The following is a 57,671-nucleotide window of genomic DNA, read 5'->3' on the forward strand; positions in this document are numbered from 1 at the left end:
CTCGTCCTTGGGCACCGGGTCGAGCCGGCCGTTGCAGCGCAGGCACCGGGTGAGCGGGGCGAACCGCGCCGCGAGATCGAGCCGGCGGACGACCTCGACGATCTGCTCGAGCGGGCGGTCGGCGTGCACGAACAGCCCGTGGGTGATCTCCCGACGCTCGAGCAGTCCCCGGTCGCGGGTCAGCAGGATCCGCTGATCCGCACGCCCGATCCTCGCCAGCTCCGCGTCGTCCATGTCGGACGTCCAGATCACGTCGAACCCCAGCAACCGGAGCAGGCGCGCCAGCCGGCCCAGGTTGACGTCGACCACGAACCGGGGGTCACGCAGGGGAACCGGGCGCAGCCGGGTGATCGGCTCGATGTCGAGCGCCTCGAACAAGGGATAGACCGCTATGCGGGCGCCCGAGTGCGGCCGGTACGCGAAATCCACCGGCTCGCCGTCGACCACGATCAGATCGACCTCGGTGTGCGGTATGCCCATCGCCTCGACGACGTCCTTGACCGTCTGATGGGCACGGAACGGCCGCCGCACCGCGATGCCCCGCGACTCGGGCGCCACGAAGTCGTTCAGCTCGGCGTACGCCCGGACCTCGACGTGGCCGGTCATCGGACCATCTTCGCGCGCAGCATGACCCGGCACAACCGCCGCGGCGGGCGTGACGCCGGTCGCAGTCGGTCACGTTCGGGAATCGCGGGTACGCCAGCCCGGTTGCGCCCGACATGGATTTGTTTACACCTGTCACCCTCGGAGACCTCGAACTCGCCAATCGCGTTGTCATGGCCCCACTGACCCGGCTGCGGTCCGGCGCCTCCGGCGTCCCCGGAGACCTGGTGGTCGAGCACTACCGGCAGCGGGCGAGTGCCGGGCTGATCATCGCCGAGGGCACCTATGTGAACCACGAATCGCAGGCCTTCGTCGGCCAGCCGGGGATCGTCACCGGCGAGCAGGTGGCCGGCTGGCGGCGGGTGGCCGAGGCGGTGCACGACCGCGGCGGCCGCATCGTGCTGCAGGTGATGCACGGCGGCCGGGTCACGCACCCCGACGTGAACGGCGGCCGGCGGGTCGTCGCCCCGAGCGCGATCGCGATCGACGGTGTGGGGCACACGGAGAAGGGCAAGCAGCCGTACCCGGTGCCGCACGCGCTGACCACGGAGGAGGCGCGGGCGATCATCGGGGACTTCGTCGCCGCGGCCCGCCGGGCGATCGAGGCCGGGCTGGACGGCGTGGAGATCCACAGCGCCAACGGCTACCTGCTGCACGAATTCCTCTCCCCGGCCGCCAATCAGCGCGCCGACGAGTACGGCGGTTCGCCGCAGAACCGGGCCCGTTTCGTCGTGGAGGTGGTCACGGCGGTGGCATCGGCCATCGGCGCCGGCCGGGTCGGGCTGCGGATCTCGCCGGAGCACAACATCCAGGACGCCTACGAAACCGACCGGGACGACGTCCTGGCCACCTACGGCACCCTGCTCGAGCAGGTGCGCCCGCTGAATCTGGCCTACCTGTCCGTGCTGCACGCGGACCCGGCCGGTGAGCTGGTGCAGGAGCTGCGCCGGCGTTTCGGCGGCAGGCTGATCGCCAACAGCGGCTTCGCGTCGCCGACCACCCGTGCGGAGGCGGTGCAGCTGATCGAGGCCGCCCATGCCGACGCCGTGGCGGTGGGCCGGGCGCTCATCGCCAATCCCGATCTGGTCGAGCGCTGGCACGGCGAGCACCCGGAGAACGAGCTGCGGCCGGCGTTGTTCTACTCGCCGGGCGCCGAGGGCTACACCGACTACCCGTTCCTGCCGTTCCTGCAGGCGGGCTGAGCCTCAGGGCTGCGCCGGCCCCGCTCGGCAGCGGAGAGAACAACTCTCGCCGTCTTCATGGTGCGGTGACGGGCGCGACCAATCATACCGATAGATGCAGACTATCAATCGAATCAGACCGGTCGATTGGCATTATCTATCGAAAGTCGTTAGTGTTCACAACGTCAGAAACCCATATCGACCGAACAGAGGTTCAACGTGGCCCTGATCAACAAGCAGATCAAGCCCTTCTCCGCGACCGCCTACCAGGAGGGCGGCTTCGTCTCCGTGTCCGACGAGGACATCAAGGGCAAGTGGGCGATCTTCTTCTTCTACCCGGCCGACTTCACCTTCGTCTGCCCGACGGAGCTCGGCGACCTGGCCGACCACTACGAGGAGCTGCAGAAGCTCGGCGTCGAGGTCTTCTCGGTCTCCACCGACACCCACTTCACGCACAAGGCGTGGCACGACTCGTCCGAGACCATCGGCAAGATCAAGTACGCCATGATCGGCGACCCGACCCTGCAGATCAGCACCAACTTCGAGGTGCTGCGTGAGAACGAGGGCCTGGCCGACCGCGGCACCTTCCTCGTCGACCCGGACGGCATCATCCAGTTCACCGAGGTCACCGCGGAGGGCATCGGCCGCAACGCCGCCGAACTCGTCCGCAAGGTCAAGGCCGCCCAGTACGTCCGGTCGCACCCGGGCGAGGTCTGCCCGGCCAAGTGGGAAGAGGGCGACGACACCCTCGCCCCGTCGCTGGACCTCGTGGGCAAGATCTGACGCACCCGGATTCGACACCCCGGTAGTGCGGCGCGGGGTCCGGTCCGCCGGACCCCGCGCCACCCCCGGAGCGCCGAACCACCCGGCGCAGTTCCCTTCGCCCCGATCACCGTTCCGCCCCGTCGATGGAGTAGATCCCTATGCTCGAAGCCTCGCTTGCCGGCCAACTGAAGTCCCTCCTCGAGCGGCTGACCCTGCCGATCGAGCTCGTGTCCTCCCTCGACGACGGACCCAAGTCCGCCGAACTCGCCGAACTGCTCACCGAGATCGCGGCGATGTCGGACAAGGTCACCTACGAGCGTCGCGACGACGACGCGCGTCGCCCGTCCTTCGCGGTGCGCCGCGTCGGCACCGACATCGAGGTCCGCTTCGCCGGCATCCCGCTGGGCCACGAGTTCACCTCGCTCGCGCTTGCACTGCTCCAGGTCGGCGGTTACCCGTCGAAGGAGCCCGAGGAGCTGCAGCAGCAGGTGCGAGACCTGGACGGCGAGCTGCATTTCGAGACCTACTTCTCGTTGTCCTGCCAGAACTGTCCCGACGTCGTGCAGGCCCTGAACCTGATGTGCGTGCTCAACCCGCGCATCAAGCACGTCGCGATCGACGGCGCCCTGTTCCAGGACGAGGTCGACGGACGTCAGGTGATGGCCGTGCCGACGGTGTACCTCAACGGCGAGCTGTTCGACTCGGGCCGCATGAGCCTCGAGCAGATCATCGGCAAGCTCGACACCGGCGCCGCGGACCGGGCGGCGGCCGCGATCGACGAGAAGGACCCGTTCGACGTGCTCGTCGTCGGCGGCGGCCCGGCCGGTGCCGCGGCCGCGATCTACGCCGCCCGCAAGGGTATTCGCACCGGTGTCGTCGCCGAGCGCTTCGGCGGCCAGGTGCTCGACACGATGGCGATCGAGAATTTCGTCTCCGTGCCCTACACCGAAGGCCCCAAGCTCGGCGCCGCACTCGACAACCACGTCCGCCAGTACGACGTCGACATCATGAACGTGCAGCGCGCGGCGAAGCTCGTGCCTGCGACCGAGGGCGGCCTCGTCGAGGTCGAGCTCGAGAGCGGCGCCTCCCTGCTCGCCCGCAGCGTGATCCTGTCCACGGGTGCACGGTGGCGTTCGATGAACGTGCCCGGCGAGACCGAGTACCGGAACAAGGGCGTGACCTACTGCCCGCACTGCGACGGACCGCTGTTCAAGGGCAAGCGCGTCGCCGTGATCGGCGGCGGCAACTCCGGCGTCGAGGCCGCGATCGATCTCGCCGGCGTCGTCGCGCACGTCACGCTCCTCGAGTTCGACTCGGCGCTGCGCGCCGACGAGGTGCTGCAGCGCAAGCTGCGCAGCCTGCCGAACGTCGACATCGTCGTCAGCGCGCTGACCACCGAGGTCCTCGGCGACGGCCACAAGGTCACCGGCCTGACCTATCAGGACCGCACCACCGAGACCGCGCACACGCTCGAACTGGAGGGCATCTTCGTCCAGATCGGCCTGCTGCCCAACACCGAGTGGCTCACCGGGACGATCGAGCTGTCGCCGCGCGGCGAGATCGTCGTCGACGACCGCGGCCAGACCTCGGTGCCCGGCGTGTTCGCCGCCGGCGACTGCACCACGGTGCCGTACAAGCAGATCATCATCGCCGCCGGCGCCGGAGCGACGGCAGCGCTCGGCGCGTTCGACCATCTCATCCGCACCAGCGCCCCGGCCGAGGACTCGGTCGCCGCGGTCGTCCGATAGTTCGTCCCTCGTGAACCTGCGTGATCTCGAGTACCTGGCCGCGGTGGCGCATCACCGCCACTTCGGCCGGGCGGCGGAGGCCTGTTACGTCAGTCAGCCGACGCTGTCGACCCAGATCCGCAAGCTCGAACAGGAACTCGGCGTCGAACTCGTCGAGCGGAGCCCGCGTCAGATCACCCTGACCGACGCGGGCCGGCAGATCGTGGAGCGGGCCCGGATCATTCTGAGCGAGACGGCGAACATTCGCGAGATCGCCCGGCAGTCCTCCGACCCGGAGTCGGGCACGCTCCGCATCGGCCTGTTCCCGACCCTCGCGCCGTACCTGCTCCCCCATGTCGTGCCGAAGGTGCGGGCGAGGTTCCCCGACCTCGAACTGCTGTTGATCGAGGAGAAGACCGAGGACCTCCTCGAGCGGCTCCGCGGCGGCGACCTCGACGTCGCCGTGCTGGCGCTCCCGGTCAACGACGAACACCTGCACCAGGAGTACCTGTTCTCCGAGGACTTCGTGCTCGCCGTCCCGGCCACGCATCCGCTGGCCGCCACGGCCGAACCTGCCCCTATGTCGGTGATCGCGGACGAGAGCCTTCTGTTGCTCGAGGACGGTCACTGCCTGCGGGACCAAGCCCTCGAGGTGTGCCGGTTGACCGGAGCCGCCGAACGCAACGGCTTCCGGGCGACGAGCCTGGAGACCCTGCGTCAGATGGTGATCGCCGGGGTCGGGGTGACACTGTTGCCCCGCCTGGCCGTCACCACCCCGGTCACCCAGCCGCCGGACATCCGGCTGCTGCGCTTCGAAGATCCCGTCCCGCATCGCCGCATCGGCATGTTCTGGCGCAAGAGCAGCGGCTTCCGCGACTTCCTGCCTCAGCTCGCCGAGATGTTCCGCCAGCTCCCCGCCGGCCTGGTCGACACGACACCGCCCTCCTGAGCCGGCAACCCGAGGCGACGGCCGGGTCGCCGCCCGCACGCCGGCATCGACGGAGGTGGTCATAATCGCAGGACACCGGCTGAGGAAGGACCGCATGAACGTCGACATCCCCCGCGATCTGCGGACCCGGCGCCGCCTGGACACCCACCAGGAGATCCACCGGGCTGCCCTCGAGTTGTTCGAGGAACAGGGCGTCCGCGAGACCACCGTCCAGCAGATCTCCGACCGGGTCGGCATCTCGGCCCGCACCTTCTTCCGGTACTTCACCTCCAAGGAGCAGGCCGCCCTGCCCGGACAGCGCCGCCTGCTCCTGGTGATCGACGCCCTGGAGGTCTCCGGCCCGGATCCCGCCGCCGTCCTGAGAAGCGTCGAGGCCGCCGCGGAGGCGGTGATGAGCCGGGAGACCGACCCCGACCTGGAGGAACACCGGCGCGTCGCGCGCCTGCTGGCGAAAGAGCCCGACCTGCAGGCGCTCGCCGCATCGCAGGAGCAGGTCCTCACGTCCCGCCTCCGGGCCCGCCTGACCGAACAGCTCCCGCACTACGACCCGGCGACGATCCTGCTGGTCGCCGAGACGGCCGTGGCCGTGTGGCGCACGAGCTGGGAGCGTTGGGGCGAACTCGCCCTCGCGGGCGAGGCCGCGGAACCGGTGGAGGTCTACCGCCGCTGCCGCGAGGAGTTGCGGCGCATCGTCGGCTGAGACCGCAATCGCACTGCCCGAGCCGCGATCGGCCGTCCGTCCGCGGTGTGGTCGGCATCCACACCCATCCGGCCCGCCCCGACCGTTCCGGGCCGCGGCCGCGTACTGCAGGATGGGCGGGTGCCCGAACCCACCCGCCTCGTCGCCGACGTCGACACCGGCATCGACGATGCACTCGCCCTGCTCTACCTGCTGGCGAGTCCGGACGCGGAGCTCGTCGCGGTGCTCTCCACCGCGGGGAACGTGCCCGTGCAGCAGGTCACCACGAACAACCTGGCGTGGCTGCAGGTGTGCGGCCGGCCGGACATCGAGGTCGCCGTCGGCTCCGAGGCCCCGCTCGTCGCGCCGCTGATGACCACCGAGGACACGCACGGCCCGCGCGGCGTCGGTTACGCCGACCTGCCCGCCCCCGGACGCGGCCCGTCGGGCCGCAGCGCCGCCGAGGCATGGGTGGAGCTGACCCGCGCCCACCCCGGCGAACTCGTCGGGCTCGTCACCGGTCCGCTCACCAATCTCGCACTGGCGGTCCGGCTCGACCCGGAACTCCCCCACCGGTTGCGTCGTCTGGTCGTGATGGGCGGGGCGTTCAACTACCCGGGCAACACCACACCCACCTCCGAGTGGAACGTCGCGGTGGACCCCGAGGCCGCGAAGGCGGTGTTCGACGCGTTCTCCGCGGTCGAGCCCGGCCGTCGGCCGATCGTGTGCTCGCTCGACACCACCGAGTCCATCGCGATGCGACCCGAACACCTGCGACGGCTCGCCGAGACCGCGGGGAGCGTGCCGGCCGAAATCCTCTCGCCGGACGATCCGCGCGGACTGCGCTCGGAGGCGTCCCACCCGGTCGTGCGGTACCTGTCCGACGCCCTGCGCTTCTACATGGAATTCCACCGCGATCAGGATCAGGGTTTCCTGGCACACGTTCACGATCCGTTCGCGGCGGCGGTCGCCCTGGGAGCGGTGCCCGTCACCACCCGTCCGGCGACGGTCGACGTCGAACTCGACGGCCGGCTCACCCGCGGCACCACCGTCGCCGACTGGTCCGGCATGTGGGGCCGGCAACCGAACGCCGAGATCGTCGTCGCCACCGACCCGCCGCTGTTCTTCGACCACCTCGTCGAGCGGGTCGGGGCGCACCTCGCCGCGCTGTCCCGGACGCACGTCTGACCGAACGCCTGTGGCCGAATGTCACACCGGCTCGATCTGATCGAACCGGTGTGACATTCGGCCACAAGGGGTTTCGCGGAGGCGGGTCAGGCGCGTGCCAGCACCTTCTCTTCCGGCTCGGCGGCGACGGCCGGCTTCGGCTCGGCGACCGGACCGTGGCCGTCGTCGACCATGGTCTCCTCGTCGAACGGGATGCGGCCGGCGAGGACGTCGCGGACGCGGCCGCGGTCGACGGTGCCGGTCCACGTTCCCACCAGCAGGGTGGCGACGGCGTTGCCGGAGAAGTTGGTGACCGCGCGCGCCTCGGACATGAACCGGTCGATGCCGACGATGAGGCCGACGCCGTCGAGCAGCTCCGGACGGTGGCTCTGCAGGCCGCCGGCGAGCGTGGCCAGGCCCGCGCCGCTCACTCCGGCCGCGCCCTTCGACGCGACGATCATGAACACCAGCAGGGAGAGCTGCTCGGCCAGGGACAGCGGCGAACCGAGCGCATCGGCGATGAAGAGCGAGGCCATCGTCAGGTAGATGGCGGTGCCGTCCAGGTTGAACGAGTAGCCGGTGGGGACCACGACGCCGACGGTGGTGCGCTCGACACCGACGTGCTCCATCTTCGCGATGAGCCGGGGCAGCGCGGACTCGGACGAGGACGTCGCGAAGATCAGCAGGTATTCGCGGGCCAGGTACTTGACCAGCTTGAAGATCGACACCCCGGACACCATGCGCAGCAGGGAGCCCAGCACACCGAACACGAACAGCACGCAGGTGAGGTAGAACCCGATCATGAGGGTGCCGAGCTGGACGACCGCGCCGAGACCGGTCTGCCCGACCACGTTGGCGATGGCGCCGAAGGCACCGATCGGAGCGAGCCACAGGATCATCGACAGGATCTTGAACACGAGCTTCTGCACGTAGCCGATGCCTCGCAGGACCGGCTCGCCGGTCTTCCCGAGGGCCTGCAGCGCGAAGCCGACCAGCAGTGCGACGAACAGGGTCTGCAGCACGCTGCCCTCGGTCAGCGCCGACAGCAGCGACGTGGGGATGATCGACGCGATGAAGTCCATGGTCCCGCCCGCGGCGTGGGCCTTGTCGGCCAGCGCGGCACCGGTGCCGGCGGTCTCCGGAGAGAGGTTCAGGCCGCTGCCCGGATCGAGCAGGTTACCCACCCCCAGGCCGATAGCGAGCGCGACGGTGGACATGCCGAGGAAGTACACCATCGCCAGGCCGCCGACCTTGCCGACGCTGGCGGCGGCCCGCACCGAGCCGATGCCGAGGACGATCGTGCAGAAGATGACCGGGCTGATCATCATCTTGATGAGATCGACGAACATCGTACCGAGGACGCCGAACGACTTGGCGACGTCCGGGGCGAGCCAGCCGACGAGGACGCCGGCCACCACCGCCACGATGACACCGACGTAGAGCCAGTGCGTCCGGTCTTTGCGCTTGGCCGGCGACTTGGCACCGGGTGGCCGGGAGTCTGTGGACGTGCTCATGGCGGATCCTCTCGGATGGGACGTTTCGGGGGACTTCGTGATCGCGGTCACGTTCCTGATAGAAATGGTGGTAGCGCAGCCTCACCCGGTGAAGATTGCGTTCATTTCGTTCAGGTGATGTCGCGCTCACGAGGCGGACCCACCGGCATCCGGAAGGAGTACGTCCGTGCCGCCGACCGCGCACCGGCCGTCGATGAGCGTGGCACGTCAGCTGCTGGTGCTGCAGCTGGCTGTGCTCGCCCTGGTCATCGCCGCAGGTACCGTCCTCGTCGGGATCGACGAGCGCCGCGACAGCGACGACGCCACCCGCCGCACCGTCCTCGCCATCGCCGAATCCCTGGCCGGGTCCGACTCGACGGCCGCGGCGCTGCGCACGCCGGACCCGACCGCGGTGCTGCAACCGCGCACCGAACGGATCCGGGAGGCGACGGGCACCGACTTCATCGTGGTGATGGCGCCGGACCGGACCCGGTACACCCACACCGACCCCGCGATGATCGGTCTGCCGTTCAGCGGCAACATCGAACCGGCCCTCGCCGGCACCGCGTTCACCGAGACCTACGCCGGCTCGCTCGGCCCGTCCATCCGGGCGGTGGCGCCGATCCTCGACGACGAACGCGTCGTCGGCCTGGTCGCCGTCGGCGTCACCCGCGCGAAGGTCGCCGACCAGTTCGCCCGTGGGCTGCCCGCCCTCCTGGGCCTGTCGGCCGCGGCCCTGGCCGTCGCGGCCGCCGGCGCCGTGCTCGTCAGCCGGCGCCTGCGCCGCCAGACCCTCGGACTCGCACCGGACGAGCTGCGCCGGCTCTACGAGCACCACGACGCGGTCCTCCACGCGATCGGCGAGGGCCTGATCGTGCTCGGCACCGACGAGCCCGCACGTGTGGAGGTCGTCAACGACGAGGCGCGGCGCCTGCTCGGCCTCGGCGACGGCCCGGTCACGACGAAGGACCTGCCCGAGGCGCTGCGGGTGGCCGGCTCGGACCTGGACGCCCGCGGCGACGTACTTCTCACCGAGGACCGCGTCCTGGTCGTCGACCGCAGCCCGGTGCAGTGGGAGGGCCGACGGATCGCCACGGTGATGACGTTGCGGGATCGCACCGAATTGCGGAGGGTGCTGGGCGAACTGGACTCGGTGCGCGGATTCGCCGACGCGCTGCGCGCGCAGGCGCACGAGTCGGCGAACCGGCTGCACACCATCGTCACGATGGTCGAACTGGGACGCCCCGAGGAGGCGGTCGCGTTTGCGACGGAGGAGCTGCGCCTGTCGCAGCAGCTCATCGACCGGCTCACCGCGTCGGTGCAGGAACCCGCGCTGGTCGCCCTGCTGCTGGGGAAGATCAACGACGCCGCCGAGCGCGGCGTGGAGCTGACCGTCACCGACGACACCGCGCTGGGCGCGACGCCGCTCGGCACCCGGGACCTGGTGACGCTCGTCGGCAACCTGGTGGACAACGCCATCGACGCCGCGCGGGCCGTCGACGAGCCCTGGGTGGAAGTGACGATACGGCAGGATGATTCGAACATGATCGTCGAGGTGGCGGACAGCGGGCCGGGGATGTCGCCGGAAACCCTCGCCCGTGCCATGGCGCGGGGCTACTCCACGAAGGCGGACCACCACGGCCTGGGCCTGGCCCTCGTCGCGCAGGTGGTGGCGCGGCACCGCGGCACTCTGCGGACCGAACCGTCGCTGGGTTCGATGGTCGTCGCGGAGATCCCCCTGCAGGCCGAGCACGGAGGCGGCGCACGATGATTCGCGTCCTCGTCGTGGAGGACGAGCCACGCATCGCCGACGCCCACCGCGCCTACGTCGATCGGCTGCCGCAGTTCAGGGTCGTCGCCGTCGCCAACACCGGGCAGGCCGCGCTGCGCGCCGTCGCCGACGCCGCGCGGACCGCCGAGCCGGTGGATCTGGTGTTGCTGGACATCGGCCTGCCCGACATGAGCGGCCTCGACGTGGCTGCAGCGATGAGCGGGATCCGCCCGAGCCCGGACATCATCGCCGTCACCTCCGCCCGCGACCTCGAGGTCGTCCGCACCGCCGTCGCCCGGGGCATCGTGCTGTATCTGCTCAAGCCGTTCACTTTCGCGGCCCTGAGCGACAAGCTCGACCACTACCTGGCCTACCGCGACGCGCTCGGCGCGTCGGGCACGGCCACCGGCCAGCACGACATCGACCGGGCGATGGCTGCGCTGCGGACCTCCGATCCGCGCGCCTCGTCCCCGAAAGGCGTTGCGCCGCAAACCCTCGATGCGGTGGCCCGGTGCCTGCGGGACGCGTCGCGCCCGCTGACGGCCGCCGAGGTGGGCAGCGCGGTGGGCGTGTCGCGGGTGACGGCGTGGCGGTACCTGGAGCGCCTGGCCGACGACGGCGTCGCCTCCCGGCACACCGAGTACGGCCGTGCCGGCCGGCCGCAGATCCGCTACGCCCCGCGCTGAGCGGTGGCCGTTGTGGCCGAATGTCACACCGTGTCGTTTACGGCTGACTCAGGTGGTCCATGCGACACGCTCCCTGACCAGGGGAGATGTCAGTGGGTCGAGCAGCACGAGAGGCGAAGAAGGCTAGGTTCTTCGCCATGCGCATGACGAAGGTGTCGATCGCCAAGGCCGCAGCCGCGGTCGGTGTCAGCCGACAAACCGGCTACCGGTGGGAGGACGAGGCCAACGGCACCGTCCGCCGTGCCCCGCACTGGGAGCACGGCGGACGGTCGTTGTCCCTGGGCGAGCGGGAGCTTGTCGCCCTCGGACTCGCCCGCAACGAGTCGGTCCAGACGATCGCCGCGCACCTGGGCCGGCACCGGTCGGTGATCTACCGGGAGATCGAACGCAACAGCAACCGCGACGGTAGCTACCGCGCCGTGTCGGCCCACGCGCGGGCCTGGACCCGAGCACTGCGACCGAAAGTCGCCAAGCTGATGGCCGCACCCGAGTTGCGCGCGTATGTCGTCGCCAAGCTGAAGCTGCGCTGGTCCCCGCAGCAGATCTCGGCCAGGCTGGTGGTCGACTTCCCCGACCGAGCGGAGATGCGGGTGTCCCACGAAACCATCTACCAGGCCGTGTATGTGCAACTGAAAGGCGAACTGCGAAAAGAGCTTTCGGAGTATCTGCGGCGCCGGCACACCCGTCGGGTGCCGCAGGGGCGAGTGCCGAGCAGTGCCCGCCATATTCCCGACAAGATCCTCATCTCCCAGCGGCCCGCCGAGGTCGAGGACCGGGCGGTGCCCGGGCACTGGGAGGGAGATCTGATCATGGGGGCGCGCAACCGCTCGGCGATCGGCACCCTGGTCGAGCGCACCACCCGGTACGTGGTGTTGCTGCACCTGCCGAAGGTCCGCGACGTGTCCGGCGTCCGCGATGCGATGATCGCCGCGATGCGGTCGTTGCCGGAGGTGATGCAGCGGTCGGTGACCTGGGATCAGGGCCACGAGATGCGTGCTCATGCCCAGATCACCATGGCCACCGACGTCGCTGTCTACTTCTGCGATCCGCACTCGCCGTGGCAGCGCGGCACCAACGAGAACACCAACGGTCTGCTCCGGCAGTACTTCCCCAAGGGCACCGACCTGTCGGTGTACACGCCCGAGGACCTGCAGCAGGTCCAGGACGAGTTCAACGGCCGCCCCCGGCAGACGCTACGCTGGCGCACGCCAACCGAAGCGTTCACCGAGCTTGTCGCATCGGCCGCCTGAAACCGCCTACATCGAACGCATGTGACATTCGGCCCCGGCGGTTCTCAGCCGCGGTATGCCCCGGAGGTCTCGAGCACCCACGCGAACTCGAAGGCCACCTCGCGCCACTTCTCGTACCGGCCGGACACGCCGCCGTGGCCGGCGCTCATCTCCGTCTTGAGCAGCAACGGGGCGTCCCCGGTCTTGGTGGCGCGCAGCTTGGCCACCCACTTGGCCGGCTCGACGTAGAGCACCCGGGTGTCGTTGAGGCTGGTGATCGCGAGGATCGCCGGGTAGTCCTTCGCCTCGACGTTCTCGTACGGGCTGTACGAGCGCATGTACTCGTACACCTCGGGGTTGTCGAGGGGGTTTCCCCACTCGTCCCATTCGATCACCGTCAGCGGCAGCGACGGATCGAGGATCGACGTGAGCGGGTCGACGAACGGCACGTTCGCAAGGATCCCGGCGAACAGCTCCGGCGCCAGGTTCGCCACCGCGCCCATCAACAGGCCACCCGCGCTGCCGCCGTCGGCGACGAGCCGGTCCGGGCCGGTGACACCGGCGTCGATCAGGTGCCGTGCGCAGGCGACGAAGTCGGTGAAGGTGTTCTTCTTCGCCAGCGTCTTGCCGTTCTCGTACCAGTGCCGGCCCATCTCGCCGCCGCCCCGCACGTGCGCCACCGCGAAGACCATGCCCCGGTCGAGGAGCGACAGCCGCGCCACCGAGAAACCGGGGTCGATGCTGGCCTCGTACGACCCGTAACCGTAGAGCAGCGCCGGCGAGTTCTCGGGCGTGCCCTTGCGGGTCACGATCGACAGCGGGATACGGGTGCCGTCCTCGGCCACCGCCCAGTCCCGGCGCTGTTCGTAGTTCGACGGGTCGAAGTCACCGAGCACCGGCTGGGCCTTGCGCAGCAACAGCTCTCCCGAATCCACGACGTAGTCGTAGACCCGGCTGGGGGTGATGAACGACGTGAAGCCGAGCCGCAGCATCGGCTGGTGCCATTCCGGATTCGCACCCGGGCCGACGGCGAAGAGTTCCTCGTCGAACTCGAGTTCGGTCAGCTCGCCGTAGCCGTCGGCGGTCAGCGGCCACACCGCGAGCCGGGTCAGCGCCTCCCGCCGGTACCCGAGAACGAGGTGCCCGGCGAACGCGTCGACGTCCTCGAGACGCACGTCGTGCCGGTGCCCGATGAGAGTGCGCAGCGCCGACGGATCGTCCACGGGCGCCTCGGCGAGGACGAAGTTCTCCGCCTTCTCGCGAGTGATCTCCCCCGTCGCGTCGTTCACCACCTCGACGACGTCGTTGTGCATGACCAGGAACCGGTCCTCGCCGCCGATGACGGCATGCTCGGCGCCGTACTCGACGCCCTCGCGGCGCGGCAGCAACACCCGGAATTCGCCGGTGGGATCCGCGGATTCGAGCACCCAGCCCTCGGTGGTGATCTTGGATCCCACCCAGATCATCAGATACTTCTCGCTGCGGGTGGTACCCACCGACACCCAGTACCGCTCGTCGGGCTCGTGGAAGACCTTGACGTCCTCGGTGTGGGACGTGCCGAGACGGTGCCGCCATACTGTGTCCGGCCGCCACGACTCGTCCACGGTGAGGTAGAAGATGTGGCTGTGGTCGATCGCCCACGTCGCGCCGGGTGCGGTCCCGGGGATCTCGTCGGCGAGCAGCTCGCCGGTGCCGAGATTCTTGAACCGCAGCGTGTAGCGCTCGTCGCCGACGACGTCGACCGAGTACGCGAGCAGCGTCCCGTCGTGGCTGATCGAGAACGCGCCGAGGGAGAAGAACTCGTGCCCGGCCGCCTCGACATTGCCGTCGAGCAGCACCTGCTCGCCCGGCAGTTCCACACCCGGCGCCAGCTCCGGCGGATTCCAGTCGTCGGGGTCGGCGATCGGACAGCGGCACTGGATGCTGTACTGCTTGCCCTCGACGGTACGGGCGTAGTACCACCAGTCCCCCATGCGGGTGGGCACCGACATGTCGGTTTCCTGCGTGCGGGACTTGATCTCCTCGAAGATCCGCTCCCGCAGCGGCGCCAGATGCGCGGTCTGCTTCTCGGTCCACGCGTTCTCGGCCTCGAGATGGGCGATGACCTCGGGATTCTCCTTGTCGCGGAGCCACTCGTACTCGTCGACGAAGGTGTGTCCGTGATGGACCCGCTCGGACGGGACCCGCTTGGCGATCGGCGGGGTCATGCGCTCGGCCCCCACCAGTCGGCGAACGACAGGCCCGAGATCCGTTCGTAGGCTTCGATGTAGCGCTCCCGGGTGGCGTCGACGATGTGCTGCGGCAGGGGCGGCGGCGGGGTGTCGGACGCACGGTCCCAGCCGGACTCGGGGCCCGTCAGCCAGTTGCGCACGAACTGCTTGTCGAAGCTGGGCTGCACCTTGCCGGGCTCGTAGCCCTCGGCGGGCCAGTAGCGTGACGAATCCGGGGTGAGCACTTCGTCGGCGAGGATGAGGTTGCCGTCGTCGTCGAGGCCGAACTCGAACTTCGTGTCGGCGAGCAGGATGCCCTTGTCCGCCGCGTACATCGCGGCACGGCCGTAGATGTCGAGGGTGTCCTCGCGCAGCTTCACGGCGAGATCCACGCCGACCTTGTCGGCGACCTCCTCGAAGGTGATGTTCTCGTCGTGGTCGCCGAGTTCGGCCTTGCTCGCCGGGGTGAAGATCGGATCCGGCAGCTGACTGGCCTCCACGAGGCCCTCGGGCAGCGGGACGCCGCACACCGCGCCGGTCTTCCGGTAGTCGAGCAGGCCCGACCCGGTGAGGAAGCCGCGGGCCACGCACTCGATCGGCACCATCTTCAGCCGTTTGACGACGAGGGCGCGGCCGAGGACCTCGGCGGGGATGCGTTCGTCGTCGGGCTCCCCGGCGAGGTGGTGGTTCACCTCGAGCAGGTTGAAGAAGAACACGCTCATCGCGGTGAGCACCCGGCCCTTGTCGGGGATCGGGGTGTCGAGCACGTGGTCGTATGCCGAGATCCGGTCGCTGGCCACGAGGAGCAGGTGCTCGTCGTCTATGACATACAGGTCCCGGACCTTGCCGCCGGCGAGGTGGGGGTAGGACTGGAGTGATGGACGCACGCTGCCACCCTAGTGCGCCGCGCCGACCTGCACCGCACCCCCGTCCGATCGCCGGATCGTTCACTATGACAATGATCGTGACCGGAACCCCACCCCGAACAGGAGCGTGATGTCGGCCGCACCCCGGATCGACGTGGGTCTGCGCTCGGAACGCGGACCGATTCTCGCGGCTCTGATGCTCGCCACCGCGCTCGTCGCACTCGAGAGCACCATCCTGGCCACCGCCGTCCCGACCATCGTCGCGGACCTCGGCGGCTTCACGCAGTTCCCGTGGCTGTTCTCGAGCTACCTGCTCACGCAGGCCGTGCTCGTGCCGGTCTACGGCAAGGTGTCGGATGTGTACGGGCGCAAACCCGTGCTGCTGTTCGGCATCGCGCTGTTCGCGCTGGGCTCGGCGCTGTGCGCGCTGGCGTGGAGCATGCCGGCACTGATCGCCTTCCGCGCGGTGCAGGGTCTCGGGGCGGGGGCCGTGCTGCCGATGGCGCAGACCATCGCCGGCGACATCTACACCGTCGCCGAGCGCGCAAAGGCGCAGGGCTACCTCGCGAGCGTGTGGGGCATGTCGGCGATCGTCGGCCCCGCCGTCGGCGGCGTGTTCTCCGACTATGTGTCGTGGCGATGGATCTTCTGGGTCAACCTGCCGCTGTGTGCGCTGGCCGCGGGGGTGCTGCTGCGGGCGTTCGCCGAGCCACGGCCCCCGGCCGCCCGGCGGCGGGTGGATCTGGCCGGCGCCGCGACGCTCGCCACGGGTTCGGGTCTGCTGATCCTGGGTCTGCTCGAGGGCGGGCAGGCGTGGGCGTGGGCATCGGCGCCGAGCGCCGGGGTGTTCGCGGCCGGCACGACGCTGTTGCTGCTGTTCGTGTGGGTCGAGCGGCGGGCGCCGGAGCCGATCCTGCCGCCGTGGGTGTTCGCCCGTCGTGTGGTGCTGACCAGCAGCGCGGTCGCTGCCCTCGTCGGCGCCGTGGTGCTGGGGCTGACCTCTTACGTGCCCGCGTTCGTGCAGGGGTCACTGGGCACCACGGCACTGGTCGCGGGATTCACCCTGTCGACGATGACGATCGGCTGGCCGCTCGCGGCGGCTCGTTCCGGCTGGTTCTACCTGCGGATCGGGTTCCGCAACACCGCGATGATCGGGTCCGTGCCGGTGCTGGCCGGCACGGGTCTGCTGACGCTGCTCGACGAGCAATCGCCGGTGTGGCACGTCGCGGTGTGCTGCGTGCTGGTCGGTCTCGGGATGGGCCTGATCGCGAGCCCGGCGCTGATCTCGGCGCAGTCGAGCGTGACGTGGGCCGAGCGGGGCGTGGTGACGGGGGCGTATTCGTTCGCCCGATCGATCGGCAGCGCCGTCGGGGTCGCGGTGTTCGGCGCGCTGGCGAACTCGGCGCTGGCCGCGGACGGGGTCGCCGGGTCGGGCCCCTTGGAGCCGGAGCGGCTCGCCGACGCGGTGGCTCCGGTGTTCGTCGCCCTTCTCGTGGCCGCGGTGGGCCTGGCGGTGACGGCCGCGACGATGCCGAACCGGCCCGCCGAACCACCCGGCACCCCTTAGGTTGGAAAGGCTCACCTAAGGTGTGGGTCATGTCGAACGAAGACGGGCTGCTGCCCAGCGTCATCGAAGTCGCGAAGGTCGAGGACATCACCCCCCGCATGCGCCGCGTCACGTTCGCCGGCCGCGGGGTCGAGGTCTACGCGAGCGACCCGACCCGCGTGCCCAACATCAAACTGATCTTCCCGCGGGAGAACGGCGACCTCGACCTGCCGGTCAACACCGGCGGCCGTCGCCTCGAGTGGCCCGACCCCACGCTCAAGGCACAGGTCCGCACCTACACCGTGCGGCGGCTCGATCCCGCGGCCTCCGAGATGGACATCGACTTCGTCCGGCACGGCGACGAAGGGCTGGCCAGCGCCTGGGCCGAGCGGGCCCGTCCGGGTGACCGCATCGCGGCGGCCGGCGGCGGCGGGATCGTCGCGCCCCCGGCCGACTGGTATCTGATCGTCGGCGACGAGACGGCGCTGCCGGCGATCGGCCGCATGCTCGAACGCCTACCCGAGGGCGCCCGCGGCACCGCCGTCGTCGAGGTCGCCGACGAGGGTGAACGGCAGGATCTGCGCTCCCCCGCCGACATCGAGATCCGCTGGGTGCACCGCGACGGGGCGCCCGCGGGCACCACCACACACCTGGCCGACGCGGCGACCGCCGTGCCGATCCCCGACGGCGAATTGAAGCGGTTCGCGTGGGTCTCGGCCGAATCCGCGACTGTGCTGCGGATGCGCAGGTATCTGCGGAACGAGGCGGGCTTCGACCGCAGGTCCACCCTCGTCATCGGCTACTGGCGGCACGGCATGACCGAGACCGGGTACGGCCGCACCACGGATCACGACCGGGACTTCACCGAGCACGACGCCTGAGCCGGGCCGAGCGACGCGCGACGCGCCGCCCCGGGCCGCCCCGGGCCGAGCGAATGTATCGTCCATCTCCTCAGCGGTAGCGAGCGATACATTCGCTCGCCCCGCAGGAGGTCAGGGCGACGAGTCGGGCCCGTGCACCTGGTCGTGCAGGGCCTCCATCCGGACGTCGAGATCGCGGGCGGTCGCGGCCGCTGCCCGGAGTTCGTCGAGCAGTCCGACGGGCACCGCCTTGTCGTACTTGTAGAAGATCTTGTGTTCGAGACTGGCCCAGAAGTCCATCGCGACGGTGCGGATCTGCAGTTCGACGAACACCGGCTGCACCCGGTCGGACATGAACACGGGGACCTCGACGATCGCGTGCAGGCTCCGGTACCCGTTGGGCTTCGGATGTGCGATGTAGTCCTTGACCTGGACGACCCGGACGTCGCGCTGCCCGGTGATCAAGTCGAAGATCCGGTAGACGTCGGAGATGAAACTGCAGGTGATGCGGATGCCGGCGATGTCGTAGATGTTCTCGCGGATCGCGTCGAGGGTGAGCGGCAGGTCCTTGCGGACGGCCTTCTCGACGACCGACTCCGGTGTCTTCAGCCGCGACTTGACGTGCTCGATCGGGTTGTGGTCGTGGGCGAAGCCGAACTCCTCCCGGAGGATGTTGATCTTGGTCATCATCTCGTCGATACCGAACTTGTAGACCATCAGGACGCGGCGGAACTCCCGTTGGAGCGCGATCTGCGGCGGGTCCAGGTTGAGCTGCGCCGGCTCGACTCGTGGTTGCCTCAGCTGCACGTCGTCAGCGCCGTCCACCGTTTCCGTCACCGTCTGTCTCCTCATCGCCTTCCCGATCGAGTCTGCCAGGTCGGCCGAGGGTGCGGCCCGGCGCCGACCCGGAGCCGCGGTGACGAGCGTGAGGGCGGCACGCGGCGACCGCGCCGGAGCGGCACGGTCGCCGCGCACCCTCAGCCGGGATGGACGGGCGCAGTCGTCACCACGGCAGCGGCACCCACTGGTCGAACAGCCAGAACCCGTGCCCCTGCGGCCCGGGCTGCTGATGCTGCGGGGCCGGCTGGTGCTGCGGCGCCGGCTGCTGCTGAACCAGGGACGAACCGGGTGCGGCGCTCGCGACGCCGGCGCCGGCGCCCACTGCGGCCAACGCGATCGTCCCCGTCGCCGCGACCTTGCCCAGCTTCGTGTTCAGAACCTTCACGACTTCGCAGTCCTCTCGTCGGGGCGAGGTGGTTCCCCGCCCGTTGGACGACTCCACACTGACCCGCGCAGCTGGCAGCAGCCTTGGGAAACCCTGCCGTTCGGCTCCGAATTCGCGGGGCGCCCGCGGTGACCACCGCGGGCGCCCCGAACGTCTGTCACGACGGATCGGCTCCGGTCCGGCTCAGCATGTCGTATCCCCCTCCGGCACAGCCAGATCGACGAGGTAACGCGCGACGGGCAGGTCGACGCACCACTGGCCGCTCAGCACCACGCCGTGCTGGGTTCCGCGGTACGTGACGAGCACCGCGTCCAGTTGCTTCGCCAGGTCCACACCCGCCTGATACGGCGTCGCCGGATCCTCGGTGGTGGAGACCACGACGATCGGGGGCAGACCGTCGACCTCCACGGCGTGCCGATCTCCCGTCGGCGGCACGGGCCAGAAGGCGCACGCACCGAGCGGCGCGTTGCCGGTGCCGCGGCCGTCGTCGAGGAACGGGGCCGCCTGCCGGGACCGGGTGTCGAGTTCACCGGCCACGGCGGGGTCGGTCACGGCGGCGTCGTCGACGCACCGCACCGCCGCCATCGCCTCGGCAGAGTTCGAGTACGAACCGTCGGCGAACCGGCCCTCGTACATGTCGGACAGCACCAGCAGTGTGTCGCCCCGGCCCTGCACCAGTTCGGCCAGCCCGTCCCGCAGGTATTCCCAGCCCTCCGGCGAGTACAGGGTCGCGATGACGCCGCTGATCGCGTTCGCGTAGCTCAGCCCCCGCGGATCCTCCGTCGCGGCCGGCCGATCGATCAGGGGATCGACCAGCGAGCGGAACCGCTCGACTGCGACCGCGGGATCGGTGCCGAGGGGGCAGTCCTCGCGGGTCGCGCACTCCGTGGCGAATGCGTCGAAGGCCTGCTGGAAACCGGCGGCCTGCCGCACCGCCTCCTCGACCGGGTCCTGCTGAGGATCGAGCGCCCCGTCGAGCACCATCGCCCGCACGTTGCCGGGAAACGCCTCCGCGTAGGCCGAACCGAGCCGGGTTCCGTAGGAGTAGCCGAGGTAGTTCAGCTTCGGGTCGCCGAGAACGGCCCGGATGACGTCCATGTCCCGCACCACGTCGCGGGTGCCCACGTGCGCCAGCACGTCGGTGCCCGTGCGTTCGGCGCAGCGCGCCGCGTACTCCCGGCGGTTCTGCTCCGCCCGGGCGATCCCCTCGGGGGTCATGTCCACCGCGGGGTCCTGCCGCCACGCGTCGGTCTCCTCGGGCGTCAGGCAGTCGATCTGCGGTGTCGACGCACCGATGCCGCGCGGGTCGAATCCGACGACGTCGAACCGCTCGGCGAGCTCGGTGCCGGCGCCGACGACGGCCATCCCGAGGCCGGACGCTCCCGGTCCACCCGGGTTGACGAGCAGCGACCCGACCTTCTCCCCCGTCGCCCGTGATCGGGACAGGGCGATCTGCGCGGTATCGCCCTGGGGGTTCTCGTAATCGATCGGCACGGTCACCCGCGCGCACTCGAGCCCGGCCCCGGCCAGGTCCGATCCGTCGGTGCTGTAGCCGTCGCACGAGCCCCACTGGAGCTGCTGGGTGTAGAAGGGCTCGAGGCCCGGCGGGATCTCCCCCGCCGCCGAGGCGAAGCCGGCCGCGCCGACCGGAGACGTGAACCCGCCCACGATCAGTGCCGTCGCCGCTCCCGTTGCGGTCACGAACCGCAGGACCCGGTCCCGGGTCCTGCGCTCTCCACTCGCCGCCATGAATCGACCTGCCCTCCAGTGGTACTCGATCGGAGAGGCGAATCTCTCCTCGGACCACTACAGGGTCGGTGCCGGCGGCGACCGGCACCACCACCCCGAGGGTGTCGATGGACAACCCCTCGGGACGGCGCTCCACCCTCCTCGCCGAGCGCGTCGCCGCTCGGGCCTCGCCGCGCTCCGGCCGCCCGTGCGGCTAGGGACGTTCGGCGATGCGCTTGATCGCTTCGAGCCGGCGGTCCCACTGCCGTCCGATCGATTCCAGCTCGCCGGCCAGTTCGCCGAGCCGGGCACCGACCGCCCGGTAGCGGATCTCCCGTCCGACCCGAACCGACTCCACGAGCCCGGCGTCGGCCAGCACGGTCAGGTGCTTGGCGATCGCCTGACGACTGACCGGCAGCCGCCCCGCGAGCGCACTGGCGGACAGGTCCTCGGCGCCGATCGCGGTGAGGATGTTCCAGCGGGTCTCGTCGGCCAGTACCGCGAGCACCGCTGGAACGCCCTTCGGCACATCGTTCACCGGGATTCCAGGAACTCCACCAGATCGCCGAGTTCGGCACGCCAGCCGTCGACATTGCCGTCGTGGGCCGACTGCGGGTCGACGAGTTCCTCGAAGCCGGTCTCCACCATCGTCAACCGGGTGCCGCCGTCGATCTCGGCCAGGTCGAACCGCACGACCGTGGAGTTGCCCGGTACCGGGTCCACATTCGCGTCGCGTGCCCAGCGGTAGATCAGTGTCTTCGGCTCGTCCACGTGTTCGACCAGCACCCGGAAGGGTCCGGCGTCGTGGCCCGTCCAGCCGAACGTGCCGGTACCGCCGGGCGATGCGTCGAATTCGATTCTGTCGCCGAACCATTGCGCGATCAGTGCGGGTTCGGTCAGGGCGGACCACACCTTGGTGGCCGGTGCCGCGATGTCGATGGTGCGGGTGATGTCGAGCGGGGCCATGATCGCCTCCAGTTCGGGTAGGGGTTGTGCAACTCCAGGGTTGCACCTTTCTTCCTCGACTGCAACCCCTCAGTTGCAGAAATATGTTCGTCGCGACGGCGACTCACCTCTCATCGCGTCCGGTCGACGACCAGCACCTGGACGGCACCGAACTGCGGGACGATCCGGCCGATCAGGGCCGCCGCCGGCTCGAGCCGGTGCCCGAACCGCGGATGCGCCGCGGTGAACAACCGGCCCTGCACCCGGGCTCGGCCGTGTCGAGCGCCCAGACGGCGCAGCTCTCGCCGCGTGACAAAGCGTCCGTCCGAGTACGGCGCTCGGCGGGTGGGCCGATCGAGCCACCCCCAAGGGCTGGTCGGGTTCAGGGTGAGTGCGACGATGCGCCCGCCCGGACGAGTGATGCGGGCCATCTCGGTGAGCACCGCCGCGGCGTCGGTGAACTCGAGGGTCGCGACGGTGACGGCCGCGTCGGCCGCAGCGTCCGGCACCGGCAGGCGGGCGGCGTCGGCGCGCACGACCCGGCCGGGTGCCCGGGCGGCCGCGACGGCCAGCATGCCCGCCGACAGGTCCACACCGATCACACGGGCACCACGGTGAACAAGATGGCACACGAGCCGGCCGGTCCCGCAGCCGATCTCGACCACGGTGCGGCCTGCCACCTCCGGCAGGGCCACATCGATCGCGCCACGCTCCACGGCCCAGGCGTGGGCGCCCCACGGGGTGGCGAACCAGGTGTCGTAGTCCCGGGCCTGCGCTGCGTCACTCGTCATCCAGCGTGCAGAGGGGTGCGCAGCATCGATCTCTTCTCCGGGCGTGCGCTCGAACGGCACGAACGGTTCGTTGGTGGACATGCCGTCGGGATTCCCCTCGCCGGAGTCCGGAAACAGCGATACGACGAGGCGGGTCTCACGCCGGTGCGAGCCTTCGGACCGCGTAGCTCACGATCTCGGGGGTATGCGCGCTGATCACCACCCGCTACACCCTCGACCAGGTCGCCGAGGCATACGAGGACATGCACGCCGGCAAGAACATCCGCGGCGTGATCGTGTTCGACCGAGCGGAACCGGCCCGCGCCGGCACCCGCACACGGGTGCGGGCGCAGCGACGTTCGGCAGCATGGGCTCAGGCGACGCGCTCGAGCGAGGTCCCCTCGTCGAGCCGGCGCAGCGTGCGCAAGGTGGCCCACAGCAGCGCGGTGATCACCAGCCCGACGGCACCGTACGCGGGCAGCGCCGCCGAGATCGGCACCAGCGCCGCCACTGCGCCCGCGACCACCGCGCCGACGGAGGCACCGGCGGTGACCTGCGCCGCCCACACCGCGGCGATGCGCCCCCGGTACTCGTCGGGGGTGTGTTTCTGGACCGTCGCGTACCGGACGATGTCGGTGAGCGCGTCGCCGAAGCCGTGCGCGGCCAGGCCCAGCAGCGCCACCGCGACGGTCGCGGTGAGGCCCGCCCCGACGAGCCCGGCGGCGGAGACGGCCATGAGCAGGAAGACCACCTGCCCGGATCGGCGGAGGTGGCCGGTCCAGCCGCTGGTGAGCGAGCCGATCACCGCGCCGACGGCCGGGGCGGTGTAGAGCAGCCCCACCACCGACGGTCCCGCGCCGAGCACCTCGGTGGCGTACTCGGGGACGAGCACCGACCAGCCGGCAAGCAGCATCGTCACGAATCCGCAGACGAGCACGCCGCCGATGACACGGTTCCCCGACGCGTAGCGGAAGCCGCTGAGCACCGAGCGCAGCGGCGACTCGTCGGCGACGTGCGTCGGCGGCAGGGACGGCAGCCGGGTGATGCAGAACGTGGTCACGGCGGTGGTGAATGCCGCGAGAGCGTAGGCCACCCCGACTCCGCCGGCGGCGATGACGACCCCGCCGAGTGCGGGTCCGACCATCGCGCCCAGGTCTCCGGTGAGGGCCATGAGCGCACCGGCCGCCGCCATCTTCTCCCGCGGCAGCAGGCTGGGGGTGACGGCCATGAGGGCGGTCGCGGAGATGCCGCCGCACGCGCCGTCGATCACGGCCGCCACATAGACGACCCACATCTTCGGGTCGGGCAGAAACGCGTTGAGTGCGAGCACCGCGAACGCCACGCCCGCGGTGCCCCGGGCGGCGGCGATGACGCGCCGGCGATCGTAGCGGTCGGCGAGCACCCCGCCGACGAACGTGGCGGCGAACGTGGTCACGCCGAGCACCGCCGACACGGCGGCGACCTGCGCGGTGGACCCGGTGAGCCGGTACACCTGCAGCGGCACGGCGACGACGAGGAAGCCGAGGCCGAACAGCGACACGACCCGGGCGGTGAAGATGTAGCGGAATTCGCGGCTGGTGCGCAGGGGGTCGACGTCGAGGACCAGCTTGTCGATCAGGGCCACGGCCGGGTCACCGCGGGGCGAGCAGGTCGTACCACGCCTCGAGCCGCGGTTCGGTGGCCAGCGAGACGAAGTCGACATCCGCGCCGGCGCCGCGCCACTGCTCTACGAGCGCCATCAGACGCACCGAGTCGAGGCCCTGGTCGACGAGGCTGAGCGCGGGGTCGAGTTCGTCGGCCTCGATCTCGAGGAGCCGTGCGATATCGGTGCGGATCGTCTCGCGGTCCAGGATGCCGGACTGTGTTGACATGAGGTCACTCCTTCTCGGTTGCAACGGGTTCGGGGATGCGGGCGGCCGCGGTGAGGGCCTGGACCCAGCGCCGGGCCACGACGGCGACGGTGTGCTCGTCGAGCACCTCGTCGGGCGCGGCGAATTCGCAGTCGAGCACGGGCCCCTCCGGGGTGTCCTCGACGACGGCGTCGACGTGCAGGACGTGGTCGAGCGGCGTGGCCGGGTCGACGGAACCGCCGAGCGCGACGGCCTCGGGTGCGCCCGACCACGGGGCGCCGGTGTCCTCGCCGAGCGTCATCCGGCCGAGGTAGTTGAACACCACCTGGGGCCGCCGATAGCGGTCGAAGACGTGGTCGGGCGCGAGGCGGTGCAGTAGTCCGAAGCCGATGCCGTTGTCGGGCACGGCGTTCAGCGCGTGCGCGACTCGCGCGCGGGCCTCGCGCGCGGCGGCCGCGCCGGTCAGGGCGTCCTCGGGGTCGATACCGGCCAGGTTCAGCGCGACCGGGAACATCGACGTGAACCACCCGACGGTGCGCGCGACGTCGGCTCCGGGCACGACCTGTTCCTCGCGGCCGTGACCCTCGAGTTCGACGCGCACGACGTCGCCGCCGCGGACCGAGGCGACCGCCACGGCGAGTGCCGCGAGCAGCGCGTCGTTCACGGCCCCGGAGGCGAGGACGTCCTCGGTGACCGGCACGGGAACCCGCACGTGCGTCGAGCGCAGCGCCGAGACCGTGTCGCGTGCCGGGTCGAGGGCCCGGACGCCGAGGGGTGGTTCGACCGCGTCGACCGCGAGTTGCCAGGCGGGCAGCGAGGCCCTGATCCGCTCGGAGCGCGCGGCCTCGGCGAGGCCGGTCGCCCACGCCCGGAAGGACGTGCCGGGTGACGTCAGCGCGACGGTCTCGCCGCGTCCGGCCTGTTCGACGGCGTCGGCGAGGTCGGGCACGAGGATGCGCCACGACACACCGTCGATCACCAGGTGGTGCACGGCGACGAACACGCGGCCGGGGCGGTGCGGCCCGAAGTCGAACAAGATCGCCTGCACCATCACTCCGGATTCCGGATCGAGTGCCCTGTAGGCGATTTCGCGTTCGGCAGCGAACCGATCCGCCCACTGCTCGTCGTCGACCTCGCCGACCTCGACGCGGCGCACCAGGGTCTCGATGCCCGGTGCGGTCTCGGGGACGGTCCAGCGGGGTCGGCCCCCGGCGACGGCGAACCGGGACCGCAGCATCGGATGGGTGTCGAGCAGCGCCGCGACGGCCTTCCCGAGCGTGTCCACGGTGAGGCCGACGGGCGCGACGAGCAACCGCGCCTGCGAGAACCGCGCAAGGTCGCCACCCCACGCGAGGGCCTCCCACACGATCGGGGTGATCGGCACGTCGCCCGTCGCGGCGACCGCGGGCACCGCCGCCGGGGCCGTGTCCGTCTCGTCGACCGCGGCCAGGGCCGCGACGGTGCGCAGCTCGAACACCTGCCGGGCCGTGAGCCGGAGCCCGGCGGCCCGGGCGCGGGAGACGAACTGGATCGAGACGATCGAGTCACCGCCGAGCGCGAAGAAGTCGTCGTCGATGCCCACCCGGTCGAGGCCGAGCACCTCGGCGGCCACCTCCGCCAGCACCGCCTCCCGCTCGGTGCGCGGCGCACCCGAGCCGACGAGTGCCCCGAAGTCCGGCTCCGGCAGCGCCTTCCGATCCACCTTGCCGTTGGCGGTGACGGGGAATGCGGCCAGCACGAGCACCGCGGCCGGCACCATGTAGTCCGGGAGCCGCTCGGCGAGCACGGCCCGCACGACGGCCGGGTCCACGTCGCCGTCGGGCACGACGTAGCCGACGAGCCGGCGCACGCCGCGTTCGTCGGTGTGGGCGACGGCGACGGCGTCGCGCACCCCGCGCACCGCGGTCAGGGCCGCCTCGACCTCGCCGAGCTCGACCCGGAAGCCGCGGATCTTGACCTGGTCGTCGCCGCGGCCGAGGAATTCGAGGGTGACACGGCCGTCGCCGGCCGGGGCCCGGCGCACGACATCGCCGGTGCGGTACATGCGGGTTCCTGGCGGACCGAACGGGTCGGGCAGGAAGCGGGTGCCGGTCAGGTCGGGGCGGCCGAGGTAGCCGCGGGCCACGCCGGATCCGGCGACGTACAGCTCACCCGCGACGCCGACCGGCACGGGGCGCAGCATCCGGTCGAGGACGTAGGCGGCGGCGCCGTGCACGGCCCGGCCCAGGCACGGGGTGTCGGCGTCGGTGACCTGTCCGACGAGCGAGTCGACGGTGCACTCGGTGGGCCCGTAGAGATTGAACGCACGTCCGTCGGTCAGCTCCCGCAACCGCCGCCACAGCGCCGGGTTGACGGCCTCGCCCCCGAACCCGACCGTGGCGGGCCGGTGTCCGCCGTCGAACAGCCCGGCGGCGACCATGCGGTCGAGGAACGACGGGGTGACCTCGAGGAAGTCGAGTTCGTGTTCGGCGACGTACGCGACCATCGCCTCGGGATCGCGCAGGGTGTCCTCGTCGAACACGTGCACGGCGTGGCCGTCGAGCAGCCACAGCATCGGCTGCCACGAGGCGTCGAACCCGAACGACCAGGCGTGCCCGACGCCCACGCTCGTCCGGCCCGCCCCCGCCACGGTGGGCACGTACAGGTCGGCGCGGTGGCTGTCGAAGAGGTTGAGCAGGTTCGAGTGGGTGATCGCCACGCCCTTCGGCAACCCGGTGGAGCCGGACGTGTAGATGACGTACACGGGGTGCTCCGGTCGGAGCGGTGCGGTGCGCTCGTGGTCGGCGACGGGTGCGGCCGGGCGGGCCCCGACGTCGGCACGGACCGTCTCGTCGTCGAGGTCGAGCACCGGCACCCCACCGAGCACCGGTCGCAGCGTCTGCGCCACGGCACCGTTCGTGACCACGACCCGCGGCCGCGCGTCGCCGACCATGTGCGCGAGGCGCTCCGCGGGGTACGCCGGGTCCATCGGCACGTAGGCGCCGCCGGCGGCGTGCACGGCGCAGAGCGCGACCATCATGTCCGCCGAGCGCGGCAGGGCCAGGCCCACGAGCGTCTCGGGTCCGACGCCTTCGTCGATCAGCCGTCGTGCCAGACGCGCCGACGCGGCGCCGAGCTGGGCGAAGGTGAGCCGCACGGCGCCGCACACGACGGCCGCCGCGTCCGGGGTGCGGGCGATCTGCGCCGCGAGCAGGTCGGGCACGGTGCGGTGCCCGTTCGACGGTGCCGGGGCGGTCGACGAGAGTTCGGGCAGCCGCCCTCGCTCGGCCGGACCGAGGACGTCGAGCTGGGCGACGCGCAGCGACTGTTCCCCGGCGAGCTGGTCGAGGAGGCGCACGAGCTGCCGGCCGAGTGCGCCAGCGTCGGCGGCGGTGAACAACGCCTGCTGGTACTCGAGGGTGAGGGCGAGCTCGTCGTCGAGTGCGGCGACGAGCACCAGCGGGAAGTTGGTGGCGTCGTGACCGCGGACGTCGGTGACATCGAGACCACCGGAGCGCTGCGCGCGGGCGAGGGCGTCGGTGTCGATCGGGTAGCTCTCGAACACGATGAGGGTGTCGAACAGTTCGCCGAGGCCGACGGCGCGCTGGATGTCGGCGAGGCCGACGTACTGGTGATCCAGGAGCCGGTTCTGCTCGTCCTGGACGCGCCGGAGCAGTTCGGCGGCGGGCTCGCCGGGGCGCAGCGCGACGCGCACGGGCACGGTGTTGATGAACAGGCCGATCATCGTCTCGACGCCGGGAACGTCCGGGACGCGGCCGGACACGACGGCGCCGAAGGTCACGTCGGTGCGGTCGAGCCGGGCGCCGAGGAGAACCGCCCACGCGGTCTGCACCGCGGTGTTCACGGTGACGCCGAGGTCGCGGCAGCGGCGCTGCAGCCGCGCGGCCAGGCCGGCCGGCACCGGCACCGAGAGTTCGGCGGGCAGCGTGGCGTCGAGCGACGAGCCGGCCGGGGCGAGCAGCGTGGGTTCCTCGACGCCGGTGAGCGCCTCGGTCCAGCGGCGCAAGCCCTCGTCGGTGTCGCGGTCGCCCAGCCACGCAAGGTAGTCGGTGAACGGGCGGACCGCGGGCAGCGACGCCGGGTCGGCGCCCGCGCCGTAGAGGGTGAACAGTTCCTGCATCAGCAGCGGCGACGACCAGCCGTCGAGCAGCAGGTGGTGGGCGGCGAAGATCAGCCGGTGCCGGTCCGGTGCGACGCGCACGAGGGTGAACCGCACCAGCGGCGCGGCCGCGACGTCGAACCGGGTGGCGCGGTCGGCGGCGACGAGGTCGTCGCTGCGCTCCTCGAAGGGCCGAATGTCACATCGCGTCGATCTGACCGAAGCGGTGTGACATTCGGTCACGGGGGTGGGGTCGTGTGTGAGGTCGACGTCCGTCCACCGCAGGCCGGGATCCCGGAGAACGACGCCGACGGGGTCACCGGCTGCGGTCGTGCGGAATCCGGTGCGCAGGGTCGCGTGCCGGTCCAGCAGCGCGACGGCGCTGCGCCGCAACGTGTCCCGGTCGAGGTCGCCGCGCAGATCGAGGACGGTCTGCATCGAGTACACGTCGGTGCCGGTGCCGTCGTCGAGACCGGCGAGGAAGAACATGCCGCGCTGCAGCGGCGTGAGCGGCACGACGTCGTCGATCGGGCCGAGTTCGGTGGTGAGCGAGGCGAGTTCGGGCAGCGCCAGCCCCCGGTAGGTCAGGTCCGACGGAGTGGGTCCGCCGGCGCCGGGGGTGCCGGCGTGCCGGGCCAGCGCGGCGAGCGCCTCCACCCACCGGCCGGCGACGAGGGCGACGGTCTCCTCGTCGAGGACGCCCGCCGCCGTGAATTCGCAGACGATCTCGGGGCCGCGGGGGCCGTCCTCGGTGACGGCGTTGACGTCGAGGACGTGGTCGAGGGGTGTGCCGGGATCGACGGCGCCGCCGAGGGCGCCCGCCTCCGGCGCGGCGGTCCACGCCTGACCTGCGTTCTCCCCGAGCGTCATCCGACCGAGGTAGTTGAACATCACGTCGGGGGCCCGGTACCCCGGGAAGTGCCGCGTTCCTTGGGGAGCGAGCCGGCGCAGCAGCCCGAATCCGAGGCCGTCGTCGGGCAGGGCCCGCAGCGACTCCTTGACCTGGGCCAGAGCGGTTCCGGCTGCCGCGGTACCGGCGAGGGCCTCGTGCGGGTCGATGCCGGACACGTCGAGGACGGCGGGGTACAGGGTGGTGAACCAGCCGACGGTGCGGGTGAGGTCGGCGCCGGGCACGGCGTGCTCGGCGCGGCCGTGGCCCTCGAGGTGCACGCGCAGCACGTCGCCGCCGCGCACCGACGTCACGGCCAGCGCGAGGGCGGTGAGCAGCACATCCGCGACGCCCGCCCGGTACGCGGCGGGCACGGTGGTGAGGATCTGCTCGGTGACCGCCACGGGTACCCGCACCTCGCGCGACCGCGCGGTGGCGACGGTGTCGCGCGCCGGATCCAGCGGGCGGGCGCCCAGCGGCGGTTCGGTGGTCTCGGCGATCTCCTGCCAGCGCGGCAGAGACTGCGCAATGCGATCGGACGTGGCGGCTTCGGTGAGCCCGAGCGCCCAGTCCCGGAAGGAGGTGCCGGCCGGCTCGAGGTCCGGCGCGGCGCCGCGGCGCACCCGATCGACGGCGGCCGCGAGGTCGGGCACGAGAATCCGCCACGACACACCGTCGACGACGAGGTGGTGCACGGCGACGAACACGCGGCCCGCCACGTCGGGGCCGGCGTCGAGGAGCACCACGCGGATCATCTGCCCGGCCGCGGGGTCGAGGTCAGCCAGCGCGCGGTCGCGTTCGGCCTCGAACAGGGCGCGCCACCGCGCGTCGTCGAGACCTGCCGCGTAGACCCGGCGCACCGCCGTCGCCGCGTCCGGAATACCCTCGGGCACCACCCAGTCCGCGTCGCCTCCGGCGACGGTCAGGCGCGAGCGGAGCATGGGATGGGTGCGCAGCAGTGCGTCGACGGCCGCGACGAGGTGCGCCTCGGTGAGCCCGGGCGGAGCGATCAGCAGGCGGGCTTGCGCGAAGCGCCGCAGATCCCCTCCGTGGTCGAGGGTTTCGCGCACGATCGGGGTGAGCGGCACCGGGCCGGTGGCCGCGCCGGCGGGCCGCGCCGGCTGCTCGTCACCGGTGTCGGACTCGCAGGCCGCGGCGAGCGCGGCGACGGTGCGCAGTTCGAACACCTGGCGCGCGGTGATCCGGACGTCGGCGGCGCGAGCGCGGGACACCAGTTGAATCGAGACGATGGAATCGCCGCCGAGGGTGAAGAAGTCGTCGTCGACGCCGACGCGGTCGAGGCCGAGGACCTCCGCGAACGCGGAGCACAGCGCCGACTCCGTCGCGGTGCGTGGCGCACCGGATCCGGCGAGCGCCCCGAAGTCCGGCTCCGGCAGGGCCTTCCGGTCCACCTTGCCGTTCGCGGTGGTCGGCAGTTCCGGGACCCGCAGGATCGCGGCGGGCACCAGGTACTCGGGCAGGTGGGCGGCGACGGCGGTGCGGACGGTCACGGGCTCGGCCGTTCCGGTGACGTAGCCGACCAGGCGGCGCACGTCGCGGGCGTCGGTGTGCGCGACGACGACGGCGGCACGCACCCCCGGCACGGCACCCAGCGCGGCCTCGATCTCGCCGAGTTCGACGCGGAACCCGCGGATCTTGACCTGGTCGTCGTCGCGGCCCACGTATTCGAGGGCACCGCGTTCGGTGTCGACCGGGTCCGGCAACCATCGCACGACGTCGCCGGTGCGGTACATCCGCTCGCCCCGGCCGGTGAACGGGTCGGCGACGAACCGCTCCCCCGTCCGGCCGGGTTGTCCCAGGTAACCGCGGGCGACACCCCCGCCGGCGACGTACAGTTCCCCGGCCACGCCGGGCGGTGCCGGTCGCAGCCACCGGTCCAGCACGTACAGCCGGGTGCCGGGGGTCGGTCCGCCGATGGTCACGGTGTCTCCCGCGATACGGGAGCAGGTTGCGTCGACCGTGCATTCGGTGGGGCCGTAGCAGTTGTAGGCCTCGACGCCGTCCGCGGCGCCGAGGCGCCGCCACAGCGCCGATCCGACTGCCTCGCCGCCGACGGTCACCTTGGCGGGCCGGGGGCGGTCACCGTCGAGCAGACCGGCGTCGAGCAGTCCGCTCATCAGCACGGGCACGCAGTCGACATGATCGATGCGGTGGGTCCGCACGTAGTCGACGACGAACGCGGTGTCGGTGCGGTGCTCGTCGGGCAGCACGTGCAGGGTGTGCCCGGACAGCAGCCAGGTCAGGGCGGCGACGGCCGAGTCGAAGGCGAACGGGTAGGTCAGCAGCACCCGCCACGTGCCGGACGCCGACCGCATGATCGTCTCTCGCTGCGCGGCAACGAGATCGGTGAGATTGGCGTGGGTGACGGTGACACCCTTGGGGAGGCCGGTGGAGCCGGAGGTGTAGACGACGTACGCGGCGTGACCGGGGCGGAGCGGGCGGAGACGATCGGCGTCGGCCACCGCGGCGGCGGGCAGCGCGGCGAGCCGGGCGCGCAGGTCCGGGTCGTCGAGCACGACGAGGCGCGCGCCGCTGCCGGTGAGGGTCGCTCCGAGTTCGTCGGCGACGGCACGGGTGGTGAGCACGACACCGGGGCGGGCGTCGGCGACCATGTGCGCCAACCGCTCCGCCGGGTACGACGGATCGAGCGGCAGGTAGGCACCCCCGGCGGCGAGCACCGCGAGGACGGCCTCCACGGTGGCGGCGGAGCGTGGCAGAGCCAGGCCCACGAGCACGTCGGGTCCGACACCGAACCCGATCAGCAGGCGCGCGAGCCGCGCCGAGTTCGCCCCGAGCTCCGCGAAGGTGCGCTCTTCGGCGCCGCACACCACCGCGAGGGTGTCCGGACCCGCCGAGGCGGGCAGCGCCGCGACGGTGCCGTCCGAGGGCGCGGCCGGCGCGACGGACCACGTGCCGAGGACGCGACCGCGTTCGGTGCCGGTGAGCAGGTCCAGCGCGGCGGCCGGGCGGTCCGGCGCGGCGGCGAGGGCACCGAGGATGTGGACGAGGCGGCCGGCGAGGGCGGCGGCGTCGTCCGCGGTGAACAGGCCGGGCCGGTAGTCGAGGGTCATGACGAGGGTGTCGGCGACGCCCGCGGTGAGCACGAGCGGATAGTTGGTGGCGTCGCGGCCCTCGACGGCGGCGATCGTGACCCCGCCGGCGCGCTGGGCACGGTCGAGCGCGTCGCGGTCCACGGGATAGCTCTCGAAGACGGTGAGGGTGTCGAACAGCTCCCCCAGTCCCACGTCGCGCTGTACCTCGGCGAGGCCGAGGTACTGGTGGTCGACGGTGCGGGACTGCGCCAGCTGCACGCGCCGCAGCAGCTCGGTGACGGTGGCGCGGGGATCCAGGCGCACCCGCACGGGCACGGTGTTGATGAACAACCCGACCATGGATTCGACGCCGGCCAGTTCCGGCGGTCGCCCGGAGACGGTGGCGCCGAAGACGACGTCGTCGCGGCCGAGCAGCCCGGACAGCAGCAGCGCCCACCCGGTCTGCAGGACGGTGTTGAGGGTGACGCCGGCGTCGCGGGCCAGGCCGGTGAGCCGGTCGCCGAGTCCGGCCGGCACCTCGACGGCGACGGCGGCGGTCGGCGTCGTGGCCCGGGTGGCGCCGGGCGGGGCGACGAGGCTCGGTTCGGTGAGCCCGTCGAGGGATTCGCGCCACAACGCGCGGGCGGCGTCGTGGTCCTGCCTGCCGAGCCACGCGAGGTAGTCGCGGTAGGGCCGGACCGGAAGCAGGCCGGTGGTGGCACCGCCCGCGGCGTAGATCTCGAGGAGTTCGCGCACCAGGATCGGGGTGGACCAGCCGTCCACGACGATGTGGTGGGCGGTGAGCACGAGCCGCACGTCGTCCGGCCCGAATCGCACGAACAGCCAGCGGATCAGCGGCGGCCGCGTGAGGTCGAACCAGTCGCGTAGATCCTCGGCGAGCAGGTCCGCGAGGTGACGCTCCGCGACGTCCGGCTCGAGACCGGTCAGATCGACGCTGCGCCAGGGGGCTTCGGTGCCGCGCACGACGAGGCCGGCGGTGCGGCCGTCCTTGCGGGGGCGGAAGCACGTGCGCAGGGCGGGGTGCCGGTCCAGCAGCGCCTGCGCGGAGGTCCGCAGGGTGTCCTCGTCCACCCGCCCGGTCAGGCGCAGCACGGACTGCACGGTGTAGGCGTCCGGTTCGACGGCTCCGGCGGCACGGGCGGTGTCGTCGGGCGCGGCGACGGTGCTGAGGTATAGCAGGCCTTGCTGCAGCGGCGAGAGGGGAACGATGTCTTCGAGCGCGGAGGTGCGGGTCATATCTGCCTAACGAACGGGTGCGAGGTGCGACGAACACGGCCCCCGGGTCGCCGGACGCGGGGGCCGTGGGTGCCGGGAGGGCTACTGCTGCCGGTTCGCGGGCAGCGCGGCGAGCGCCTCGTCGATGGAATCGAGTGCGAGCAGCGCGGTCTCGTAGGTCGCGGCGTGGGAATGTTTGACCGGAACCAGATTTCCGGCCTGCACGGCGGGCAGGGACTGCCACAGCGGGGAGGCCATCAGCTCCTGCAGCTCGGGCGAGACCGAGCCGTCGGCCTCGACGCCGTAGACGATGACGTCGACGTTCCCGAGGTTCCGGCCGATCTCCTCGACGGAGAGGTACTCGCCGTGCACGTCCTCGGGGTTGGCGGGCTGACCGGGGAACTGCAGGTCGAGGTCCTCGAACAGGTTGGTGGTGTACGACGAGGCGTACTCGCGGAAGAACTCACCGGGCTCGGTGCCGCACACGTTGCAGACGCCGGCGAAGGTCAGGTTCCCGAGGGTGCCGCGGTACTTCCCGGCGATCTCCGCGGCGCGTGCCTCGTACTGCTCCTTGTACTCGCCGTAGGCGTCGGACACGTTCGCGGCGTCGGCGTACTGCTCACCGAGGCCGCGCCAGTCACCGGGGTTGGTCAGGCCGAGGAAGACCACCGGAGCGAGGGCCTCGAGCTTGGCCGTGTCGAGCTGCGACTGCACGCGCGCGGGCACGCCCATGATGATCAGGTCGGGCGCGGCGGCGGCGACGGCCTCGTAGTCGAGTTCGCTCACGGCCCCGTCCGGCGCCACCTTGGGCAGCGCCTCGTACGCGGCCTTGGTCTCCGCGTCCATGTTGTCGAGCTCGCGGGTCCATTCGCAGGCGGCGGCGAGATTCGCGTCGGCCTGGAGCAGCGGTAGCACCGCGTAGCCGCAGGCGACGATGCGCTGCGGGTCGGACGGGATCTCGATCGGCCCGTTCTGCGCCTCGAACGTGCGCGTGGCGTCCGCGGCCGGTTCCTCGCCGGAGCCACCGTCGCTGCCGCACCCCACCAGGCCCACGGCCAGCACCGCCGTCGCGCCGAACACCGCTGCGCGGCGCAGCCGGCCCCGTCCCTCAACCCGCATCGCTTACTCCCACATGTCTGTTCGCCGGGCACCCGCCCGGACCTGATTGGTTAGGCTAACCGAACTCGGTGCGGGCGCCAAGCGCTACGTCCCCGGTCCTGCGCACAGTTGTCTGCGCCGATCCTCGTGCCCCATGAGGGACAGCACGCGAGGACAGCTTTCGTCGCTCCGGATGAGGGGGCCACGAAGGCGCACGGTCCGTAGCCGGTCCGTGCGCCTTCGTAGCAGTTTCGGAAAGGCGCGCTCGCCCTTCGGTCCATCGTGAAGGTGGTTCAGCCGGTGATCTGGCCGAGCAATTCCTCGGCGATGATCTGCCGGGCTTCGGTGAGTATCGAGCCGAGCACTTCCTCACAGCTGGCGACCTCGTGGATCAGGCCTTGGGCCTGGCTGGCCCACCAGAGTCCGCCTTCGACGTCGCCGTTGCCGTACACCTGTTCGCGGCCACGGGCACCGCTGGCCAGGTGGGCGACGTCGTCGAAGGTCGCACCCGTTCGGCGTGAGATGGTGGCGATTTCTTCGGAGACCGAGTTGCGTGCGACGCGGGCGGAGTTGCGGAACTCGCGGAAGACGATGACGGTGTCGCGTTCGGTGTTGTCGACGATCTGCTGTTTGACGTTGTCGTGGATGGGTGCCTCGGTGGTCGCCATGAAACGGGTGCCCATGTTCACCGCGGAGGCGCCGAGCGCGAGGGCGGCGACGAGACCGGCGCCGGTGGCGATTCCGCCGCTGGCGATGATCGGGATGGACAGTGCCCGGGCCGCGGCGGGGATCAGCACGAGCCCGGGGACGTCGTCCTCGCCGGGGTGCCCTGCGCACTCGAAGCCGTCGATGCTGATCGCGTCGACGCCGAGTTGTTCGGCTTTGAGGGCGTGCCTCACCGAGACCGCCTTGTGGATCACCTTCACACCGGCGGCCTTGAACGCAGGTAGGTGCGGTCGCGGGTTGCCGCCTGCGGTTTCGACGATGGTGATGCCGCTGTCGACGATGGCGTCCCGGTACTCGTCGTAGGGCACCGGCCGGATGGTCGGGAGGATCGTCAGGTTGACGCCGAACGGCTTGTCGGTGAGGTCGCGGCAGCGGGCGATCTCCTTGATCAGCGCCTCAGGGGTGGGTTGGGTCAGGGCGGTGAGGAACCCGAGTCCTCCGGCGTTGGCCACCGCGCTGATCAGGTCCGCGGTGCCGACGGCGGTCATGCCGCCGCACACGATGGGGTGCTCGATCCCGAAGGTCTCGGTGAAGATATTGGTGAACAAATGCTTCCTCGGTGTGGGTTGACCGCCGATTGGCGGATGACCGGACTGCTCAGCGATGTCTGCTTCGGTCAGAACGGGAGATTGAATGCGCGAATCGCGTTCTCGCGCAGGAACGCCGTACGGGTCTTCTCGTCGAACTCGAGTTTGTCCAACCCGGACAGGCAGTCGGGTGCCGGCCAGGCGAGGTGGTTGGAACCGAAGAGCACCTTGTGCCGGCCGTGTCCGCGGAGGTAGTCGACGATCTCCGCCGGATAGCGGGAGGTCTTGTATGCGGAGGTGTCGATGTAGACGTTCGGGTACTTCGTGGCCAGTGAAATGGCTTCATGTGTCCATGGCACGCCGATGTGACCCACGATGACCCGGGTGACGTTCGACGATGTCGCCGACCTTGTCGTTGCTGATCAGCGGTCCCGCCGGGGCGTACCGGGCGCTCAACATGCCAGTTCGACGCCCGCTTCGTCCATGCGGTCGAGGGTCCACAACACCGGCGGTTCGGCCTCGGGGATGGTTCCCTTCGACCAGCGGCGCAGGGAGTCCAGGAAGGGCATGTCCAGCCATCGCTGGGTCGGGTGCTGCATCCAGGCATCGATCGTGTCTGTCATCGTTTTCCCTTTCTCGTGTCGGTGGTGTCGGATCAGGCGGTTTCGGGAACGGGGTGGGCCGCTCGGCTGTCCTCGTCGGTTCCGGTCTCTTCCATGTCGCGGTGCCGGGTTTCGGGCAGCATGAGTGCGCAGAACAGACTCAGGAGACCGAAGCCCGCGAGCATCCACCCGACGGCGGCGCTGCCGTACTGGGAGGTGAGGTGCGCGGCCAGCATGGGAGCGGTGCCGCCGCCGATGACCCCGGCGATGGCGTAGGCCATGCCGGCGCCCGTGTAGCGGTACTCGGTGTGGAACATCTCCGGCAGCAGTGCGCCCGCGGGCCCGTAGGAGACGCCCATGATGGCCAGGGTGAGGGCCAGGCCGGCGAGGAACGCGACCGGGGAGCCGGTGTCGAGGAGGGGGAAGAGCACCAGTCCTCCGGGGATGGCCACGAGACAGGAGGCGAGCACCATTTTTCGGCGGCCGATGCGGTCGGAGTGGATGGCGGACAGGATGATCGCGGCACAGAAGACGGCGGCGGCGAGGAGGCCGAGGGAGAGCACTGTGGTGCGGCTCAGGCCGAGGGTGGCAGTGGCGTACGAGGTGAGGTAGGCGGTGCCGATGTAGAAGAACGCGAACATCATCGCCAAGGATCCGGCGGCGAGGAGCAGCTCACGGGGCTGATTCTTGAAGACTCCGAGGAGGGGTCCGGCGCCGGCGCGGCGGGCCTGGGTGGATCGCCGGGCGAACATCGGTGTTTCCTCGACCGCGAGCCGGACGTAGAGGCCGATCAGCACGAGGAGGGCACTGGCGATGAAGGGGATTCGCCAGCCGTAGTCGAGGAACGCCTGCGAGGTCTCGCCGACGAAGAGGTTGACCGCCAGGAAGGTGCCGTTGGACAACGCGAAGGCCAGTGACGGTCCCAGCTGTGGGAATACCGCGTACAGGCCCCGTTTGTCGGTGGGGGCGTATTCGGTGGCCAGCAGGGTCGCCCCGGCCCATTCACCGCCGACGGCGAGGCCTTGCGTGATCCGCAGTGCGATCAGCGCGAGCGGTGCGGCTACGCCGATCGTGGCGGCGCCGGGGAGCAGTCCGATGAGCACGGTGCTGATACCCATCAGCAGCAGGGTGCTGACCAGCGTTTTCTTGCGGCCGATCCGGTCGCCGAAGTGGCCGAAGATCGCGGCTCCGAGGGGGCGGGCGACGAACGCGACGGCGAAGGTGGCGAAGGAGGCGACGGTGCCGGCGGCGGTACCGAGGGCGGGGAAGAAGACCTTCGGGAAGACCAGCGCTGCCGCGGTGCCATAGATGAAGAAGTCGTAGAACTCGATGGTGGTGCCGGTGCAGCTTGCAATGGCGACGCGGCGCATCGGGGTGGTCGGTGGGCTCGTCACCGTGTCGACGGTTCGGGACATCGTGATCTCCTGCTCGGTGGGCCCGTCCGGCTGGCGGAGGGGCTGGGGTACGACGAGCAGTGTGAGCGCCGTTACACCGACCGCTACACCCCCCAAAGTGGGTTGTGTTGCCGGGTAGCTGCTTTCGTGGGTACGTCGTGGGCAGGGAATGTCCGCTGGAGGTGCGGGGCTGCGGGCGGAGAGGGGTCAGCGGATGAGGCCGCGCTCGCGGGCGGCGAGGATCGCCTGCACGCGGTTGCTCGCGTGCAGCTTGCGCATGGCGCTCTTGAGGTAGGACTTGACCGTGTTGGGCAACAGGCCGAGGGTCTCGGCGATCTCCCGGTTGCTCAGACCCCGCGCAACGTGTTCGAGCACGTCGATCTCGCGGGGCCGCAGCACAGTGGGTGGTTCCTGCGATGCAGCCGGCGTCAGCACGGGCGCGAACCGGTTCCCGACCGCCTCGATCCGGGCACGCAGGACGTCGTCCTCGATCTGCCCGGCCAGGTCCGCCAGTTCCTGAGCGATGTCGTGCAGGTCGGCGCGGCTGAGCGCCGGCCGGTCGGCCTGGATATCGGTCCGCATCAAGCTGAGACGCCGCCCTACCTCGTCCTCGACGGCGATGTCGCGCTCGAGTCGCCGGACGAGTGGGGTGAAGCTGTCGAACCAGCGGTCGCCCAGGCGCACGTGGGTACGGGCCGCCAGGTAGATGAGGATGCGAGGTATCCGGTCGACGATGATCGGTAAGGCGGCCAGGGTTTCGATCGCCTCCGGGCGCACGGCGTGGTCGTACACGTGGGTGATGCCCTGGGCCGAGAAGTAGTCGGCCACCGAGACCGGGCGGGCGAGCATCAGCGCCTTTCCGCCGAGTCCCTCACCGTTGCGGACCACCAGGTTCACCGCCGAGCGGGTGCGGACGCCGGTCAGGTCGGTGATCTCCATCGCCACGGCGCCGTGCTGCACCGGCCCGCCGAACACCATGTCCATTCCGGCGTGCTTGCGGAGAGTCTCCAGCGAGCGCGCGAGGATGCGCCGTTCGACCGGCGTACCTGATTCGAATGACGTGATCATGTGGGCCTCCAACTACGCATCTGCCATTGAAGCTAGTGAGTGCCGTCACACCGTGGCAACGTCGTACCCCCGAAGGTGGGTGCCGGGCCGCCGGACCTACCTTCGGGGGTCCCGCACCGGTCCTCTCCCAGGCCATATTCCTCCTCGAGAACGGAGGAACACACATGAACACCAGGTTGAGCCACACCGTCGGTCCGGCCGAGCAGCCACTGCTCGAGATGACGATCGGTGACAACTTCGACCGGACCGTCGCGAGGTTTCCCGACCGCGAGGCTCTGGTCGACGTACCTACCGGGCGGCGGTGGACGTACGCCGACCTTCGGGCCGACGTCGACGCTCTGGCACGAGCGCTGCTCGAGGAGGGAATCACCCTCGGTGACCGGGTCGGGATCTGGGCCCCGAACTGCGCCGAATGGACGATCGTGCAGTTCGCCACGGCGAAGGTCGGCGCGATCCTCGTGACCGTCAACCCCGCCTATCGCGCCCACGAACTCGAGTACGTCCTCACCCAGTCGGGAATCCGGCTGATGTTCGCGGTCCCGTCGTTCAAGACTTCGGACTACGCGGCGATGATCGTGCAGGTCTCGCCCCGGTGCCGGAGTCTCGAGAAGGTGGTCCACCTGGGCGGCGAGGAGTGGGCGGCGCTGCTGCGCCGGGGCGCTCAGGCCTCGCCGGACCGGCTCGCCGAGGTGCAGGACGGGTTGACCCCCGACGATCCGATCAACATCCAGTACACCTCGGGGACCACCGGTTTTCCCAAGGGCGCGACCCTCTCCCACCGCAACATCCTCAACAACGGGTTCTTCGTCGGTGAACTCCTCGGCTATACCGAACAGGACCGGATCTGCGTGCCGGTGCCGTTCTACCACTGCTTCGGCATGGTCATGGGGAACCTCGGGGCCAGCACGCACGGCGCGTGTGTCGTCATCCCGGCCCCGGCGTTCGACCCGGTGGCGACGCTGCGCGCGTGTGCCGAGGAGCGATGCACGTCCCTGTACGGGGTGCCGACGATGTTCATCAGCCTGCTCGATGCCCCGGGCTTCGACTCCTACGACCTGTCCTCGATCCGCACCGGGGCGATGGCCGGTTCGCCGTGCCCGGTGGAAGTGATGAAGCAGGTCACCCAATGGGCCCCCGAGATGGCCATCGCCTACGGGATGACCGAGACGTCCCCCGCCTCCGCCCAGACCAGGGCGAACGACTCCCTGGACCGACGGGTCTCCACCGTCGGGCGGGCCCACCCGCACGTGGAACTCGAGATCGTCGACCCGGCAACCGGTGAGACCGTGCCCTCCGGGCAACCCGGGGAGCTGTGCGTCCGGGGCTACTCGGTGATGCTCGGCTACTGGAACCAGCCCGACAAGACCGCCGAGACGGTCGATGCCGACGGCTGGATCCACACCGGTGACCTGGCGGTGATGGACGAAGCGGGCTTCGTCGCCATCACCGGGCGGATCAAGGACATGGTGATCCGCGGCGGCGAGAACATCCACCCGCGGGAGATCGAAGAGTTCCTCTACACCCATCCGGACGTTCTCGACGCCCAGGTGATCGGGGTGCCCGACGCCAAGTACGGCGAGGAGCTGATGGTGTGGCTGCGGCTGCGTGACGGTGCCGCACCTTGGGACGCGGCGGCGCTCCGCGAATTCTGCAGAGGCCGGCTCGCGCACTACAAGATCCCCCGGTACGTGCACTGCGTCGACCAGTTCCCCATGACCGTGACCGGGAAGATCCGCAAGGTGGAAATGCGAGAACACGCCATCGACATGCTCGGGCTCGAAGCCTGAAACCCACACCACGAGACACACTCACCTTCGATACGGAGGAACCGACATGAGCTGGACCATCGAACGCCGCGGACGCGTCGCCGTCGTGACGATGAACACCAATCCGGTCAACGCACAGAACCGCGCCTTCTTCGCAGACCTGCACGAGGCGTTCGATCGACTCGAACGCGACCACCCACAGTCCCCGGTCGTGCTGACCGGCACCGGCACCCGGTTCTCGGCCGGACTCGATCTCGCCGAGCACTTTCCGCTCTTCGCCGGGGACGAGGCAGAGGTCGCGTCGTGGTTCCAGGACTACCGGGCGACGAACATGCGGTTGTTCACCTATCCACGGCCGACGGTGGCCGCGGTGAACGGGCACGCATTCGCCGGGGGCCTGATCACCGCCGCCGTGTGTGACCGCCGGGTCGCCGTCCCCGACGGGGCCCGGTTCGGGATCAACGAGGTGCCGATCGGCATCCCGATGCCCGCGGTATATCTGCGGATGCTGGCCTACGCCTGGGGTGAACCGGTGGCCTCGCGAACCTGTTTGCAGGGCGAGATCTTCACCTCGGCCGAGGCGCACGCCATGGGCATCGTGCACGAGCTGGTACCGGCGGAGGAACTGCTCGGCCGCGCCGTCGCCATCGCCGAACTGACCCCCGAAGACTGCATCGAGAACTACGCCTACACCAAGCGCGCCCTGCAGGCCCCCGCCCTGCGCGACATCGCGGACCTGTGCGACCCGCTCGACCGCAAGGAGCTGGCCGCCGGCATGACGAGCGAGCCGTCCCGGCGCGCCCACCGTCGGTACTGGGAACAGCTCAAGGGCCGCCCCGCGGGATGGTGACCAGGGTGGACGGCGGCGCGGACGAGCAGTTGCCCGCCTGGGTGATCTGGCGGCAGCGGCCGTTTCCCGATACCAACCTGCTTCTGCTCGACGGGCGGGAAGCGGCGCTCGTCGACAGCGGTTTCGTCGGCCATGCGCAGCAGACAGCCGAATGGGTGCACGCGCACAGCGACAATCTCACCCGGGTCGTGAACACGCACTGGCACGCCGACCACGTCGGCGGCAACGCGCTACCGCAGGCGAGGGGTGCCGGTATTGCGGCCGGCGCCCCGGACGCCGACGCCGTCGCCCGACGCGACCCGGGCTGCTGTCTCGCCGAATACCTCGACCAGCCGGTCGCCCCGTACACCGTCGACGAACCGCTCGACGACGGGCAGGTGCTCCGGCTCGGCGACACCGACTGGGAGGTGTCCGCACCCCGGGCCACACACCCGGCCACCTGGCGCTGTGGCAGCCCGAGGAGCGACTACTGGTGGTCGGAGACGCGCTGTCCGACTACGACGTCGGCTGGGTCGACAGTGCCCTCGACGGCCCTGACGCGGCCCGCACGGCCCTGCAATCGCTGCACCGGTTGACCGACCTTCGGCCACGGGTGCTGCTGCCCGCGCACGGACCGATTCCCGCCGACACCGACGGAGCACTGGCCAGTGCACGGCGTCGCGGCCAGCGTCACGTCGACGACCCGGACGGCGCGGTGCGGTACGGCGCACGTCGAATTTTCGTCTTCGCGTTGATGATTCGAGGCGGCATTCCCGCCGACGAGGTCGAGCCCTACCTGCATGCACGCGCCTGGCTGACCGACGCCGCACGGTTGTTGTGCCTCACACCCGAGGCGCTCGCCGCCGAACTGGTCGAGACGATGATCCGCGGCGGCGCCGTCGTCGCGCGGAACAATCGACTACATGCCGCCGCCGAACACATCCCGGTCACGCCGGGAACGCTGCAGGTGCCGTTTCCCCGGAAATGGTCGGCGTCGCGCGCACGCGCCGTTCCGGACCGCACGTGAACGCGTGCTGTCGCCGAGTCCTATCCGACCACCCGCTGGATCAGCAGTACCGCACCGATTCCGATCATCGCGGCACCGGAAATCCAGGTCACCACCCGCGCCGCGGCGGGGCGGGTGCGCAGCACCACCCGCGCCCCCGTCCCCACCCCCGTGTAGACCACCGCGCAGCTGACCGTGTGCACCACACCCAGCAGCACGATCTGCACCGCGAGGGGCCACCGCGCGTCCGTGTCGGTGAACTGTGGCAGCAGCGCCAGGAACAGCAGAAGCACCTTCGGATTCAGCCCGCTGGTCCCCATACCCTTGACCGCCTGCCGCACCCACGATTCCGGCGCCTGCTCCGCCCCGGCCTGCGGCAGAGCCGAGGGCTTGACGAGCATCGCGATCCCCAGCCACACCAGGTACGCCGCCCCGACCGCCGTCAACGCGGTCAGCACCAACGGCGAACGGGCCACCAGCGCCGCGACGCCGGTCGCCACCACCGCGGTCATTGCCAGATGCCCCGACAACATCCCACCGACCGCGGGCACCACGGTGCGGTGCCGCAGCCCCGCCGCGATCGCGTACGCCCAATCCGCCCCCGGCGTCAGCACGAACAGAAACGACACCGCCCAGAACGCAGCAACGGTACCGACCGCCATGACCTCACTCATCCTTCACACTCTCGGACCGCCAGGACGCCTGGCGGTTCCCGATAGAGAGATTAGGGAGATCGACCTGGAATTCGTTCCCATAGTTTTCACAAGAACCGTGTAATTGGGGGAAAATCTTCCACATGGACAACGTCGACAAAAAGATCCTTGCCGAGCTCCAACAAGACGGGCGGCTCACCGTCACCGAACTCGCAGATCGGGTCCAACTCAGCATCTCGCCCTGCCACCGCCGCCTACGCGCGCTGGAGAGCTCCGGCGCGATCACCGGCTACCGCGCCCAGCTCGACGCCGGCGCCCTGGGCCTGACGTTCGAGGCGCTCGTCTTCGTCACCATGCGCACCGTCGACCGCGACACCCTCGAGGCATTCGAACCGGCCGTCGCCGCCATACCCCATGTCCTGCAAGCGCAACGACTGTTCGGCGACCCCGACTACCTCCTGCGGGTGATCACCCGCGACCTGCCCGCCTTCCAGAAGCTCTACGACGAATCCCTCGCCACCCTCCCCGGCGTCGGGCGCCTCAGCTCCACTCTCGTCATGAAAAGCGTGGTAGACAACCGTCCCCTGCCCCTGTAGGACCCCGACCACTGCTCCGTGGCCTACGCGGTCCCGGAGCGTACCGACGCCCCAGGAGGGACGGTGTCCTGTCCGTCCCGATCGAAGAACACGTCGTTACTCCGCTGTCGACGGTCCGCATCGATGATGCGGCGCACCTCCGGGCCCAGCGCCGAGGCACTCACCCGAATTCCAGGGCGAAATCGTCGATTTCAGACTGGTCGAGGTCGCTCAGCGTCAGATCGGAGGGAGTGAAGCCACCGGCGTCGTCGCGCGCGGCGTGGTCGGCGAGCGCACACAGCGCCGCGACCCAGCCGTGCGCCAACTCGGCGACGACGGACGCCGGCACGACCCCGGTGGCGTAACCCCACGTCGCGCGGAGCACCGGTCCGGCCGGCGTCTCCTCGGTGACGGCGCCGACCTCGATCGCGTGGCTCACCGGCATCGCCTCGTCGGTGGTGCCGCCGAGCACGCCGGCCTCCGGAGCGGCCGTCCACGGTCCGCCGTCCCCCTCGCCGAGGGTCAGCCGGCCGAGATAGTTGAACCCGATCTCCGGTGCCGGTGCGGCCCCGAGTTCGGTCCCGGACTCGGGATCGAGATGGCGGAGCATGCCGAACCCGATTCCGTTGTCGGGGATCTCCCGCAACTGCTCCTTGACGAGCTTGAGCGCCACCCCGGCGCAGTCGCCGCCGGCGAACGCCTCGGCGAGATCCACCCCGGAGACGTCGAGGCGGACCGGATACAGGCTGGTGAACCAGCCGACGGTGCGGGACAGGTCGGCGCCGGGCACCACCTGCTCCTCGCGTCCGTGCCCCTCCCGGTCCACCGGGACCGCCCCACCGCCGCACACCCGGCCCACCGTCAGCGCCAGCGCGGTGAGCAGCACGTCGTCGACGCCGGCGCGGAAGCGCTCCGGCACCGTCGTCAGCAGCGCCTCGGTCACCGACGCCGGGACCTGCACCTGCACCCTCGAGACCGTCGCCATCGTGTCGCGCGCGGGATCCACCCGCCGCCCCGCGATCCGCACGCATCCGGCCGGTTCGAGGGCGCGGCGCCACAACCCCAGTTCGCCGCGCCACGCCGGAACCTGGTCGAGCAGCCCCCGCGCCCACGTCCGCAGCGGCGTTCCCCCGCCGGCCGGTTCGGTGCCCTCGCACGCGACGGCCAGATCCGGGACCAGGATCCGCCACGAGACCCCGTCGATCACCAGATGATGCACCACCACCAGGATCCGGCCCGGACGCCCTGGGCCGGCGTCGAAGAAGACCACCCGCATCATGTCACCGGTCTCGGGATCCAGGGCGGCACAGGCGACGTCGGTCTCCTCGGACAGCACCGTCGAGCGGGACCGCTCGTCGAGTCCCCGGACATCCACCCGCGTGACGAGCGTGGCCGGATCGACGGCGTCCGCGGCACGGACGTCGAATGTCCTTGCCGCCGGATCGAACACGGCACGCAAGGCGTCGTGCACCGCGAGCACCCGGCCCACCGCCGCGACCAGGGTGCCGAGGTCGACCCCGACGGGCGCGTGCAGGAGGCGGGACTGGGCGAATCCCCGGTAGGGGCCGCCGCGGTCGAGGAGGTCGTGCACGATCGGGGTCGCCGGGACGAGACCCAGGGCGGCGGTGCGTTCCGTCTCGTCCGGTGCCGTGTCGACCTGCACGATGCGGGCCAGGCCCGCCGGGGTGCGGTGCTCGAAGACGTCGCGGGCGGCGAAGCGCAGTCCCGCCGCCCGGGCTCTCGACACGAGCTGGATCGAGACGATGGAATCACCGCCGAGGGAGAAGAAGTCGTCGTCGGGTCCGATCGTGTCCAGGCGCAGCACCTCCGCCACCACCGCGCACAGGCGCCGCTCGAGGTCGTTCGCCGGGGCCCGGGACGCCCCGGCGGGCGTGAAGACCGGGGCGGGCAGCGCCCGCCGGTCGACCTTACCGTTGGGGGTGACCGGGAACTCGTCGAGCACCACGATCGCGGCCGGCACCATGTGCTCGGGCAGACTACGGGACACGTGCTGCCGCACCACTTCCGGATCTGCTCCGGCGCCGGTGACGTAGCCGACGAGCCGGCGGCGGCCCGGCTCGTCCTCCCGGGCCACGACCACGCAGCCCGCGACCGCCGGGTGCGCCGACAACGCGGCCTCGATCTCGCCGAGCTCGATGCGGAACCCGCGGATCTTGACCTGATCGTCGCTGCGGCCGAGGTACTCGAGCACCGGACGGTCGCCGCCCGCGTCGATCCACCGCACCCGATCTCCGGTGCGGTAGAGCCGGGCGCCCGCAGCGCCGAACGGATCGGCCACGTAGCGGGCCGCACTCGGCCCGGGGCGGTTCAGGTAGCCGCGGGTGACGCCGGGCCCGCCGACGTACAGCTCCCCGGCCACGCCCGCCGCGACGAGGCGCAGACGGTCGTCGAGCACGTACACCCGGGCGCCGTCGATCGGCGCCCCGATGTGCGGGCGCGCCCCGCGGATCTCGGCGACCGTGGCGTCGACCGTGCATTCGGTGGGGCCGTACATGTTCAGCGCCCGTACCCCTTCGAACGCGCCGAGCGCCGACCACAGGTCCGCGGACACGGCCTCGCCGCCGACGGCGAGCAGGCTGGGACGGTGCGGCGCCGCGGGCTCGCACAGGCCGGCGGCGAGCAGTTCGGTCATGAGCAGCGGTACGCAGTCGACGGCGTCGATGCGGTGGGTGCGCACGTAGGCGACGGTGGCGGCGGCGTCGGCGAGCAGGTCGGCGTCCGGCAGGTACAGGGTGTGCCCGGCGAGCATGGACAGCAGCGGGTCGATCGAGGAGTCGAACGACAGCGCGTAGGTCAGCAGCACCCGCAGCGGCCGGTCCTCCGCGCGGCCGACGGTCCGGCGCCGCTGGGTCGCGACCAGGTTCACGACGCCGCGGTGCGGCACCACGACGCCCTTGGGGAGCCCGGTCGAGCCGGAGGTGTAGACGACATAGGCGGCCCCGTCGCCGGAGACTGCGCCGAGATGCTCGCCCGGCTCGAGCGGGGTGTCCGGGAGCGTGGGGTCCACCGCGGCGAGCGCGGCCTCGTCGAGGACGAGGACGGGCCTCGAGTCGGCGAGCATGTGTTCGATGCGCTCGGCCGGGTACCCGGGATCGATCGGGACGTAGGCGCCGCCGGCCTGCCACACCGCGAGGGCCGCGACGATCGCGTCGGTGCCGCGCGGCAGCATCAGCCCGACCACCGTCTCGGGTCCCACGCCGCGGCGGATCAGGTGCCGCGCGAGCCGACTGGTACGGGCGTGCAGTTCCCCGAAGGTGAGCGTCCCGGTGGCGGTGACCAGCGCGGTCGCGGTCGGGGTGCGCCGCGCCTGGCGGGTGAACAGCTCACCCAGGGTGTCCACGCCGACGTCTTCGACGTCGTCCATACATACGTACGGGCTGCCGGAGCAGAGACGGTCGCGCTCGTCGTCGGCGAGCAGGTCGAGCGCGGACAGCCGGGTCCGCGGATCCCTCGCGAGCGCCGCGAAGGCGCGCACCACGCGGGCGGCGAGCGCATCGGCGGTGGCCGCGTCGAACAGGTCCCGCGCGTACTCCACCCGCACCCGCAGGCCGTCGCCCGCGTCCTCGACCACGTCGAAGGTCAGGTCGAACAGGGCGGCGCCGGTGTCGACGGTGGACACCCGCGGTTCCAGGCCGGCGAAGGCGTCGACGACCGGCGGGGTGCGGTGCTGCACGAGCACCTGGAACAGCGGGTGCCGGCCGGCGCTGCGGGAGGGGTTCAGGGCCTCGACGAGCCGGTCGAACGGCAGGTCCTGGTTCGCGTAGGCGTCGAGGTCGGTGCTGCGGATCCGGGCGAGCAGTTCGGCGAGCGTGGGATCGCCGGACAGGTCCGTCCGCAGAACCACCATGTTGACGAAGAACCCGACGAGGTCGTCCAGTTCGGCGGCGGGGCGGCCCGCGGTGGGCGAGCCGATCGGGATGTCCTCCCCCGCGCCGCTGCGCGCGAGGGCGACGGCGACGGCGGTGTGCACGAGCATGAACATCGTGGCGCCCGCACCGCGCGCGACGGCCCGCAGCGCATCGGCCACGTGCGGCGGTACCAGCCGTTCGACCGTGCCGCCCGCGAACGTGGCCGTCGCGCCGCGGGGCCGGTCGGTGGGCAGGTCGAGTTCCTCCGGCATCCCGTCGAGCCGGGCGCGCCAGTAGTCGAGCTGGCGGGCGGCGAGTCCTTCGCCGTCGCCGAGGATCTCGCGGTGCCACACCGCGAAGTCGGCGTACTGCACCGGCAGCGGCGCCGGCGTCCAGGAACTCCCGGCGGCCGCGGCGGCGTAGGCCGCGCCGAGCTCGCGCAGCAGGATCGGGGCGGACAACTCGTCGGCGGCGACGTGGTGCACGAGCACCAGCAGCACGGCCTCCGCGGATCCGCCCTCGAAAAGCATCACCATGATCGGGATCTCGCGTTCGAGGTCGAACACGTGCCGCGCCGCGGCCGCCACCGCCGCGTCCAGGTCGGCCCCCGCGACGGTGCGGGCGGTGAACGGCACGCCGGGTGCGGCGAGCACGCGTTGCATGCCGACGCCGTCGTGGTCCTCGAGCACGGTGCGCAGGACCTCGTGCCGGTCCAGCACCGCGCGCACCGCTTCGTGCAGCGCCGCCGGATCGGGGACGCCGCGCAGGCGCAGCGTCAGCGGGACGTTGTAGGTCGGGCTCGGGCCCTCGAGCCGGAACTGGAACCACAGCCGCTGCTGCCCCGCCGACAGCGGTGCACGGTCGCCGCGTTCGACCGGGCGCAGCGGGATCCGCAGGGCCGCGGCATCGTCGGGGCACTGCGCGGCGAGCCCCTCGACGGTCGGGTGGTCGAAGACGGTGCGGATCGGCAGTTCCACGCCGAGCGCGTCGCGGACCTTCGCGATCAGCTTGGCCGCCGCGAGGGAGTGACCGCCGAGGAGGAAGAAGTCGTCGTCGACGCCGACGGTGTCGAGGCCCAGGACGTCCGCGAACACCGCGCACAGCACGCGTTCGCGTTCGGTGGCGGCCGCGCGGCCGCCGACGAGGGCCCCGAAGTCCGGTTCCGGCAGCGACGTGCGGTCCACCTTCCCGTTGGAGGTGAGCGGCAGCGCGTCGAGGAACACGAACGCCGACGGCACCATGTGCGCCGGCAGCCACCGCGCCACGAGCTCGCGGGCCGTCGCGGGGTCACCGTCGCCGCCCACCAGGTAGGCGACGAGCCGCGCGGTGCCGGTCGCGTCGGGACGCGCCACGGCGACGGCCCGCGCGACGCCGGGCAGCTCCTGCAGCGCCGCCTCGACCTCGCCGAGTTCGACGCGGAAGCCGCGGATCTTGACCTGGTCGTCCCGGCGGCCGCGGTAGACGAGGTGGCCGTCCGCGGTCCACCGCACCACGTCGCCGGTGCGGTACATGCGGCTTTCGCTGTCGCCGAACGGGTTCGCCACGAACCGCGCCGCGGTCGCGCCGGGCGCGCCGAGGTAGCCGCGCACCACGCCGGGGCCGGCGACGTACAGTTCGCCGTCCACGCCCTCCGGGACCGGGTTCAGCGCGGCGTCGAGCACGTAGGCGCGCAGGTTCGCCACCGGCCGGCCGATCACGGGTTCCGCCGCGTCCCCCACCTCGGCGACGAGGACGTCGACGGTGCCCTCCGTGGGGCCGTAGAAGTTGAACGCGGCGCCGTCGCGCTCACGCAGACGCCGCCACAGGGCGTCGGTGACGGCGTCGCCGCCGAAGCCGAGCGTCGGCACGGTACCGGCGGGCAGCAGGTCGGCCTCGACGATCTGCTCGAGTTGCGCGGGCGACAGTTCGACGAAGTGCCAGCCCTCGCTGCCGGCGAGTTCGGCGAGCCGGTGCGGGTCCCGCTGGGTGGCCTCGTCGACGATGCGCAGCTCGTGTCCGTCGAGCAGCCACAGATGCGGGCCCCACGAGGCGTCGAACGCGAACGACCAGGCATGCCCGACCCGCAGGCGGTCGCGGCCGGCCTCGGCGCGGGCACGGGAGAAGACGCGCTCGCGGTGGCTGTGGAACAGGTTGACGGCGCCGCGGTGCGGGACCTCCACGCCCTTGGGCCGGCCGGTCGAACCGGAGGTGTGGATGACGTAGGCGACGTCGAGCTCGTGCAGCGGGCGGCCGCGTTCGGCGCGGGTCAGCGGCTCGGGGTCGTAGCCGGACAGGTCCAGCCCGTCGAGGTTCACCGGATCGGGCAGGCCCGCGGTGCAGGAGATCTCGGCGATACGTGCGGCGCCGTCGCCGCCGGTGAGCACGACACCGGGTGCGGTCTCGGCGAGCACGTGGGCGAGCCGCTCGGCGGGATGGTCGGGGTCCAGCGGAACGCACGTGGCGCCGGCCTCGAGGACGGCGAACAGCGCAACCAGCGTGTCGGCGCGGCGCGGCAACGCGACGGCGACGCGCCGCTGTGGGCCGAGCCCGCGGCTCAGGAGGTGACGGGCGAGGCGGCGCGAGCGCGCGGCCAGTTCGCCGAAGGTCAGGGCGGTGGCGGCATCGCGCACCGCGGGTGCGTCCGGGTCACGGGCCACCTGCGCGGCCAGCAGGTCCGGCAGCGTGAGGTCCGTCGGCACCGGCAGGTCGTCGCCGCTGCGCTCGACGAGGAGGCGGCGGCGCTCGCCGGCGCCGAGGATCTGCAGCCGGGCCAGCGGCCGGTGCGGATCGGCGAGCGCGACGACCTGGGTGAGGAGCAGTTCGAGACGGCGTGCGTGCCGCGCGAGGTCGTCGGCGGTGTAGGCGTCGGCATCCGCGTCCACCCAGACTTCGAGGCCGCCGGTGTGGTCGAGCGGCCGCACGGTCACCATGAAGTCCTGCAGCGGGCCCCGGGCCACGGAGTGCACCGCGGCGTGCAGGTCCGCGAAGCGCAGCCGGTCGCCGAACGGTTTGACGTTGACGGACGGCCCGACGACGCCCCGGGAGCCCGCGGGCAGGCGCAGGTCGTTCTGGATGTCCTCCCCGCGGTAGCGGTGGTGCGGGCGGCAGTCCGCCACGGCGGCACGCACCTCGGCGACGAGATCGGCGAGGGTGCGGGCGGGTTCGGGACGCAGGCGCAGCGGCACGACGTTGACCGCGGACATCGGCACGGTCGTCGCGGCGCTGCCGAGCCGGTTCATCACCGGGAATCCCACGATCACGTCGCCGCGTCCCGTCGCGGCGCGCAGGAACGCGGCGACGGCGGCGGTGACGACGTCGCCCCAGCTCGCGCCGGTGGCCTTGCCGATCCGCGAGAGCCCTTGCTGCTGTTCGGCGGTCAGGGTCAGGCGCACGCCGCGGCAGCGGACGGCGATGCCGCCGGGACCGTCGGCGAGGGTCACGGCGTCCTCGGCGCCGTCGAGGTAGCCGGCCCAGAAGTCCCGGTCGGCGGCGAAGTCCGCGGACGCACGGTAGGCGGCTTCCTCGGCGACGACGGGGGCGAGTGGGGCGAACCTGGCCGGTGGGACCGGCAGCCCGAGCACGTCGGCGGTGTAGCGCTCGGCGATGCGCCGGGTGAGCAGGCCGAAGCCGTAGGCATCGATCACCAGGTGGTGGATGCACAGGTAGAGGACGGCGTGCCGGTCGCCGAGGCGGAGCACGGCGACGCGCAGGCACGGCTCGCGGGCGGGATCCAGCACGCGCGTGTGGTCGCCGGCCATCCAGCGCCGGGCGGCCGCCTCCGGCTCGGGCTCGCGGCGCAGATCGACGACGGCGGGCTCCGGCGCCTCGTGCGCGCCGGGACGGATGAGGACCGATCCGTCGGCCTCCACGGCGAAGGCCGCGGTGAGCACCTCGGCTTCGGCGACGGCCTCCCGGACCGCCCGCGTCACCGCGGCGACGTCGACGTCGCCGCGGAGTTCGACGCATTCCGCGGTGTTGAAGACGGGGTTCGCGGGGTCGAGCTGCTGGGCGAACCATACGCCGGACTGGGCCCGCGTCAGCGGAAATGCCGAGGTCGACGGGCCGGACGTGGGCACGATCGATCCCCTTTCTACGGTCGAATTCGACTGTGCCGTATCGCATCACGAGAGGTGAAGCCGGTCCGGCGCGAAACGTGACGATACCAAAGGTTAGGCTAACCGTATATGTTCTGCTGGGTCGGGTGCACGGCACCGCGACCGTCCCTGTCACCACTACGAGAGGTCTGCGCACATGCAAGCACCGGCCGTCGCCGCGCACGGCACCGCCGCCCCGCGGCAGATCGGCACCGCCGCCCCGCGGCAGATCGGGTCCGCCGCCCCGTTCGTGCTGTCGCGTCCGCACGGCACCGTCGTGGCGGAGGGCGTCGACGCCCGGTTCGACTCGGCCGGCGAGGCCGCGGCGGCGCTGCGCGCCGGCTCGGTGGCCGCCGTCGTCGGCGCGCTGCCGTTCGCACCCGACCACCACGCCGCCCTCACCGCGCCCGTCGCGCTGCGGCACCAGCCGGACCCCGTCGGGGACGTCACCGTCGCGCTGCCGCCGGTGCGGATCGCCGCGACGCTGCCCACCGAGGACGAACATCTCGACCGGGTGGCCACGGCGCTGCGGCAACTGCGCGACCCGGCCGACGACCTGGCGAAGGTGGTGCTGGCCCGCGCGCTGCTCCTGCGGGCGGACGCACCCGTCGACCCGGCGTCGCTGCTCGCCCGCCTGGCCGGAAACGACCCCTCCGGCAACGGATTCGTCGTCGACCTCACCGCCGCCGGGGGACCGTGGACCGGCCGGCACCTCGTCGGGGCCAGTCCCGAGGTGCTCGTCCGGCGCCGCGGCGACCTCGTCACGTGTCATCCGCTCGCCGGTTCGGCGCCCCGGCACCCGGACCCCGAGGTCGACCGGCGCACCGGCCGGCGCCTCGCCGCGTCGGAGAAGAACCTCGCCGAGCACGCCCACGTCGTCGACGCCCTGCGCGCGAGCCTCGAACCGCTGTGCACCGACCTCGACATCCCCGGTTCGCCGACCCTGACGACCACCCGGCAGCTCTGGCACCTGGGCACCCCGATCTCGGGCCGGTTGCGGGACCGGTCGGTCACCGCCCTCGACCTCGCCCTCGCCGTGCATCCGACCCCCGCAATCTGCGGCACGCCGACCGCCCCCGCCCGGGCGCTGATCCAGGAACTGGAGGGTGACCGCGGTTTCTACGCCGGCGCCGTCGGCTGGGCCGACCGGGACGGCGACGGCGAATGGATGGTGACGATCCGCTGCGCCGTCCTCGACGCCGACGGCACCACGCTCACGACCCACGCGGGCGGCGGCATCGTCGCCGGGTCGGATCCGCTCGACGAACTCGCGGAGACCACAACGAAGTTCGGCACGGTGCTCGAGGCGCTGGGGGTGCGGCGGTGAGCCGGTCCGTCACCCTCGTCGTCGGCGCCGCCCAGGGCATCGGCCGCGCCACCGCCCTGACCCTCGCGAAGGCCGGGCACCGCGTCGTCCTCGCCGACCGCGATGTCGACGGCCTCGCCGAGACCGCCGCGCTGCTCGACGTGGCCGCCCCCGTGCACGGTCTCGACGTGTGCAACGCGGCCGGCGTCGCCGAGGCGGTCGCACGAGTGGAGGCCGAGCACGGGCCGGTCGACGCGCTGGCCCACGTCGCGGGCGTCTTCACCACCGGGTCGGTGCTCGACTCCGATCCCGCCGAGTGGCAGCGGATGTTCGACGTCAACGTCACCGGCCTGATCAACGTGCTGCGCGTCGTCGGTCGCGGGATGCGCGAGCGTCGCCGCGGGGCGATCGTCACGGTCGGCTCCAATTCGGCGGGTGTGCCCCGCGCCGGAATGGGCGCATACGGCGCGTCGAAGTCCGCCGCCCACATGATCGTTCGTGTGCTCGGCCTCGAGCTGGCCCGGTTCGGGGTCCGCGCCAACGTCGTCGCCCCGGGCTCCACGGACACGGCGATGCAACGGTCCCTGTGGCCGGATCCGGCCGACGACGCGGGCGCCCGCACCGCGATCGACGGCGACGCCGCCTCGTTCAAGGTGGGGATTCCATTGGGCCGCATCGCCGACCCTGCCGACATCGCCGACGCCGTCGAGTTCCTGCTCTCCGACCGTGCCCGCCACATCACCATGCAGACCCTGTACGTCGACGGCGGCGCCACGCTGCGCGCCTGAACCGGATCGAAAGGAACTCCGTGACGATCGCCGCCACCCGGACTCCCCTGGCTGCCACCGCCGGCTACCCCCAGGAGTTCGCGGAACTCTACCGCGCCGCGGGCTACTGGACGGACGAGACGTTCGTCCGGTTCCTGTCCGTGCGGGCCGACCGCCACGGCGAGCGCGTCGCCGTGGTCGGCCGTGACGCCCGCGGCACCGAACGCCGCCTCACCTACCGCGAACTCACCGGCGCCGCGGACCGGATCGCCACCGGGCTCGCGGCCGCGGGCGTCCGGCCGGGCGACCGGGTGCTGGTGCAGCTGCCCAACATCGTCGAGTACACCGAGGTGGTCTTCGCGGTGTTCCGGCTCGGTGCGCTGCCGGTGTTCGCGCTGCCCGCGCACCGCAGCGCCGAGATCGGGTACTTCTGCCGGTTCACCGACGCCGCCGCGTACGTGATCGCCGGCGAGCACGGCGGATTCGACTACCGCGGCCTGGCCCGGCAGGTGTGCACGAACCTCGACCGTCCGCCGGTCGTGGTCGTCGCCGGCGACGCCCAGGAGTTCACCCCGCTCGACGCGCTGCGCGAGCACGAGCCGGGCGAATTCGCCGATGTCGAAGCGGAATCCGTCGCCTTCCTGCAGCTCTCGGGCGGCACCACCGGAACCCCGAAGCTGATCCCGCGCACCCACACCGACTACCTGTACTCGGTGCGCGAGTCGGCCCGCATCTGCGGCGTCGACGCCGGCACCCGGATGCTGGTGGTACTGCCGGCGGCGCACAACTTCCCGATGAGCTCACCCGGGATCCTCGGGGTCCTGCACGCCGGCGGCACGATCGTGCTGGCGCCGGACCCGAGCCCCGACACCGCCTTCGCGCTGATCGAGCGCGAGCGGGTCACCATGGCGTCGCTCGTGCCCCCGCTCGCACTGGCGTGGCTGTCGGCGCGGCCCCGTATCGACCGGGACCTGTCGTCGCTGCAGGTCCTGCAGGTGGGGGGCGCGAAGTTCGGCGCCGAGGCGGCCGCGCGCGTGACGCCCGAACTCGGCTGCACCCTGCAGCAGGTGTTCGGGATGGCCGAGGGCCTGGTCAACTACACCCGGCTCGACGACCCCGAGGCCACCATCGTCGGCACCCAGGGCCGGCCCATCAGCCCGCACGACGAGATCCGGGTGGTCGACGACGCCGACCGTCCCGTCGCCCCGGGCGCGACGGGCCACCTGCTCACCCGCGGTCCCTACACGATCCGCGGCTACTACGACGCGCCCGGGCACAACGCGTCGGCGTTCACCGCCGACGGGTTCTACCGCACCGGAGATCTCGTGCGGCTGACCGAGGACGGCTACGTCGTCGTCGAGGGCCGCGCGAAGGACCAGATCAACCGGGGCGGCGAGAAGATCGCCGCCGAGGAGGTGGAGAACCACCTGCTCGCCCACCCCGGGGTCCTGGACGCCGCGGTGGTGGCCGTGCCCGACGCCTACCTCGGGGAGCGCACGTGTGTGTTCGTCGTCGCCGACGGCGAGGCCCCGAAGGCCCCGGCGCTGAGGACCTTCCTGCGCGAGCGGGGCCTGGCCGCGTACAAGATCCCCGACAAGGTGGTCTTCGTCGACACCTTCCCCCGCACCGGTGTGGGCAAGACCAGCCGCGCCGGACTGCGTCGCGCGCTCGCCGCCACCCTGCAGCACTGATCCCGACTCCGCTCGACCACAGAAAGCGAATCCTGCGATGGCCCTGCCGAAGTCCGTGTCCTATCCCCTGCCGACCGACCTGCCCGCCAACACCGTCGACTGGACCATCGACCCGCGGCGGGCGGTACTGCTCGTGCACGACATGCAGGAGTACTTCGTGCGGGCCTTCGACCGCGCGGCGGATCCGCTGGCGACGGTGGTCCCGAACATCGACGCGATCCGGCGGTCGGCGTACGAGGCGGGCATTCCCGTCGTCTACACCGCCCAGCCCGGCGACCAGGATCCGGCCGAGCGGGCGCTGCTCACCGATTTCTGGGGTCCCGGCCTGGCCGACGATCCGGCCCTGACGTCCGTCGTCGCCGACCTCGCGCCGCGCGAGGACGACGTGCAGCTCACCAAGTGGCGCTACAGCGCGTTCATCCGCACCGACCTGCGGGAGCGGATGCGCGCGTGGGGCCGGGACCAGCTCGTCGTCACCGGCGTCTACGCCCACATCGGGTGCCTGAGCACCGCGCTGGACGGATTCATGCAGGACGTGCAGGTCTTCGTCGTCGCGGACGGCGTCGCGGACTTCTCCCGGCGCGAGCACACCGAGGCGCTGCACTACCTCGCGGCGCGGTGCGCCGCCGTGGTGCCGGCGGCGGACGCGGTGCGGCGCCTGCGCACCGGCGTCCTCTCGGTGTCCGGCTGATCCGCGGGGAGCGCCGCTTACACGCCGACTTCCTGCGGTTCCGTGCGGGCCGCGAGCGCGGCGTATCTGCCGCCGCGGGCGAGCAGTTCGTCGTGGCTGCCCTGCTCCACGATGCGGCCGCGGTCGAGGACGACGATCGTGTCGGCGTCGCGGATCGTCGAGAGGCGGTGCGCGACGGTGAGGGTCGTGCGGCCGCGGCGGGCCGCGTCCAGGGCCTGCTGCACCGCGCGTTCGGTCTCGTTGTCGAGCGCGCTCGTCGCCTCGTCGAGCACCAGGATGCGCGGGTCGCGCAGCAGGGTGCGGGCGATGGCGAGGCGCTGCTTCTCGCCGCCGGAGAAGCGGTGTCCGCGCGCCCCGACGACGGTGTCGTAGCCGTCCGGCAACGAGGACAGGAGCTCGTGGATGTGCGCGGCGCGGGCGGCCTGCTCGATCTCGGCGTCCGTCGCGTCGGGCTTGGCGTGGCGCAGGTTCTCCCGGACCGTGGCGTGCAGCAGGTACGTCTCCTGGGAGACGACCCCGACCAGGCTCGCGATGTCGGCGAGCGGAAGGTCGCGCACGTCGACGCCGTCGATCGTCACCCGCCCCGACGTGGGGTCGTACAGCCGCGCGACGAGCGACCCGAGAGTCGTCTTTCCCGAACCTGTTTCGCCGACGAGAGCGACGTGTGAGCCGGCGGGCACGTCGAGGGTGATGCCGGCCAGCGCGTCCCGGTCGGCGCCGTCGTAGCGGAAGCGGACGTCGTCGAACCGCACGGCGCCGGCGATCCGGTCGAGGTCGAGCCGCACCGGGTTCGCGGGTTCGCCGATCTCGACGGTCAGGTCGAGGTATTCGAAGATGCGGCTGAACAGCGCCAGCGAACCGGTGACCGACACGCCCACGTCGAGCAGGCTCATCAGCGGCCGGAACAGGGTGGCCTGCAGGCCGGTGAAGGCGACGAGGGTGCCGATGGTCATCCCGCCCGACGTCGCGGGCAGGCCGGCGACGAGGTAGAGCAGGGCGGGGATGGCGGCGAAGACGATGTTCATCGTGGCCATGCGCCAGCGACCGGACAGCTGGGAACGGACCTCGAGGTCGGCCAGTTCGGTGGAGGTGCGGGCGAAGCGTGTCGACATGGCCGGGCCGGTGCCGAGGGTCTTACCGAGCAGGACGCCGCTGAGCGAGAGACTCTCCTCGATCTGGGTCTGCATGTCGGCGAGGCGACGCTGGCGCACGGCGGTGATCTCGCGGCGCATCAGGGCGACTTTGCGGGTGAGCCAGATCGCCGGCGGCAGCACCAGCAGGGACAGCAGCGACAGCCGCCAGCTGAGCACCGCCATCGCGACGGCCGTGCCGACGACGGTGGTGACGTTGGCGGCGATCGAGGTGGCGGTGGAGGTGACGACGTTCTGCATGCCGCCGATGTCGTTGGTCAGGCGTGACTGGATCTCCCCGCCGCGGGTGCGGGTGAAGAAGCCGAGGGACTGCCGTTGCAGGTGGTCGAACACGCGGGTGCGCAGGTCGTGC

41 protein-coding genes and 1 pseudogene (2 of these 42 cut by a window edge) are annotated in these 57,671 nt (G+C 71.4%); 20 read left to right on the forward strand and 22 right to left on the reverse strand.

The window, feature by feature from the left end; translation table 11 throughout:
* A protein-coding gene (locus tag OCS65_RS24105; RefSeq protein ID WP_006931970.1) for a Mut7-C RNAse domain-containing protein crosses the window boundary here: on the reverse strand, window positions 1-606 show its 5' portion. 141 nt of this gene lie to the left of the window's left edge; only the first 606 of its 747 coding nucleotides appear in the window; it begins with the start codon at window positions 604-606; its stop codon lies beyond the left edge, outside the window.
* A 113-nt stretch (window positions 607-719) separates the two neighbouring features.
* Between OCS65_RS24105 and OCS65_RS24110 the strand changes: the two genes are divergently transcribed.
* The 6 genes from OCS65_RS24110 to OCS65_RS24135 all read left to right on the forward strand — a co-directional run bounded on the left by OCS65_RS24110 (window position 720) and on the right by OCS65_RS24135 (window position 7,092).
* Window positions 720-1,805 (forward strand): alkene reductase, encoded by a 1,086-nt coding sequence (locus tag OCS65_RS24110; RefSeq protein ID WP_203329543.1) that lies wholly within the window; start codon window positions 720-722, stop codon window positions 1,803-1,805.
* Between the two features lie 198 nt (window positions 1,806-2,003).
* Window positions 2,004-2,567, forward strand: coding sequence for an alkyl hydroperoxide reductase subunit C (gene ahpC / locus OCS65_RS24115; protein WP_050034622.1), 564 nt, complete (start codon window positions 2,004-2,006; stop codon window positions 2,565-2,567).
* A 140-nt stretch (window positions 2,568-2,707) separates the two neighbouring features.
* A complete protein-coding gene (ahpF, locus tag OCS65_RS24120) occupies window positions 2,708-4,297 on the forward strand; it encodes an alkyl hydroperoxide reductase subunit F (protein ID WP_006931961.1) in 1,590 nt (529 codons plus the stop codon).
* Window positions 4,298-4,307: 10 nt separating this feature from the next.
* Window positions 4,308-5,225 (forward strand): LysR substrate-binding domain-containing protein, encoded by a 918-nt coding sequence (locus OCS65_RS24125; protein WP_006931958.1) that lies wholly within the window; start codon window positions 4,308-4,310, stop codon window positions 5,223-5,225.
* Window positions 5,226-5,319: 94 nt separating this feature from the next.
* Window positions 5,320-5,925 carry a TetR family transcriptional regulator gene (locus tag OCS65_RS24130; RefSeq protein WP_006931956.1) on the forward strand — a complete coding sequence of 202 codons (606 nt, stop codon included), beginning with the start codon at window positions 5,320-5,322 and terminating at the stop codon, window positions 5,923-5,925.
* 120 nt (window positions 5,926-6,045) lie between these two features.
* Complete coding sequence (locus OCS65_RS24135) at window positions 6,046-7,092, forward strand: nucleoside hydrolase (protein ID WP_102800108.1); 1,047 nt, start codon at window positions 6,046-6,048, stop codon at window positions 7,090-7,092.
* 86 nt (window positions 7,093-7,178) lie between these two features.
* On the opposite strand, the gene OCS65_RS24140 is transcribed toward OCS65_RS24135, so the two are convergent.
* Window positions 7,179-8,585: a C4-dicarboxylate transporter DctA gene (locus OCS65_RS24140; RefSeq protein WP_006931951.1), complete on the reverse strand. Its 1,407-nt coding sequence runs from the start codon at window positions 8,583-8,585 to the stop codon at window positions 7,179-7,181.
* 193 nt (window positions 8,586-8,778) lie between these two features.
* Here OCS65_RS24140 and OCS65_RS24145 point away from each other — a divergent pair, with 193 nt between their 5' ends.
* The 3 genes from OCS65_RS24145 to OCS65_RS24155 all read left to right on the forward strand — a co-directional run bounded on the left by OCS65_RS24145 (window position 8,779) and on the right by OCS65_RS24155 (window position 12,271).
* Window positions 8,779-10,335, forward strand: coding sequence for a sensor histidine kinase (locus OCS65_RS24145; RefSeq protein WP_065923536.1), 1,557 nt, complete (start codon window positions 8,779-8,781; stop codon window positions 10,333-10,335).
* Window positions 10,332-11,021 (forward strand): response regulator, encoded by a 690-nt coding sequence (locus OCS65_RS24150; RefSeq protein WP_006931945.1) that lies wholly within the window; start codon window positions 10,332-10,334, stop codon window positions 11,019-11,021. Before OCS65_RS24145 ends, OCS65_RS24150 begins: the two co-directional genes overlap by 4 nt.
* 86 nt (window positions 11,022-11,107) lie before the next feature.
* Window positions 11,108-12,271, forward strand: coding sequence for an IS30 family transposase (locus OCS65_RS24155; protein WP_029546562.1), 1,164 nt, complete (start codon window positions 11,108-11,110; stop codon window positions 12,269-12,271).
* A 44-nt stretch (window positions 12,272-12,315) separates the two neighbouring features.
* On the opposite strand, the gene OCS65_RS24160 is transcribed toward OCS65_RS24155, so the two are convergent.
* Together OCS65_RS24160 and OCS65_RS24165 are read right to left on the reverse strand one after the other, a co-directional pair.
* Complete coding sequence (locus OCS65_RS24160; protein WP_037201420.1) at window positions 12,316-14,457, reverse strand: S9 family peptidase; 2,142 nt, start codon at window positions 14,455-14,457, stop codon at window positions 12,316-12,318.
* The gene (locus tag OCS65_RS24165) at window positions 14,454-15,347 is read right to left on the reverse strand and encodes a phosphoribosylaminoimidazolesuccinocarboxamide synthase (protein ID WP_006931941.1); all 894 of its coding nucleotides are present in this window, start codon (window positions 15,345-15,347) and stop codon (window positions 14,454-14,456) included. The genes OCS65_RS24160 and OCS65_RS24165 overlap by 4 nt, the downstream gene beginning before the upstream one ends.
* A 109-nt stretch (window positions 15,348-15,456) precedes the next feature.
* Here OCS65_RS24165 and OCS65_RS24170 point away from each other — a divergent pair, with 109 nt between their 5' ends.
* Window positions 15,457-16,893, forward strand: coding sequence for an MFS transporter (locus OCS65_RS24170; protein ID WP_050034621.1), 1,437 nt, complete (start codon window positions 15,457-15,459; stop codon window positions 16,891-16,893).
* Window positions 16,894-16,922: 29 nt separating this feature from the next.
* Complete coding sequence (locus tag OCS65_RS24175) at window positions 16,923-17,753, forward strand: siderophore-interacting protein (protein WP_065922998.1); 831 nt, start codon at window positions 16,923-16,925, stop codon at window positions 17,751-17,753.
* A 111-nt stretch (window positions 17,754-17,864) separates the two neighbouring features.
* Here OCS65_RS24175 and OCS65_RS24180 read toward each other — a convergent pair whose 3' ends face one another.
* The 15 genes from OCS65_RS24180 to OCS65_RS24250 form a co-directional block, all read right to left on the reverse strand.
* Complete coding sequence (locus tag OCS65_RS24180) at window positions 17,865-18,557, reverse strand: GTP pyrophosphokinase (protein ID WP_081636925.1); 693 nt, start codon at window positions 18,555-18,557, stop codon at window positions 17,865-17,867.
* Between the two features lie 178 nt (window positions 18,558-18,735).
* Window positions 18,736-18,957, reverse strand: coding sequence for a hypothetical protein (locus OCS65_RS24185; RefSeq protein ID WP_231771977.1), 222 nt, complete (start codon window positions 18,955-18,957; stop codon window positions 18,736-18,738).
* A gap of 183 nt (window positions 18,958-19,140) precedes the next feature.
* Complete coding sequence (locus OCS65_RS24190; protein WP_161996687.1) at window positions 19,141-20,706, reverse strand: alpha/beta hydrolase; 1,566 nt, start codon at window positions 20,704-20,706, stop codon at window positions 19,141-19,143.
* Between the two features lie 193 nt (window positions 20,707-20,899).
* Window positions 20,900-21,223: an ArsR/SmtB family transcription factor gene (locus OCS65_RS24195; RefSeq protein WP_006931930.1), complete on the reverse strand. Its 324-nt coding sequence runs from the start codon at window positions 21,221-21,223 to the stop codon at window positions 20,900-20,902.
* Window positions 21,220-21,651 carry an SRPBCC domain-containing protein gene (locus tag OCS65_RS24200; RefSeq protein ID WP_006931928.1) on the reverse strand — a complete coding sequence of 144 codons (432 nt, stop codon included), beginning with the start codon at window positions 21,649-21,651 and terminating at the stop codon, window positions 21,220-21,222. The genes OCS65_RS24195 and OCS65_RS24200 overlap by 4 nt, the downstream gene beginning before the upstream one ends.
* 110 nt (window positions 21,652-21,761) lie before the next feature.
* Entirely contained in the window at window positions 21,762-22,502 is a 741-nt protein-coding gene (locus tag OCS65_RS24205; RefSeq protein ID WP_235431163.1) for a class I SAM-dependent methyltransferase, read from the reverse strand.
* Between the two features lie 271 nt (window positions 22,503-22,773).
* Complete coding sequence (entS, locus tag OCS65_RS24210) at window positions 22,774-24,024, reverse strand: enterobactin transporter EntS (RefSeq protein ID WP_263507873.1); 1,251 nt, start codon at window positions 24,022-24,024, stop codon at window positions 22,774-22,776.
* A gap of 7 nt (window positions 24,025-24,031) precedes the next feature.
* Window positions 24,032-24,271, reverse strand: coding sequence for a phosphopantetheine-binding protein (locus tag OCS65_RS24215; protein ID WP_065923000.1), 240 nt, complete (start codon window positions 24,269-24,271; stop codon window positions 24,032-24,034).
* A gap of 4 nt (window positions 24,272-24,275) precedes the next feature.
* Window positions 24,276-33,548 (reverse strand): non-ribosomal peptide synthetase, encoded by a 9,273-nt coding sequence (locus tag OCS65_RS24220; RefSeq protein ID WP_263507875.1) that lies wholly within the window; start codon window positions 33,546-33,548, stop codon window positions 24,276-24,278.
* Window positions 33,549-33,629: 81 nt separating this feature from the next.
* Window positions 33,630-34,646 (reverse strand): ABC transporter substrate-binding protein, encoded by a 1,017-nt coding sequence (locus OCS65_RS24225; RefSeq protein WP_006931919.1) that lies wholly within the window; start codon window positions 34,644-34,646, stop codon window positions 33,630-33,632.
* Between the two features lie 272 nt (window positions 34,647-34,918).
* On the reverse strand, window positions 34,919-35,899 hold the full coding sequence (locus OCS65_RS24230) for an NAD(P)H-dependent flavin oxidoreductase (protein WP_065923002.1): 981 nt from the start codon (window positions 35,897-35,899) through the stop codon (window positions 34,919-34,921).
* Between the two features lie 68 nt (window positions 35,900-35,967).
* Entirely contained in the window at window positions 35,968-36,252 is a 285-nt protein-coding gene (locus OCS65_RS24235) for an amidohydrolase family protein (RefSeq protein ID WP_065923003.1), read from the reverse strand.
* Between the two features lie 78 nt (window positions 36,253-36,330).
* Window positions 36,331-36,501 carry a hypothetical protein gene (locus OCS65_RS24240; protein WP_232334113.1) on the reverse strand — a complete coding sequence of 57 codons (171 nt, stop codon included), beginning with the start codon at window positions 36,499-36,501 and terminating at the stop codon, window positions 36,331-36,333.
* 32 nt (window positions 36,502-36,533) lie between these two features.
* The gene (locus OCS65_RS24245) at window positions 36,534-37,895 is read right to left on the reverse strand and encodes an MFS transporter (protein ID WP_065923004.1); all 1,362 of its coding nucleotides are present in this window, start codon (window positions 37,893-37,895) and stop codon (window positions 36,534-36,536) included.
* A gap of 186 nt (window positions 37,896-38,081) precedes the next feature.
* Window positions 38,082-38,942 carry a helix-turn-helix transcriptional regulator gene (locus tag OCS65_RS24250; protein ID WP_065923005.1) on the reverse strand — a complete coding sequence of 287 codons (861 nt, stop codon included), beginning with the start codon at window positions 38,940-38,942 and terminating at the stop codon, window positions 38,082-38,084.
* 164 nt (window positions 38,943-39,106) lie between these two features.
* Between OCS65_RS24250 and OCS65_RS24255 the strand changes: the two genes are divergently transcribed.
* The 4 genes and pseudogenes from OCS65_RS24255 to OCS65_RS24270 all read left to right on the forward strand — a co-directional run bounded on the left by OCS65_RS24255 (window position 39,107) and on the right by OCS65_RS24270 (window position 42,564).
* Entirely contained in the window at window positions 39,107-40,729 is a 1,623-nt protein-coding gene (locus OCS65_RS24255) for an AMP-binding protein (RefSeq protein ID WP_065923006.1), read from the forward strand.
* 46 nt (window positions 40,730-40,775) lie between these two features.
* Complete coding sequence (locus tag OCS65_RS24260) at window positions 40,776-41,558, forward strand: enoyl-CoA hydratase/isomerase family protein (protein ID WP_065923007.1); 783 nt, start codon at window positions 40,776-40,778, stop codon at window positions 41,556-41,558.
* Window positions 41,552-42,108, forward strand: a pseudogene (locus tag OCS65_RS24265) (MBL fold metallo-hydrolase); the annotation flags it as partial. The gene OCS65_RS24260 and the pseudogene OCS65_RS24265, both read left to right, overlap by 7 nt.
* Window positions 42,109-42,129: 21 nt before the next feature.
* Window positions 42,130-42,564: a hypothetical protein gene (locus OCS65_RS24270; protein ID WP_198163317.1), complete on the forward strand. Its 435-nt coding sequence runs from the start codon at window positions 42,130-42,132 to the stop codon at window positions 42,562-42,564.
* Between the two features lie 20 nt (window positions 42,565-42,584).
* Here the strand turns inward: OCS65_RS24270 and OCS65_RS24275 are convergent, their stop codons facing one another.
* Window positions 42,585-43,217: a LysE family translocator gene (locus OCS65_RS24275; protein ID WP_308936531.1), complete on the reverse strand. Its 633-nt coding sequence runs from the start codon at window positions 43,215-43,217 to the stop codon at window positions 42,585-42,587.
* Window positions 43,218-43,339: 122 nt separating this feature from the next.
* On the opposite strand from OCS65_RS24275, the gene OCS65_RS24280 reads away from it, so the two are divergent.
* Entirely contained in the window at window positions 43,340-43,792 is a 453-nt protein-coding gene (locus OCS65_RS24280) for an Lrp/AsnC family transcriptional regulator (RefSeq protein ID WP_006931915.1), read from the forward strand.
* A 160-nt stretch (window positions 43,793-43,952) separates the two neighbouring features.
* Here the strand turns inward: OCS65_RS24280 and OCS65_RS24285 are convergent, their stop codons facing one another.
* On the reverse strand, window positions 43,953-51,695 hold the full coding sequence (locus OCS65_RS24285) for a non-ribosomal peptide synthetase (protein WP_263507882.1): 7,743 nt from the start codon (window positions 51,693-51,695) through the stop codon (window positions 43,953-43,955).
* Between the two features lie 175 nt (window positions 51,696-51,870).
* Between OCS65_RS24285 and OCS65_RS24290 the strand changes: the two genes are divergently transcribed.
* The 4 genes from OCS65_RS24290 to OCS65_RS24305 are packed head-to-tail and all read left to right on the forward strand — an operon-like array spanning window position 51,871 to window position 56,168.
* Window positions 51,871-53,040: an isochorismate synthase gene (locus OCS65_RS24290; RefSeq protein WP_029541313.1), complete on the forward strand. Its 1,170-nt coding sequence runs from the start codon at window positions 51,871-51,873 to the stop codon at window positions 53,038-53,040.
* On the forward strand, window positions 53,037-53,807 hold the full coding sequence (locus OCS65_RS24295) for a 2,3-dihydro-2,3-dihydroxybenzoate dehydrogenase (RefSeq protein WP_006931907.1): 771 nt from the start codon (window positions 53,037-53,039) through the stop codon (window positions 53,805-53,807). The genes OCS65_RS24290 and OCS65_RS24295 overlap by 4 nt, the downstream gene beginning before the upstream one ends.
* A 20-nt stretch (window positions 53,808-53,827) precedes the next feature.
* Window positions 53,828-55,477: a (2,3-dihydroxybenzoyl)adenylate synthase gene (locus tag OCS65_RS24300; protein ID WP_006931905.1), complete on the forward strand. Its 1,650-nt coding sequence runs from the start codon at window positions 53,828-53,830 to the stop codon at window positions 55,475-55,477.
* Between the two features lie 37 nt (window positions 55,478-55,514).
* Complete coding sequence (locus tag OCS65_RS24305) at window positions 55,515-56,168, forward strand: isochorismatase family protein (protein ID WP_006931903.1); 654 nt, start codon at window positions 55,515-55,517, stop codon at window positions 56,166-56,168.
* A 17-nt stretch (window positions 56,169-56,185) separates the two neighbouring features.
* Here OCS65_RS24305 and OCS65_RS24310 read toward each other — a convergent pair whose 3' ends face one another.
* Window positions 56,186-57,671: the 3' portion of an ABC transporter ATP-binding protein gene (locus tag OCS65_RS24310; RefSeq protein WP_180987026.1), read on the reverse strand. It continues 350 nt past the right edge of the window; 1,486 of the gene's 1,836 nt are visible here — the last part of the coding sequence; the start codon falls outside the window, past its right edge; its stop codon occupies window positions 56,186-56,188.

It is taken from the genome of Rhodococcus aetherivorans (assembly GCF_025722975.1).
In the GTDB taxonomy this organism is placed as follows: Bacteria; Actinomycetota; Actinomycetes; order Mycobacteriales; family Mycobacteriaceae; genus Rhodococcus; species Rhodococcus aetherivorans.

Coding starts and splice junctions, on each gene's coding strand:
- OCS65_RS24150 (WP_006931945.1), top strand. CDS start 10,332: ATGATTCGCGTCCTCGTCGTGGAGGACGAGCCACGCATCGCCGACGCC.
- OCS65_RS24130 (WP_006931956.1), top strand. CDS start 5,320: ATGAACGTCGACATCCCCCGCGATCTGCGGACCCGGCGCCGCCTGGAC.
- OCS65_RS24145 (WP_065923536.1), top strand. CDS start 8,779: ATGAGCGTGGCACGTCAGCTGCTGGTGCTGCAGCTGGCTGTGCTCGCC.
- OCS65_RS24250 (WP_065923005.1), bottom strand. CDS start 38,942: ATGATCACGTCATTCGAATCAGGTACGCCGGTCGAACGGCGCATCCTC.
- OCS65_RS24205 (WP_235431163.1), bottom strand. CDS start 22,502: ATGTCCACCAACGAACCGTTCGTGCCGTTCGAGCGCACGCCCGGAGAA.
- OCS65_RS24240 (WP_232334113.1), bottom strand. CDS start 36,501: ATGACAGACACGATCGATGCCTGGATGCAGCACCCGACCCAGCGATGG.
- OCS65_RS24275 (WP_308936531.1), bottom strand. CDS start 43,217: ATGAGTGAGGTCATGGCGGTCGGTACCGTTGCTGCGTTCTGGGCGGTG.
- OCS65_RS24225 (WP_006931919.1), bottom strand. CDS start 34,646: ATGCGGGTTGAGGGACGGGGCCGGCTGCGCCGCGCAGCGGTGTTCGGC.
- OCS65_RS24200 (WP_006931928.1), bottom strand. CDS start 21,651: ATGGCCCCGCTCGACATCACCCGCACCATCGACATCGCGGCACCGGCC.
- OCS65_RS24255 (WP_065923006.1), top strand. CDS start 39,107: ATGAACACCAGGTTGAGCCACACCGTCGGTCCGGCCGAGCAGCCACTG.
- OCS65_RS24280 (WP_006931915.1), top strand. CDS start 43,340: ATGGACAACGTCGACAAAAAGATCCTTGCCGAGCTCCAACAAGACGGG.
- OCS65_RS24170 (WP_050034621.1), top strand. CDS start 15,457: ATGTCGGCCGCACCCCGGATCGACGTGGGTCTGCGCTCGGAACGCGGA.
- OCS65_RS24140 (WP_006931951.1), bottom strand. CDS start 8,585: ATGAGCACGTCCACAGACTCCCGGCCACCCGGTGCCAAGTCGCCGGCC.
- OCS65_RS24110 (WP_203329543.1), top strand. CDS start 720: ATGGATTTGTTTACACCTGTCACCCTCGGAGACCTCGAACTCGCCAAT.
- OCS65_RS24215 (WP_065923000.1), bottom strand. CDS start 24,271: ATGTCAACACAGTCCGGCATCCTGGACCGCGAGACGATCCGCACCGAT.
- OCS65_RS24245 (WP_065923004.1), bottom strand. CDS start 37,895: ATGTCCCGAACCGTCGACACGGTGACGAGCCCACCGACCACCCCGATG.
- OCS65_RS24155 (WP_029546562.1), top strand. CDS start 11,108: ATGTCAGTGGGTCGAGCAGCACGAGAGGCGAAGAAGGCTAGGTTCTTC.
- OCS65_RS24175 (WP_065922998.1), top strand. CDS start 16,923: ATGTCGAACGAAGACGGGCTGCTGCCCAGCGTCATCGAAGTCGCGAAG.
- OCS65_RS24190 (WP_161996687.1), bottom strand. CDS start 20,706: ATGGCGGCGAGTGGAGAGCGCAGGACCCGGGACCGGGTCCTGCGGTTC.
- OCS65_RS24260 (WP_065923007.1), top strand. CDS start 40,776: ATGAGCTGGACCATCGAACGCCGCGGACGCGTCGCCGTCGTGACGATG.
- OCS65_RS24290 (WP_029541313.1), top strand. CDS start 51,871: ATGCAAGCACCGGCCGTCGCCGCGCACGGCACCGCCGCCCCGCGGCAG.
- ahpF (WP_006931961.1), top strand. CDS start 2,708: ATGCTCGAAGCCTCGCTTGCCGGCCAACTGAAGTCCCTCCTCGAGCGG.
- OCS65_RS24160 (WP_037201420.1), bottom strand. CDS start 14,457: ATGACCCCGCCGATCGCCAAGCGGGTCCCGTCCGAGCGGGTCCATCAC.
- OCS65_RS24305 (WP_006931903.1), top strand. CDS start 55,515: ATGGCCCTGCCGAAGTCCGTGTCCTATCCCCTGCCGACCGACCTGCCC.
- OCS65_RS24220 (WP_263507875.1), bottom strand. CDS start 33,548: ATGACCCGCACCTCCGCGCTCGAAGACATCGTTCCCCTCTCGCCGCTG.